General features: G+C 61.1%; 50 protein-coding genes (2 of these 50 only partly in view). 25 read left to right on the plus strand and 25 right to left on the minus strand.

Translation table 11 applies throughout. From position 1 onward, the window contains the following. On the plus strand, positions 1-42 hold the final stretch of the coding sequence (locus tag JBE38_RS06960) for a GGDEF domain-containing protein (protein ID WP_205343970.1). It extends 1,131 nt beyond the left edge of the window; the window shows 42 of its 1,173 coding nt (coding positions 1,132-1,173); the start codon falls outside the window, past its left edge; it ends in the stop codon at positions 40-42. Here the strand turns inward: JBE38_RS06960 and JBE38_RS06965 are convergent. Then, positions 27-335, minus strand: coding sequence for a DUF2834 domain-containing protein (locus JBE38_RS06965; RefSeq protein ID WP_205343971.1), 309 nt, complete (start codon positions 333-335; stop codon positions 27-29). The genes JBE38_RS06960 and JBE38_RS06965 overlap by 16 nt on opposite strands. An 83-nt stretch (positions 336-418) precedes the next feature. On the opposite strand from JBE38_RS06965, the gene JBE38_RS06970 reads away from it, so the two are divergent. After that, positions 419-1,207 carry a helix-turn-helix domain-containing protein gene (locus JBE38_RS06970; protein ID WP_205343972.1) on the plus strand — a complete coding sequence of 263 codons (789 nt, stop codon included), beginning with the start codon at positions 419-421 and terminating at the stop codon, positions 1,205-1,207. A gap of 55 nt (positions 1,208-1,262) precedes the next feature. Further along, positions 1,263-2,972, plus strand: a complete 1,710-nt coding sequence (locus JBE38_RS06975; RefSeq protein WP_205343973.1) for an amidase — start codon at positions 1,263-1,265, stop codon at positions 2,970-2,972. A gap of 111 nt (positions 2,973-3,083) precedes the next feature. Here JBE38_RS06975 and JBE38_RS06980 read toward each other — a convergent pair whose 3' ends face one another. Further along, complete coding sequence (locus JBE38_RS06980; RefSeq protein WP_198761176.1) at positions 3,084-3,818, minus strand: CPBP family intramembrane glutamic endopeptidase; 735 nt, start codon at positions 3,816-3,818, stop codon at positions 3,084-3,086. A 375-nt stretch (positions 3,819-4,193) separates the two neighbouring features. On the opposite strand from JBE38_RS06980, the gene JBE38_RS06985 reads away from it, so the two are divergent. Beyond that, positions 4,194-4,625, plus strand: coding sequence for a nuclear transport factor 2 family protein (locus tag JBE38_RS06985; RefSeq protein WP_060752668.1), 432 nt, complete (start codon positions 4,194-4,196; stop codon positions 4,623-4,625). A 1-nt stretch (position 4,626) separates the two neighbouring features. On the opposite strand, the gene JBE38_RS06990 is transcribed toward JBE38_RS06985, so the two are convergent. Next, positions 4,627-5,952, minus strand: a complete 1,326-nt coding sequence (locus JBE38_RS06990; protein WP_205343974.1) for an aminotransferase-like domain-containing protein — start codon at positions 5,950-5,952, stop codon at positions 4,627-4,629. Positions 5,953-6,042: 90 nt separating this feature from the next. Between JBE38_RS06990 and JBE38_RS06995 the strand changes: the two genes are divergently transcribed. Next, positions 6,043-6,939 (plus strand): DMT family transporter, encoded by an 897-nt coding sequence (locus JBE38_RS06995; RefSeq protein ID WP_205343975.1) that lies wholly within the window; start codon positions 6,043-6,045, stop codon positions 6,937-6,939. Here the strand turns inward: JBE38_RS06995 and JBE38_RS07000 are convergent. Beyond that, entirely contained in the window at positions 6,930-7,496 is a 567-nt protein-coding gene (locus JBE38_RS07000) for a YceI family protein (protein ID WP_090370732.1), read from the minus strand. The genes JBE38_RS06995 and JBE38_RS07000 overlap by 10 nt on opposite strands. Positions 7,497-7,587: 91 nt before the next feature. On the opposite strand from JBE38_RS07000, the gene JBE38_RS07005 reads away from it, so the two are divergent. Next, positions 7,588-8,082 (plus strand): PaaI family thioesterase, encoded by a 495-nt coding sequence (locus JBE38_RS07005; RefSeq protein WP_198761173.1) that lies wholly within the window; start codon positions 7,588-7,590, stop codon positions 8,080-8,082. Between the two features lie 43 nt (positions 8,083-8,125). Continuing rightward, positions 8,126-9,013, plus strand: coding sequence for a YghX family hydrolase (gene yghX / locus JBE38_RS07010; protein ID WP_090370727.1), 888 nt, complete (start codon positions 8,126-8,128; stop codon positions 9,011-9,013). A 162-nt stretch (positions 9,014-9,175) separates the two neighbouring features. On the opposite strand, the gene JBE38_RS07015 is transcribed toward yghX, so the two are convergent. Next, entirely contained in the window at positions 9,176-10,360 is a 1,185-nt protein-coding gene (locus JBE38_RS07015; RefSeq protein ID WP_060752662.1) for a DUF2252 family protein, read from the minus strand. 75 nt (positions 10,361-10,435) lie between these two features. Further along, on the minus strand, positions 10,436-11,314 hold the full coding sequence (locus JBE38_RS07020; RefSeq protein ID WP_060752661.1) for a LysR family transcriptional regulator: 879 nt from the start codon (positions 11,312-11,314) through the stop codon (positions 10,436-10,438). A gap of 132 nt (positions 11,315-11,446) precedes the next feature. On the opposite strand from JBE38_RS07020, the gene ampC reads away from it, so the two are divergent. Beyond that, on the plus strand, positions 11,447-12,589 hold the full coding sequence (gene ampC, locus JBE38_RS07025) for a class C beta-lactamase (RefSeq protein WP_205343976.1): 1,143 nt from the start codon (positions 11,447-11,449) through the stop codon (positions 12,587-12,589). A gap of 48 nt (positions 12,590-12,637) precedes the next feature. Here ampC and dctM read toward each other — a convergent pair whose 3' ends face one another. The 8 genes from dctM to JBE38_RS07065 form a co-directional block, all read right to left on the minus strand. After that, positions 12,638-13,918 (minus strand): C4-dicarboxylate TRAP transporter large permease protein DctM, encoded by a 1,281-nt coding sequence (gene dctM / locus JBE38_RS07030; protein WP_060752659.1) that lies wholly within the window; start codon positions 13,916-13,918, stop codon positions 12,638-12,640. Then, positions 13,918-14,550 carry a TRAP transporter small permease gene (locus tag JBE38_RS07035; RefSeq protein ID WP_104993945.1) on the minus strand — a complete coding sequence of 211 codons (633 nt, stop codon included), beginning with the start codon at positions 14,548-14,550 and terminating at the stop codon, positions 13,918-13,920. Before JBE38_RS07035 ends, dctM begins: the two co-directional genes overlap by 1 nt. 47 nt (positions 14,551-14,597) lie before the next feature. Continuing rightward, on the minus strand, positions 14,598-15,581 hold the full coding sequence (dctP, locus tag JBE38_RS07040) for a C4-dicarboxylate TRAP substrate-binding protein DctP (RefSeq protein WP_205343977.1): 984 nt from the start codon (positions 15,579-15,581) through the stop codon (positions 14,598-14,600). Positions 15,582-15,817: 236 nt separating this feature from the next. Continuing rightward, the gene (locus tag JBE38_RS07045; RefSeq protein ID WP_060752656.1) at positions 15,818-16,633 is read right to left on the minus strand and encodes an HpcH/HpaI aldolase/citrate lyase family protein; all 816 of its coding nucleotides are present in this window, start codon (positions 16,631-16,633) and stop codon (positions 15,818-15,820) included. 15 nt (positions 16,634-16,648) lie between these two features. Beyond that, positions 16,649-17,842 carry a CaiB/BaiF CoA transferase family protein gene (locus JBE38_RS07050; protein ID WP_060752655.1) on the minus strand — a complete coding sequence of 398 codons (1,194 nt, stop codon included), beginning with the start codon at positions 17,840-17,842 and terminating at the stop codon, positions 16,649-16,651. A gap of 9 nt (positions 17,843-17,851) precedes the next feature. Beyond that, positions 17,852-19,201 (minus strand): MmgE/PrpD family protein, encoded by a 1,350-nt coding sequence (locus JBE38_RS07055; RefSeq protein WP_205343978.1) that lies wholly within the window; start codon positions 19,199-19,201, stop codon positions 17,852-17,854. An 11-nt stretch (positions 19,202-19,212) separates the two neighbouring features. Next, positions 19,213-20,376 (minus strand): acyl-CoA dehydrogenase family protein, encoded by a 1,164-nt coding sequence (locus tag JBE38_RS07060; RefSeq protein WP_090370713.1) that lies wholly within the window; start codon positions 20,374-20,376, stop codon positions 19,213-19,215. 29 nt (positions 20,377-20,405) lie between these two features. Further along, positions 20,406-21,224, minus strand: a complete 819-nt coding sequence (locus JBE38_RS07065) for an FAS1-like dehydratase domain-containing protein (RefSeq protein ID WP_205343979.1) — start codon at positions 21,222-21,224, stop codon at positions 20,406-20,408. A 131-nt stretch (positions 21,225-21,355) separates the two neighbouring features. Between JBE38_RS07065 and JBE38_RS07070 the strand changes: the two genes are divergently transcribed. Both JBE38_RS07070 and JBE38_RS07075 read left to right on the plus strand, forming a co-directional pair. Next, positions 21,356-22,246, plus strand: a complete 891-nt coding sequence (locus JBE38_RS07070) for a LysR family transcriptional regulator (RefSeq protein WP_205343980.1) — start codon at positions 21,356-21,358, stop codon at positions 22,244-22,246. A gap of 31 nt (positions 22,247-22,277) precedes the next feature. Next, complete coding sequence (locus JBE38_RS07075) at positions 22,278-22,769, plus strand: GFA family protein (protein WP_205343981.1); 492 nt, start codon at positions 22,278-22,280, stop codon at positions 22,767-22,769. 62 nt (positions 22,770-22,831) lie between these two features. On the opposite strand, the gene JBE38_RS07080 is transcribed toward JBE38_RS07075, so the two are convergent. Both JBE38_RS07080 and JBE38_RS07085 read right to left on the minus strand, forming a co-directional pair. Next, entirely contained in the window at positions 22,832-23,326 is a 495-nt protein-coding gene (locus tag JBE38_RS07080; RefSeq protein WP_090370708.1) for a hypothetical protein, read from the minus strand. After that, positions 23,323-25,716 carry a hypothetical protein gene (locus JBE38_RS07085; protein WP_205343982.1) on the minus strand — a complete coding sequence of 798 codons (2,394 nt, stop codon included), beginning with the start codon at positions 25,714-25,716 and terminating at the stop codon, positions 23,323-23,325. Before JBE38_RS07085 ends, JBE38_RS07080 begins: the two co-directional genes overlap by 4 nt. Here JBE38_RS07085 and JBE38_RS07090 point away from each other — a divergent pair. Both JBE38_RS07090 and JBE38_RS07095 read left to right on the plus strand, forming a co-directional pair. Further along, positions 25,654-27,477, plus strand: coding sequence for a serine hydrolase domain-containing protein (locus tag JBE38_RS07090; RefSeq protein WP_090372397.1), 1,824 nt, complete (start codon positions 25,654-25,656; stop codon positions 27,475-27,477). The genes JBE38_RS07085 and JBE38_RS07090 overlap by 63 nt on opposite strands. 18 nt (positions 27,478-27,495) lie before the next feature. Continuing rightward, entirely contained in the window at positions 27,496-28,287 is a 792-nt protein-coding gene (locus JBE38_RS07095; RefSeq protein WP_126870615.1) for a MipA/OmpV family protein, read from the plus strand. A 55-nt stretch (positions 28,288-28,342) separates the two neighbouring features. Here JBE38_RS07095 and JBE38_RS07100 read toward each other — a convergent pair whose 3' ends face one another. Both JBE38_RS07100 and JBE38_RS07105 read right to left on the minus strand, forming a co-directional pair. Next, positions 28,343-29,620 carry an ATP-binding protein gene (locus JBE38_RS07100; protein ID WP_090370703.1) on the minus strand — a complete coding sequence of 426 codons (1,278 nt, stop codon included), beginning with the start codon at positions 29,618-29,620 and terminating at the stop codon, positions 28,343-28,345. Then, entirely contained in the window at positions 29,621-30,328 is a 708-nt protein-coding gene (locus JBE38_RS07105) for a winged helix-turn-helix domain-containing protein (protein ID WP_060752645.1), read from the minus strand. A 157-nt stretch (positions 30,329-30,485) separates the two neighbouring features. Between JBE38_RS07105 and JBE38_RS07110 the strand changes: the two genes are divergently transcribed. Then, positions 30,486-31,685: an MFS transporter gene (locus JBE38_RS07110; RefSeq protein WP_205343983.1), complete on the plus strand. Its 1,200-nt coding sequence runs from the start codon at positions 30,486-30,488 to the stop codon at positions 31,683-31,685. Here the strand turns inward: JBE38_RS07110 and miaE are convergent. After that, a complete protein-coding gene (miaE, locus tag JBE38_RS07115; protein ID WP_060752643.1) occupies positions 31,641-32,243 on the minus strand; it encodes a tRNA-(ms[2]io[6]A)-hydroxylase in 603 nt (200 codons plus the stop codon). The two genes, JBE38_RS07110 and miaE, sit on opposite strands and share 45 nt — an antisense overlap. 152 nt (positions 32,244-32,395) lie before the next feature. Here miaE and JBE38_RS07120 point away from each other — a divergent pair, with 152 nt between their 5' ends. Continuing rightward, positions 32,396-33,259: a universal stress protein gene (locus JBE38_RS07120; RefSeq protein WP_090370699.1), complete on the plus strand. Its 864-nt coding sequence runs from the start codon at positions 32,396-32,398 to the stop codon at positions 33,257-33,259. Between the two features lie 112 nt (positions 33,260-33,371). Here JBE38_RS07120 and JBE38_RS07125 read toward each other — a convergent pair whose 3' ends face one another. Continuing rightward, positions 33,372-33,845: a DUF1289 domain-containing protein gene (locus JBE38_RS07125; RefSeq protein ID WP_205343984.1), complete on the minus strand. Its 474-nt coding sequence runs from the start codon at positions 33,843-33,845 to the stop codon at positions 33,372-33,374. A gap of 398 nt (positions 33,846-34,243) precedes the next feature. Between JBE38_RS07125 and acnB the strand changes: the two genes are divergently transcribed. Further along, positions 34,244-36,853, plus strand: coding sequence for a bifunctional aconitate hydratase 2/2-methylisocitrate dehydratase (acnB, locus tag JBE38_RS07130; RefSeq protein WP_060752641.1), 2,610 nt, complete (start codon positions 34,244-34,246; stop codon positions 36,851-36,853). A gap of 251 nt (positions 36,854-37,104) precedes the next feature. On the opposite strand, the gene JBE38_RS07135 is transcribed toward acnB, so the two are convergent. Together JBE38_RS07135 and JBE38_RS07140 are read right to left on the minus strand one after the other, a co-directional pair. Further along, positions 37,105-38,754 (minus strand): SulP family inorganic anion transporter, encoded by a 1,650-nt coding sequence (locus tag JBE38_RS07135; protein ID WP_205343985.1) that lies wholly within the window; start codon positions 38,752-38,754, stop codon positions 37,105-37,107. Between the two features lie 144 nt (positions 38,755-38,898). Further along, positions 38,899-40,176: a serine/threonine transporter gene (locus JBE38_RS07140; RefSeq protein ID WP_090370692.1), complete on the minus strand. Its 1,278-nt coding sequence runs from the start codon at positions 40,174-40,176 to the stop codon at positions 38,899-38,901. Between the two features lie 435 nt (positions 40,177-40,611). Between JBE38_RS07140 and JBE38_RS07145 the strand changes: the two genes are divergently transcribed. After that, positions 40,612-41,136: a cysteine hydrolase family protein gene (locus tag JBE38_RS07145; RefSeq protein WP_205343986.1), complete on the plus strand. Its 525-nt coding sequence runs from the start codon at positions 40,612-40,614 to the stop codon at positions 41,134-41,136. 16 nt (positions 41,137-41,152) lie between these two features. Here JBE38_RS07145 and JBE38_RS07150 read toward each other — a convergent pair whose 3' ends face one another. Then, a complete protein-coding gene (locus tag JBE38_RS07150; protein ID WP_205343987.1) occupies positions 41,153-41,485 on the minus strand; it encodes a hypothetical protein in 333 nt (110 codons plus the stop codon). Positions 41,486-41,999: 514 nt separating this feature from the next. On the opposite strand from JBE38_RS07150, the gene JBE38_RS07155 reads away from it, so the two are divergent. The 5 genes from JBE38_RS07155 (at position 42,000) to pdxR (ending at position 48,589) form a co-directional block, all read left to right on the plus strand. Continuing rightward, positions 42,000-42,950, plus strand: coding sequence for a 2-hydroxyacid dehydrogenase (locus JBE38_RS07155; RefSeq protein WP_060752637.1), 951 nt, complete (start codon positions 42,000-42,002; stop codon positions 42,948-42,950). A gap of 90 nt (positions 42,951-43,040) precedes the next feature. Continuing rightward, positions 43,041-44,897: a pilus assembly protein TadG-related protein gene (locus JBE38_RS07160; protein ID WP_205343988.1), complete on the plus strand. Its 1,857-nt coding sequence runs from the start codon at positions 43,041-43,043 to the stop codon at positions 44,895-44,897. A 130-nt stretch (positions 44,898-45,027) separates the two neighbouring features. Continuing rightward, on the plus strand, positions 45,028-46,095 hold the full coding sequence (locus tag JBE38_RS07165) for a phosphotransferase family protein (protein WP_161549833.1): 1,068 nt from the start codon (positions 45,028-45,030) through the stop codon (positions 46,093-46,095). 21 nt (positions 46,096-46,116) lie between these two features. Continuing rightward, positions 46,117-46,884, plus strand: coding sequence for an SDR family oxidoreductase (locus tag JBE38_RS07170; RefSeq protein ID WP_060752634.1), 768 nt, complete (start codon positions 46,117-46,119; stop codon positions 46,882-46,884). A gap of 271 nt (positions 46,885-47,155) precedes the next feature. Then, entirely contained in the window at positions 47,156-48,589 is a 1,434-nt protein-coding gene (gene pdxR, locus JBE38_RS07175; RefSeq protein WP_205343989.1) for a MocR-like pyridoxine biosynthesis transcription factor PdxR, read from the plus strand. A 41-nt stretch (positions 48,590-48,630) separates the two neighbouring features. Here pdxR and JBE38_RS07180 read toward each other — a convergent pair whose 3' ends face one another. Then, complete coding sequence (locus tag JBE38_RS07180; RefSeq protein WP_205343990.1) at positions 48,631-49,260, minus strand: DNA-3-methyladenine glycosylase I; 630 nt, start codon at positions 49,258-49,260, stop codon at positions 48,631-48,633. 216 nt (positions 49,261-49,476) lie between these two features. On the opposite strand from JBE38_RS07180, the gene JBE38_RS07185 reads away from it, so the two are divergent. The 4 genes from JBE38_RS07185 to JBE38_RS07200 all read left to right on the plus strand — a co-directional run bounded on the left by JBE38_RS07185 (position 49,477) and on the right by JBE38_RS07200 (position 53,424). Then, positions 49,477-50,802 (plus strand): C4-dicarboxylate transporter DctA, encoded by a 1,326-nt coding sequence (locus JBE38_RS07185; RefSeq protein ID WP_205344019.1) that lies wholly within the window; start codon positions 49,477-49,479, stop codon positions 50,800-50,802. A gap of 95 nt (positions 50,803-50,897) precedes the next feature. Beyond that, the gene (locus JBE38_RS07190) at positions 50,898-51,599 is read left to right on the plus strand and encodes a FadR/GntR family transcriptional regulator (RefSeq protein WP_090370675.1); all 702 of its coding nucleotides are present in this window, start codon (positions 50,898-50,900) and stop codon (positions 51,597-51,599) included. Between the two features lie 16 nt (positions 51,600-51,615). After that, positions 51,616-52,305, plus strand: a complete 690-nt coding sequence (locus tag JBE38_RS07195) for a GntR family transcriptional regulator (protein ID WP_205343991.1) — start codon at positions 51,616-51,618, stop codon at positions 52,303-52,305. A gap of 90 nt (positions 52,306-52,395) precedes the next feature. Next, positions 52,396-53,424, plus strand: coding sequence for a tetratricopeptide repeat protein (locus tag JBE38_RS07200; protein WP_205343992.1), 1,029 nt, complete (start codon positions 52,396-52,398; stop codon positions 53,422-53,424). Positions 53,425-53,515: 91 nt separating this feature from the next. Here the strand turns inward: JBE38_RS07200 and JBE38_RS07205 are convergent, their stop codons facing one another. Beyond that, positions 53,516-57,671, minus strand: partial view of an NAD-glutamate dehydrogenase gene (locus JBE38_RS07205; RefSeq protein ID WP_090370669.1) — the 3' portion only. The gene runs 704 nt beyond the window's last position; the window shows 4,156 of its 4,860 coding nt (coding positions 705-4,860); its start codon lies beyond the right edge, outside the window; its stop codon occupies positions 53,516-53,518.

Genomic DNA, 57,671 nt, shown 5'->3' on the forward strand with positions numbered 1-57,671 from the left:
CTGGTGGACCGTACCGGCGCGTACGCTCATTCATCCCGGTAGCCGTTCACAACGATGTACAACAACGGCCCCACCGAGACGAACACCGCCGTCAGCAAAAAATACGGCAGCACGCCAATCACCGAGCGCCCCCGGGCCCGCGCATCCCGATACATCCACACACATGCCAGCGCCGCCATCAGGTACAGGTCGATCACGACCTGCGCCGTGTCCGGCCGCGTCATCAGTTCCCAGCCGAACGCCAGTAACGATTGCTCGGCGGTGAGCATCACCGCCAGGCTGTACAGCGAAAACCCGAGCAGAGCGGCCAGGGCGATAGAGGGTCTTCTGGACATGGATTCTTCCTTGCAGTGAACGAGGCCCACCCTAGTGATAAGGTGGCGGCCCTCGCAATGACCTCGGAGGTCATGACCACGCCATGGACATCACCGTCAGCGCCGGCGAACTGTTACGCCAACTGCGCCGCCACGCCCACCTGAGCCAACTGGACCTGGCCTTGATCACGGGCGTCTCGCAGCGTCACCTCAGTTGCATCGAAACCGGCCGCGCCAAGCCGAGCCCGGGCACCTTGCATAATCTGCTGACGGCGTTGGAAGCCCCGTTGGAGCAGTGCAACCGTGTGTTCCTCGCCGCCGGTTATGCCCCCCGCTACGCCGCCACCCCGTTGGCATCGCCCGCCATGGCGGCGATTCGCGAGGCGGTCAGCCATGTGTTGCATGCCAACAACCCTGCACCAGCGATTCTGCTGGGCAGCCAGTGGGAAGTGTTGGCGGCGAACGCGAGTACCGGCGTGTTGTTTGAACTGGTGGGCATCCCGCCGGATGCGGCCGATGGCATCAACCTGCTCACCACGCTGCTGCAGACAGGTGGCCTGGGCGATCACCTGATCAACGCCGAAGAAATCCGCAGCCTGGCCTGGCAACGGGCAACCCGCGAAGCACTGGGTAATCCTGGGTTGGCCACGTTATTGGCAGGTCTACCGACACCGGCCGGCACCGAACTGCCCAGGTCGATGCCGCCGTTGGTGCTGACGCGTATCCGTTCGAAGCGGGGCGAACTGAACTTCCTGTCGACCTTCACCACGTTTGGCATGCCTCAGGACATCACCCTGACTTCGCTGCGGATCGAACATCTGATTCCCGCTGACGCGGCTACATGGCAAGTAATGCGTGCCGCCTACGCGGATTATGCGGCGCTGGTTTTGTGAAATATCTGTCCGTAGACTGCCGCCATACCTCCCACCTGAAGGCGGCGAAAAAAACGTGATGCAAGTTACCGAAGTCTCCATTGCCCAATTGCGCGCGGCGCTTGAAACCGGCCAGACCACTGCCGTGGAACTGGTCAAGGCCTACCTGGCGCGGATCGATGCCTATGACGGCCCGCAGACGGCCACTGCCTTGAACGCCGTGGTCGTGCGCAACCCCCAGGCCCTTGAAGAAGCCCAGGCGTCCGATGCGCGTCGGGCCAAGGGCGAAACCTTGGGGCCACTGGATGGCATCCCCTACACCGCCAAAGACAGCTACCTGGTCAAAGGCCTGACGGCCGCCTCGGGCAGCCCGGCCTTCGCCAAGCTGACGGCCTATCGCGACGCCTTCACCATCGAGCGCCTGCGGGCCGGTGGCGCCATCTGCCTGGGCAAGACCAACATGCCGCCGATGGCCAATGGCGGCATGCAACGCGGCGTATATGGCCGCGCAGAGAGCCCATACAACGCCGACTACCTCACCGCGCCCTTTGCTTCCGGCTCCTCCAACGGCGCAGGCACCGCGACAGCCGCCAGCTTTGCCGCATTCGGCCTGGCCGAAGAAACCTGGTCGAGCGGGCGCGGTCCGGCGTCCAACAATGGCCTGTGTGCCTACACCCCGTCCCGTGGGGTGATTTCGGTGCGCGGCAACTGGCCGTTGACGCCGACCATGGACGTGGTGGTGCCGTATGCACGCACCATGGCCGACCTGCTGGAAGTGCTCGATGTGGTGGTTGCCGAAGACCCCGACACCCGTGGCGACCTGTGGCGCCTGCAACCCTGGGTGCCGATCCCGAGCGTGGCTTCGGTGCGCCCGGTTTCCTACGCTGAACTGGCAGCGCCTCGTGAGTCGCTCGCAGGTAAACGCTTCGGCGTACCGCGCATGTACATCAACGCCGACCCCGAGGCCGGCACCAGCGAAAAACCCGGGATCGGCGGGCCGACCGGGCAGAAGATCAACACCCGTGCCAGCGTGATCGACCTGTGGCAGGCCGCCCGCCAGGCGCTGGAAGCCGCCGGCGCCGAGGTGATCGAGGTGGATTTCCCGCTGGTGTCCAACTGCGAAGGCGACCGCCCCGGCGCGCCGACCGTGTTTACCCGCGGCCTGGTGTCCAAGGAATTCCTGCACGACGAACTGTGGGAGCTGTCGGCCTGGGCCTTCGATGACTTCCTGCGTGCCAATGGCGACCCGACCCTCAATCGCCTGGCCGATGTCGACGGCCCGCAGATCTTCCCGCACGACCCAGGCACCCTGCCCAACCGTGAAGACGACCTGGCCGCCGGCATGGACGAGTACGTGCGCATGGCCAAACGTGGCATCACACCGTGGAATGAGATCAGCACCGTGCCCGACGGCCTGCGTGGCCTGGAGCAAACCCGGCGGATTGACCTGGAAGACTGGATGGACAACCTGGGGCTGGACGCCGTGCTGTTCCCGACCGTGGCCGACGTGGGCCCGGCAGATGCCGATGTGAACGAAACCAGTGCCGATATCGCCTGGAGCAACGGGGTTTGGGTCGCCAATGGCAACCTCGCCATTCGCCACCTGGGTGTGCCCACCGTCACCGTGCCGATGGGCGTGATGGCGGACATCGGCATGCCGGTGGGGCTGACCTTTGCCGGGCGTGCCTATGACGACTCGCAACTGCTGCGCTTTGCTTCGGCGTTTGAAGCCACCGGCAGCAAACGCGTGATTCCCCCGCGCACCCCACCCCTGGCGGTAGACTGATGTAGGAGCGAGCTTGCTCGCGAAAAACGTCAACGATAACGCGTTTCTCCTGAATGAACGCGGTGCCTATGAGTTCTTCGCGAGCAAGCTCGCTCCTACAGCATCTGCATTTCAAACCAACGGCACGGCTATCAACAAAATGGCCGTGCCATGGGTCAGCGTGGCTGGCAACACGCCATAACGCATCCGCACCCAGGCGCAGGCCAGCCCTTCGATCAGGGTGAACAGCAACACCGTCGCACCCAGTTGGGTCACACTCAAGGCCAGGAACGTATGGCAGGCGGCAAAGGCCACGCCGCTGATCAAGGCGGCGCGCAACGGCGTGAGCTGCTGCTCCAGGTAACCCTGCAGGAACCCGCGAAACAACACCTCTTCCAGCGCGTTGGCGCCATAAGCCAATACCAGCATGCCCGGCAGCCACACCCAATAGCCATGGATCGCGGACGCGTCGATACCTTGATGAACCCGTAGCGGCACACCGATCAGGCAGCCCACCAGCAGCCCCACGGCCAGGCCAACAGCCGGATTGCCGATCGACCAGCGCACCAGCTGCCACAACTGCGGCGCGATCCGCGCCAACAACAGGATCAGCAACGCCGATAAACCACCCAGCATGGCCAATACGAACGTATTGTGGGTGAAGGCGATCTGCGCCTCGCTGCCGAGCGACCACATGCCCAGCGGCGTCATCACGTCGCGCATCAATACGAACGCCGCCAGCAGGATCAGGATGCGCATTGCGGACAAGGTGCTGGGCGTCAGCGCAAACCACAGCCCGAACAGCAACAGACCCGGCGCCAAGTGGAGGCCGTAGTCAATCAATACTTCCATGCCTTGGGTAATCATCAACGCATCAACCCCGAGCGATAGCGATCATGTCGATTTTGATCGACGCCGGCTTCGCAAACGGCCTCCCTGCACCGACGGAGGGTTGAACGGCCTGGTAGTTTGGGTTCGGTAGCATGGCTGGCTTCCTGGTGGATTTGATCAGTGTGGCGCTAGCATAGCCATGTGCCACAAAGGCAGGAAGTGGGGCAAATTCCAGGAAGAAACTGAGCAAGTGTTGAGATGTCATATGATGTCGCACGCTATTTAAAGGGCGATCTATACCGTTATTTTAAAGGCATTCAAAAAATTCACTTTCCTTGCAGATTAAAAATACGGCATGGTTGTACGACGACTTAAATGTTCGTAGCCCCTGACAACAATAAGGAAACACCCATGCCCAACATCAAAGTGCTGATCGGTTTTCTGTGCCTGTTTTCCGCTGCGGTCTCAGCCGCGCCCGCCCCCGCCGAAAAAGAGGTGGCGCAGGCCGTCGACCAACTGACCCAAGCCATGCTCCACCTGGACCTCAAGCAACTGCACGCGCTGACGTCCGACAAGCTCACCTACGGCCACTCCAGCGGAAAGGTCCAGAACAAGGCGCAATTCATCGCCGACCTGGAAAACCACACCAGCGCATTCAAGACCCTGGAGATGCAGAACCAGACCATCACGCTCGACGGCGACACCGCCTTGGTGCGCAACCACTTTCACGCCCTGGCGGTGAACAGCGGCGTCGAAGTGCCCACCGATATCGACAACTTCCAGGTCTGGCAGAAACAGCAAGGCAAGTGGCTGCTGATCGGGCGTCAAGCCTACAAGTACTGACTCACCATGCCACCACCTTGCGCACCTTGAGCAACGCCTCGCGCAACGCCGGTATTTCCACCGAGCCGAGTGCCAGACGCAACGCGTGGGGCACGTAGGCCGAGACCGCAAACGGCTCGGCGGTGGACACGGAAATCTGCTCGCGCTGCAAGGTCATGGCGATCTGGTCAGCGCGGGCATCCTCCCCCAGCGGCAACCACAGAAAGTACGACGAGGGGTGACTGATGTAATCAACACCCTTCAGCACCTGCGCCGCCAAAGCCTGCCGCATCCGGGCATCCTGGCGTTTTTGCGCTTCCAGCCGCGCCACGGTGCCGTCTTCGATCCAGGCCACGGCAATCGCACTCATCACCCCCGGCACGTTCCAGGTGGTGGCCATGATCCTGCGCTCCAACCCTTTCACCCAGGCAAGCGGCGCAGCGATGAAGCCGACGCGCAGTCCCGTGGCCACACTCTTGGAAAAGCCACCGACATACACCGTGCGCTCCGGCGCCAGGCTCGCCAGGGGCAGTGGCGCGTCGTCGGCGAGAAATGCGTAGGCCGCATCTTCGATAATCATCAGATTGTGCCGACGGGCAATCTCGACCAGTTGCTCACGCTGTGCCAGGTTCAACACCCAGCCCAAAGGGTTGTGCAAGGTCGGAATGCTATACACGGCGCGCACCGGTCGCTGGCGACACAGACGCTGCAGGAACTCAAGGTCCGGCCCCTCGGCACCGACCGGAATCGCGACGACCTCCAGGTGCAGGGTCTCGGCCAGCACTTTGAAGCCCGAATACGTCAGCGCATCCACGGCGATCACCTCCCCGGGCTTGAGCAATGCCATCAGGCTTACCGCCAAGCCGTGCTGGGCGCCGCTGACCACCAGCACCTGTTCAGCGTCCACCGCCAGCCCCCGACTCAACAAGTGCCGCGCCACCGCTGCGCGCTCGTGCAGGCGACCGGCGTGGGGCTGATAGCGCAACAGGGCTTCGAGGTCACCCGACAGGGCCAGTTGGCGCAACGCCGTGCGCAACAGGTCGGCCTGGCCAGGCAACGCGGGGTAGTTGAAGTTGAGGTCGAGCATGCCCGTAGCGACGATCATCTGGCCACTGCCCTGCCCCGGCGGCAACGCAATCTCCCTGACAAACGTGCCACGGCCGGTCTCACCGCTGACCAGGCCCATGGCCTCCAGCTCGGCATACACGCGACTGGCAGTGACCAGGGCCAGGCCATGCTCGGCGGCCAGTTGCCGGTGGGTCGGCAGTCGTGTGCCAGGCAGCATCTTCCCGCTGCGGATATCGGCGGCGAAGCGGTCGACCAGCGACTTGTAGCGGGCGCGCGGCATAGGCGGTGTATCCATGACAATTTTTTGATTGTCTCAATCTTCACTTTTAGGATGCCGGACACGCAACTTTTCTTTCTTCGGGCATCTTCCATGGAACGTACCTCGCGGTTCAGCACCCTCGATAGCAGTACCCAAGGTTGGATCAACGGTTTTATCGGCGTGCTGATTTTCAGCGGCTCATTGCCCGCCACACGCCTGGCCGTGATGGCGTTTGATCCGGTGTTTCTGACCCTGATCCGCGCCACCCTCGCCGGCTTGCTCGGCCTGTTGCTACTGCGGTTGTTCAAGGAGAAACGCCCCTCGCGCGGGCAATACATGCCCCTGGTGATCGTCGCCCTGGGCGTGGTCATCGGTTTCCCCCTGCTGACCGCCCTCGCGCTGCAATACGTGACGTCGGCGCATTCAATCGTGTTTATCGGCCTGCTGCCCCTGGCCACGGCGGTATTCGGCGTATTGCGTGGCGGTGAGCGGCCAAGGCCGGTGTTCTGGCTGTTTTCAATCCTGGGCAGCGCGCTGGTGATGGGCTATGCCTTTGCTCAAGGCTTGAGCGCCGCGCCGGCGGGCGATTTGCTGATGCTGCTGGCGGTGCTGGTGTGCGGGCTGGGTTATGCCGAGGGCGCCCGGTTGTCGCGCAGCCTGGGCGGCTGGCAGGTGATCTGCTGGGCGCTGGTGGTGTCGTTGCCGGTGGTGGCACCGTTGAGCGTGATCCTGGCGCCGCACAGTTTCAGCGGCATCCCGTTGCCCGCCTGGTTGAGCCTGGGCTATGTGTCGCTGTTCAGCATGTTGATCGGTTTTGTGTTCTGGTATCGCGGCCTGGCCCAGGGCGGTATCGCCGCCGTCGGCCAGTTGCAGTTGCTGCAGCCGTTCTTCGGCCTGGCGCTGGCGGCGGGCCTGCTGCATGAACAGGTCAGCCTGGGCATGCTGCTGGTGACCCTGGCCGTGATCGGCTGCGTGGCCGGGGCCAAGCATTTCGCACGTCAACGTTGAGGGGCGACCATCTTGAATTTGATGTGGATGTCGTTGGACACCACGCTGTTGCCCGCCCACTCACCCTCGCCGATCCGATAGTCGGCGCGATTGAGCACGAACTCGCCGTCGAATACACCGATGCCGCCCTGCTCCTTGAGCAGCACATCGATCACCACCGGCTGCGTGATGCCTTTGATCGTCAGGTGGCCGCTGATCTTGTAGCGGTTCTCGCCCAAGGCGACGGCACCGCTGGATTCATACACGCCCACCGGGTAGGTCGCGGTGTCGAACCAGGCAGGTTGCTGCAGTTGGGTGTTGGCATCCGGGCTGCCGGCGTCGATGCTGGCCAGCTGGATCTTGAGCAACGCATGGGCAGCCTCGGGCTTCTGCGTGTCGAATGTCAGCGTTCCTTCGAAATCGCTGAAGGTGCCATACACCCGCTGCCCGAACTGCTGGAAGGTGAAGCTGATCTGGCTCGCCGTGCGGTTGACGTCCTTGTACTCCACGGCCTGGGCACTGGAGCAACCAATGAGGGCAAGCACCAGCAGCACAGCGGGGAAAGTTCGACGGTTCATGCAACGCTCCGCAAGAAGTAAGGACGCCTGGTTCCCATTCTGCCCGTGGGCTGTTAAACAGAGTAGTCGCCCAGAACAATAAGGACTTTGCATGCTGCCCCCTTCTTTGCAGGACATCACCGCGCCGCAAGGCATTTGCTACGGCTGCGGTGGCAGCAACCCGCACGGCTTGCACATCAAGAGCCGGTGGGATGCCGATGGCGTCCACCTGATCGCCGAACATCAACCCGAGCCCCAATACACCGGCTGGCCGGACCTGGTCTACGGCGGCCTGATCGCCATGTTGGTGGACTGCCATTCCAACTGGACCGCCATGGCCTACCACTACCGCGCCGAGCAGCGTGAACCCGGCACCTTGCCGCGCATCGACTGCGTGACCGGCAACCTCGGGATCAAATTCATCAAACCGACGCCCATGGGCGTGACACTGACCCTGCGTGCGCGGGTCGAGGGCGAGGTCGGGCGTAAAAGCCGCGTGGTCTGCGAGGTGTACGCCGGCGACGTCCTCACGGCCATCGGCGACTCGGTGTTCGTGCGCGTCGACACCGGGCAATTGGCCGCCGCCGCCCATGGCCGCGAAGGTTGATCCTGGTCTACAGTGAACGCCACCGCTCCCGAGGACTGCCCCGATGACGCGTCTCACCGCGAAAGACTTCGCCCCCGAACTGCTGGAACTCTACGACGGCTATGCCCACGGCAAGCTCAACCGTCGTGAGTTTCTCGACCGCGCCGCGCTGTTCACCTTCGGTGGCCTCACCGCCTCCGCGTTGCTGGCGGCCCTGAGCCCCGACTATGCCCTGGCCGAGCAGGTGAAATTCACCGATCCGGATATCGTCGCCGATTACATCACCTACCCTTCGCCCAAAGGCAACGGCACCGTGCGCGGTTACCTGGTGCGCCCGGCCAACGCCAGTGGCAAGGTGCCGGCCGTGGTGGTGGTGCATGAAAACCGTGGCCTCAACCCGTATATCGAAGACGTCGCCAGGCGCCTGGCCAAGGCCGGTTTTATCGCCCTGGCGCCGGATGGCCTGACATCGGTGGGCGGCTACCCGGGCAACGATGAAAAAGGCGTGGAGCTGCAGCAGAAAGTCGATCCCGAAAAGCTGATGAACGACTTCTTCGCCGCCATCGAGTGGTTGATGCACCACGACGCCAGCACCGGCAAAGTCGGGATAACCGGCTTCTGTTACGGCGGTGGCGTGACCAATGCAGCGGCGGTGGCCTATCCGGAGTTGGGTGCGGCGGTCTCGTTCTATGGGCGCCAACCGGAGGCCAAGGACGTACCGCGCATCAAGGCGCCGGTCATGCTGCATTACGCCGAGCTGGACACGCGGATCAATGAGGGGTGGCCGGCGTATGAAAAGGCCTTGAAGGCGGCCGGGACGACTTATGAGGCGTACCTCTACAAAGGCGCCAACCACGGCTTCCACAATGACTCAACGCCACGTTACGACGAAGCGGCCGCGAACCTGGCGTGGGAACGCACCCTCGGCTGGTTCCGCAAATACCTGGCCTGAATGTGATGAGTCCTGTGGGACGGGCTTGTGTGGCGAGGGAGCTTGCTCCAGTTGACTGCGCAGCAGTCTCCGGCTTTATGGGGGCGCTTCGCCCCCCAGCGCAAGCAAGCTTGCTCGCCACACCTGACCCTGCGTCGCATTTGGATGTCGCCGCTGCCGTGGTCAGTGCTCCAGCGCATACCTGCGGCAATGGTTGAGATAGCCCTGCTCATGACTCCCCACCAGTTGCACCACGCTGGTCCATAACCAGGAAGGCGCATCCAACTGCCTGGAACGGTTCTCCTGCAATACCGACATCCACGCCTTGCGTGTGTCGCGGTCCATTTGCCGGGCATGGGCGATCCCGACGACGCGGGCCAGGTAACCAGCGGCGTGCATGGCATCAGTCTCGCTCAACTCGTCCAGTTCCAGCTTCATGTCCTGGGGCAGCAATTCGCGGATGAAGAAACCGTGATCCAGAAACCGCGTGGCGACCATGCGCTCACCCAAACTCGGTGACAGCTGACGGGCGCCTTCGACCACGCGACGACCGTTGTCCCTGGGCATCTTCGCCCTCGGCGCACGGGGGGCGGCGGCGCCGACCGCTTCCTTGATATCGATCAGGCAGTATTCCTGCTCGTCCTTGTCGCCCACTCCCAACAACGCCGCATAACGCAGCAAGCCCAGGGAACTGCACCCCTTGACCCAATAGGCCGAATCCAGCAGCTCGACCTTGGCGTCTTTGGGGCGGCCCTTGAGTGACGTCACCAGTTGCTGGATCTCATCGGAAGCACAGACGCTTTGCAGAGCACTCTTTTCCGCACGCGACAGCGACCAGAAGTGCTTGCCCAACGGGATGCTCGGCCGTGCATTCTCGATACGTTCACGCGCCAGGTTCTTCCAGGTGCGCTCAACTGCGCTGCGCATGCCGGCCTTGACCTGGGACGGGCGCGGCGGCGCTTCGTCGGGTTTGTCCTTGAAGGCTTGTTCGTAGCCCACCATCATTTCTTCGAGCATGCGGGCGGTCGTCACGCCCGGCAGGTCGGAGCCGCGAGCGGCGGTCGCCAGGGACAGGGCCAGGCGCACCAGGTCGTGGGCCGGGTTACCGATCACGGTCTGGTCGAGGTCGCGAATATGCATGTCGATGCGCCCCTTGATATCCCCGGTCGGGCCCAGGTTGCCCGCGTGGCAATCGCCGCAGATCCAGATAGCCGGGCCATGAGGCAAGCGTCGACCGGGCTGGCTGTGCAGCCATTCATAAAACTGCACCGTACTGCCGCGCACATAAGCGTGGGCGGAACGGGCCATCTTCAGGTTGCGCAATTGCGTGAGGTGGGGCATACGGTCGGAGGGGCGCGGACTTTTCATGAAGGCACTCGGTAGGGGGCTACGGTAGAGGGTAGCCCGTGACGAATGTTTCATTTTGTTTCAAAGACAAAACTGTCAGCCCTGCCCAGCCGCCTCTTTCAGCCAGCCCTTGAATGCCAGCATGGCCGGGGTTTCGGCTCGCGATTGCAGGCGTGTCAGCCAATAGCTGCCGGTGGTGATGCCAATGTCGAACGGTTTGCGGATCACGTCGCTTTCCAGCTGCCGCGAAAACATCATCGCCGGGGCCAGTGCCACGCCAATACCTTGCAGCGCCGCCTCCATCATGGCCAAGGATGAATCGAACATGATGCTGCGCGGCACCACGGTATCGGCGGGCAACCCGGCCGCCTGGAACCAGTGGGTCCACTCATCGGCCCGGTAGGAGCGCAGCAAGGTGTGTTTCAACAGGTCTGCGGGCACCTGCAACTGCTCGGCAATGTGCGGCACACACAGCACGTTCAGCGGTGCCGCCAGCAATTGGCAGGCGTCGGTGCCATGCCAGGCGCCTGCACCGAAACGGATAGCGTAGTCGAGCCCTTCGGCAGCGACGTCGACGCGGTTGTTGTTAGTCGACAGGCGCAGGTCGATAAACGGGTAACGGCTTTGAAAATCCGGCAGACGCGGTAACAGCCACCCCACGGCAAAGGTACCGACGGCGCCCACGGTGAGCACCTCACGGTAATGCCCGCCTTCGAACTGGCCCAAGGTATGGGCGATGCGATCAAATGATTCGCGCAGCACAGGCAGCAAGGTTTCACCCTCGCGGGTGAGCATCAGGCCCCGTGGCAGGCGCTTGAACAAGGTGACATTGAGTTGCGCTTCCAGGCTTTTCACTTGATGACTGACTGCGGCCTGGGTCACGCACAGCTCGATAGCTGCGCGGGTAAAGCTCAGGTGGCGGGCGGAAGCCTCGAATGCGCGCAGGGCATTCAGCGGTAGATGAGAGCGAAGCATGCCTTGACCTTAATTTTTCTAATGCCAGCTGCAAGATATCATCGTTTGCCGCAAAGCCGGAATCCACCTAGATTTGCCACGCCTGCGCAGGCCCCAATCGTCAGCACATCACCTACAGGGAAGCGAGTCACCATGAATGCCCCTCTACAAAAACTTCTGATTTGCGCTTTACTACTCGGCTCCGGCAGCTGCATGGCGGCCACCGACATGCGCCAGGTCGTGGACAGCAGCGTTCAACCCTTGATGCAACAACAAGGCATTGCGGGCCTGTCGGTCGCGGTGATCAACAAGGGCCAGGTGCAATACTTTAACTACGGCATGGCATCCAGGGAAACGCAGAAGCCCGTGACCGAAGACACCTTGTTTGAAGTCGGCTCGGTCAGTAAAACCTTCACCGCTACTCTGGGCGGGTATGCGCAGGCCACGGGCAAGCTCAAGCTGTCGGACAAGGCCAGTGAACACCTGAGCGCACTGACCGGCAGTGCCTTCGACGGCATCAGCTTGCTGCAATTGGCGACCTACACCGCAGGCGGCCTGCCCCTGCAGTTTCCCGACGCCGCCGACAGCGCCGCGACCATGCTCAACTACTTCCAACACTGGAAACCCACCTACGCCCCCGGCACCCAACGGCTCTATTCCAACCCGAGCATCGGCCTGTTCGGCTACCTTACGGCCCAAAGCCTGGGGCAACCCTTCAATGCCGCCATGGAGAAAACCCTGCTGCCCAAGCTGGGCTTGAAGAACACCTACATCAGCGTCCCCGCTGACCGAGCTGGCGACTACGCCCAAGGCTATGACAGCGCCCAGAACCCCGTACGCGTCGGCCCCGGCGCCCTGGACAGCGAAGCCTACGGCATCAAGACCAGCAGCCAGGACCTGGCCCGCTACGTGATTGCCAACCTGCACCCGCAGACCCTGGGCAAGCCGTTGCAGCAGGCCATCGCCACTACCCAGACCGGTTATTACACGGTCAACGGCATGACCCAGGGCCTGGGCTGGGAGTCCTACCCCTACCCCATCGCGCTGCAAGCGCTGATTGACGGCAACTCCACGCCGATGGCCATGGAGCCGCACAAGGTCCAATGGCTGAGTACGCCGCGCGTGCAACCGGCCAACGCGCTGTTCAACAAGACCGGCTCCACCCGTGGTTTCGGCGCGTATGTGGCGTACGTACCGAGCAAGGACATCGGCGTGGTGATCCTGGCGAACAAGAACTACCCGAACGCCGAAAGGGTCAGGGCGGCCCATGCGATCTTGAGTGCCATGGACCAATAGCGCCTGGGTGTGGGAGCGGCTTGCCCTCTCCCACACCGCTTGACCGCGCTACATGCCCAGCCAGTGCGGCAGTGCCAGGGAAATAAACGGCAAGTAGGTGACCATGATCAGGAACACCAGCAGGATCATCAACCACGGCATCGCTGCACGAATGGTCTGCCCCAGCGTCAACCCGGTCACCGCCGAGGTCACGAACAGGTTCAGCCCCACCGGCGGGTGCACCAGCCCGATTTCCATGTTGACCACCATCACGATCCCCAGATGAATCGGGTCAATGCCCAGCTTCATCGCAATCGGGAAGAAGATCGGCGCCAGGATCAACACAATAGCCGACGGCTCCATGAAGCTGCCGGCCACCAGCAGCACAATGTTGACCATGATCAGGAAGCCAATCGGCGTCAGCCCTTCAGAGATCACCCAGGCGGTGATTTCCTGCGGGATCTGCTCGGTGGTCAGCACGTGGGCGAAGAGCATGGCGTTGGCGATGATAAACATCAGCATGATTGCCAGGCGCCCGGACTCCAGCAGCACCTTGGGGCAGTCGCGCAGCTTCATGTCCCTGTACACGAACAACGCCACAAACGCCGAATACACCGCCGCCACGGCCGCCGCTTCGGTCGGGGTGAACATGCCGCTGTAGATGCCGCCGAGGATGATCACCAGCAACAGCAAGCCCCAGAACGCCCGACGCGCACAGGTCAGCCATTCACGCAACGTCGCGCGCGGCTGCGCCGGCAGTTTCTTGATGCGCGCAACGATATAAATCGTGACCATCAGCATCAAGCCCAGCAGCAACCCCGGCACCACCCCGGCCATGAACAGTTTGCCCACTGATGTTTCAGTGGCCGCCGAGTACACCACCATCACAATCGAAGGCGGAATCAGGATGCCCAGGGTGCCGGCGTTGCAAATGATCCCTGCGCCAAACTCCTTGGGGTACCCGGAGCGCACCATGCCGGCCACGGCAATCGAGCCCACCGCCGCCACCGTGGCCGGTGACGAGCCTGACAATGCCGCAAACAGCATGCACGCCAATACCGCCGCAATCGCCAGGCCGCCACGGATATGGCCGACACACGCGTTGGCGAAGTCGATCAGCCGTTGCGCCACGCCACCGGTGGTCATGAACGCACCGGACAGCAGGAAGAACGGAATCGCCAGGAAGGTGTAGGCGTCAGAGGTTTCAAACAACTTGATTGCCAGCGAGCTCACCGAGTCCTGGCTGAACATCAGGATCGACACCGCACCGGACAGTCCCAGGGAAATCGCGATCGGCACGCCCAGGAACATGAACACGAACAACAGCAAAAACAGACAGAGCACGGCCATCAGTGACGCTCCTCATGGCTGCCGGCCAACTTGCTGGCCTCACCGGCCTCGTCGGCCAGCCCCAACCCGACCTGACGGTGGGTGAACAGGCGGTAGAAGATTTCCAGGTAGCGAATAAACACCAGCGCAAACCCGATGGGCACGATCACTACGATGTCACCGACATCGACGCCGTACTGGTCGAGGTCTTCGGCGCCGATATGGGCCGTCATCACCGCGCTGACCCATTTGTAGCTGGCGACCATGAACAACCCGGCGTAGGCCAGGCAGCACAGGCACGCCAGCATGCCCAGCAGGCGTTGCACGCGGCGCCGGGTCAGCTTGACCAGAGCGTCCACACCCAAATGCCCGGCGGTCCGCACACCATAGGAAATACCGAAGAAGATCAGCCAGCCGAACATGGCCTTGGTCAGTGCCACGCTCCAGGTCATGTCCTGCGCCCAGGTCATGGTGTGGTCACCCAGGGCATTGAAGAACCCGCTGCTCACAGCCCATTTATCGGCCAGGGCGAAGAACAGCGTGTAGATGTTGTTGAGCATCACGTAAACGAATGTCACCAGGGTCATGGCGGCCAGCAGGAAGGCAATGAAGCCTTCCTCCAGGTGCTCCCAGACGCGCCTTAGCGTTTGCATGGCAAAACCTCGCGAAGCAGAGATAGGTAAGTGCAAGGCTCGGGGTGTTACTGGTTGGCGGCATCCGCCGCCTTGATCAGGTCAGCCCCGATCTCCCCTTCGAACTTCTGCCATACCGGGCGCATGGCTTCGCGCCAGAGCGCACGTTGCTCGGGTGTCAGCTCGATGATTTCGCTGGTTTTGGCGTCGATGATTTTCTGCTTGGCCGACTGGTTCAGCGCTTCGGCCTGCTTGTTCACCTCGACGGTGACCTCGGCCATGATCTGCTCCAGGGTGCTGCGCACGTCTGGCGGCAGGCCATTCCAGAATTTGGCGTTGGTGATCACCATGTAGTCGATCAGGCCATGGTTGGACTCGGTGAAGTACTTCTGCACCTCGTTGACCTTCTGGCTTTCGTAGTTCGACCAGGTGTTCTCCGTGCCGTTGACCGTGCCGGTCTGCAGACCCTGGTAGACCTCGGCAAAGCTCATCTTGCGCGGGTTGGCGCGGATCGCCTTGAACTGTTCTTCCAGCACGCTGGAAGCCTGCACACGGAACTTCAGGCCACGGGCGTCCTTGGGCTCATGCAATGCCTTGTTGGCAGACAATTGCTTGAGACCGTTGTGCCAATAGGCCAGACCGAGAATGTTCTTGCTCTGCATCGAGGTCAGCAGTTCCTTGCCCTGGGCCGCCTGGAAACGGTCGACGGCCGCCAGGTCGTTGAACAGGAACGGCAAGTCGTAGATCTGCACCTGTTTGGTGTATTGCTCGAACTTGGCCAGCGAAGGTGCGAGCATCTGCACGTCGCCCAGCAACAGGGCTTCCATCTCCTTGCCATCACCGAACAACGACGAGTTGGGGTATACCTCGACCTTGACCTGCCCCGGCAGACGCTCTTCGGCGAGCTTCTTGAACAGCAGCGCGCCTTGACCTTTGGGGGTGTTCTCGGCGACCACGTGAGCGAACTTGATCACAATCGGATCCGCCGCCTGGGCCAGGCCTGCGGCAAACAAGGTGGCGGCGCACAGCAGCGCCCGGGAGAGCTTGAGCATGGAAAATCACCTTCTTATTGTTGTGTTGTGAGGCAAGGTGCCTGATGTAAAGCGTTTAGTGAATTTAGAATTCCAGATACCTGCGTTCTGCCAAACTGAACGCCAACCGCATAAACAATCGACACGCCTGTAGGAGGGGGCTTGCTCCCGATAGCGGCGTGTCAGTCAACACATCAGGTACTGATCCACTGTCATCGGGAGCAAGCCCCCTCCCACGTTCAATCCGGTTTTTGCAGTCAGGTCCGGGCTGCCAGCAATCGTTGGGCTCTGAGCAATACCGGCGCATCCACCATCTGCCCATCGATCTGATAGGCCCCTGCCCCATGGGCTCCGGCCTCCACGACGCGCCTGGCCCAGGCCAGGTCTTCGGCGCTGGGCGCCAGGGCGGCATGGATCACAGCGACCTGCTTGGGATGGATGCACAGCGCTCCGGCAAAGCCCATTTCATAGGCATGGCGGATCGAACGGTGCAGGCCCTCGGGATCGTCGATTGCCGGATGTACGCCATCCAGCGGCGCAACCAGGCCGGCGGCGCGGGAATGCACGATCAGCGACAGGCGTGCCTGGTCCAGCGCAAACCGTGCCGCCGCCGACTGGCTGCTCAGGTTCAAGTCCAGGGCCAGATCCAGGCCACCAAATGACAGACGCTCCACCTGCGGCGCATGGGCGATCTCGGCGATGGCCAGCAAGCCCCGTGCGCTTTCGATAATCGGCCAGATCACTTTACCGGCGGCGGCCACCACGGCCACCTGGGCGGCACTCTCCACCTTCGGCAACAGCACGCCGGCCACATTCGCATGGGCTTTGCAAAAGGCCACATCCGCAAAATGCTCGGCATGCTCAGGCGCATTGATGCGCACCCACACCCGGGCATCAGGCTGGGCGGTCAAAAACGCCGCGAGGTTATCCCGTGCCTGGCGCTTGAGCGGTTCTTCCACAGCATCTTCAAAATCCACGATCACCGCATCGGCCCCACTGGCCAGGGCTTTGGCGAAACGTTCCGGGCGGCTGCCGGGGACAAACAGGGCTGAACGAACTAAAGATTGGGACATCACTGACATTCCTTTTCAGATAACGCCACGCGTGCGCAGGCGGTCGATGGCATCAGCCGAGTAACCGATCTGATGGAGGATGGCCTGGCTGTGCTGCCCCAGCGCCGGCACCCCGTCCATACGTGGCGAAAACGCGGTATTGCGTGCCGGTGGCAACAACGCCGGCAACGGGCCAGCGGGGCTTGCGACTTCACGCCAGCGGTCCCGCGCCTTGAGTTGCGGGTGGTCCCACACGCCTTGCATATCGTTGACCCGGGCACTGGCGATCTGCGCATGCTCCAGCCGTTGGATCACGGCTTCGGTATCCAGCTGCGCGAAGCGGTCGACGATGATCGCGCGCAGCACCTCACGATTGGCCGAACGCTTGAAGTTCGCGCTGAAACGCTCATCCGTCGCAAGCTCAGGGGTGAGCAGCACCTTGTCGCAGAACGCCGCCCATTCGCGTTCGTTCTGCAAACCGAGCATCACCGTGCCGCCGTCGCCGGTCGGGAACGGCCCATAGGGGTAGATCGTCGAGTGCGCCGCACCGGCACGCGGTGGTTGCGGGGCGCCATCGAAGGCGTAATACATCGGGTAGCCCATCCACTCCACCAGGCTTTCCAACATGCTCACGTCGATGCGACTGCCCTGCCCCGTCGTGCCACGCAACAACAGCGCCGAGAGGATGGCGCTGTAGGCGTACATGCCGGCGGAGATGTCGGCAATCGAACAACCGGCCTTGGCCATCTGCTCGTCACCCGGGCCACCGGTCACCGACAGAAAGCCGCCTTCGCTCTGGATCAGCAGGTCATAAGCCTTCTTCTTTTCGTAAGGCCCGCCTTCGCCATAACCGGAAATATCGCAGACGATCAGCCGCGGAAAACGCTCATGCAGCGCCTCGAACGACAAGCCCATGCGTGCCGCCGCGCCGGGTGCCAGGTTCTGCACCAGCACATCGGCATCGGCCAGCAAGGTTTCGAGGATAGATCCTGCCTCATCCTGCTTGAGGTCCAGGGTCAGGCTTTCCTTGGAGCGGTTGGTCCACACGAAGTGCGAGGCCAGGCCGCGCACCCGCTCGTCATAGCCACGGGCAAAATCACCGGCGCCGGGGCGCTCGATCTTGATCACCCGAGCGCCCAGGTCGGCCAACTGACGGGTACAAAACGGGGCGGCAATCGCGTGTTCCAGGCTGACGACGGTGATGCCGTCCAGCGGTCGTTGATGAGTCATGGCAGTTCCTCAGAGCCAGTGGGCCATGGACGCTGCGCTGCGCAGGTTCCAGACTTTTTCGGTCAGGGCATCGGCCTGTGCCGGTGTGCGTGCGCCGCTGAATTGACAGAGCCGGCGGAATTTGTCGGCCAGTTCGACGCGGCTCAAGGTGTTGCCCGGGTCGCCTTTGGGCTCGTCAATCGCGCCGTGCAGGGTGCGGCCATCGGTGGTGGTGACCGTAACGCGGCCCAGCCAGCGTTGCGGGTAGGCGTCGTCGACCTCGGGGTCGAGGGTCATGCTGACCTTGTCGCGCACGCTGGCCACCGCCGGATCGCTCAACGCCAGTTCGTGGAACTCGGTCAGCCCGGCCTTGCCATGCACCGCGATCAGGCCCAGTACAGTGCCCATGGAAAACTTGGCCTGATGCACGGTGGCAGGCACTTTCACGCGCCCCAGTACGTCAATTGCGCCTTGATGGACACGGGTTTGCACGTGGGCCATATCGGCGGCGCTCAAACCCTCACGCTGCATCAGGTGCAACAGCGCGTCTGCGGCAGGATGGGTGTGACGGCACGATGCGTGGAACTTGAACGAGGTCTCCAGCAACGCCCAGCGGCTCCCGAGGCCGGCAGACAAGCGGCTCGGCTGCGCATCCTGGGACATGCCGGCCGCCAAGCCCTGATCGCCTTCCAGGATATTGCGCGCGCCGGTCAACCCATCCGCTGTCAGGTAAGCGGCGAGCAAACCATCCGCCGCAGCCTTGGCCGTATGCAGTTGCTTTGAGTCTGCGGCATCGCGCAGGAACTCCCACAAACCGGCGGCCTGGGTGCCGGCACTGCCGAGCAGGTTGACGAACTGCTCCTGGTTGAAACCCAGCAATTTGCCCACCGCCACCGCAGCGGCGAGCGTGCCGACGGTGGCCGTGGTGTGAAAGATTCGGTAGTGGGAACGGCCCATGAATTCGCCGATGCGAATCCCGGCCTCGTAACCGGCGACCGACGCCAGCAGCAGCTCACGCCCAGATTTACCGAGGTCCTGCGCGGCGGCCAGGGTAGCCGGAAACACCACGGTGGCCGGATGCAGCACCGAGCTGTTGTGCAGGTCATCCTGCTCGACCAGGTGCGAGGCGGCGGCGTTGACCAGGGCGGCAAAGTACGCACTGCTGCTGCCACCATTGACGATCACCTGCGCCGGGCCGCTGCCGGGCCCCATCTTTTGTGCATAGCGTTCAAACAACGGGATCGGATGCATGCCCTGGCTGGCCAAGGCCGAGCCCAGCCAATCCAGATAAAGCTCTTCGGTGCGCGCCAGCAGCGTTTGCGGCAGCTGCTCGTAATCCAGCTGCGCAAGGAACCGACACAAGGCTAGGGTATGGCTCATGGTCAAAAGCCTCAGAAGCTGCGGGGCAGTTCGAGCAGATGCTCGGCCACGTAGGACAGGATCAGGTTGGTGGAGATCGGCGCCACTTGGTACAGGCGGGTCTCGCGGAATTTGCGCTCCACGTCGTATTCGCAGGCAAAACCAAAACCGCCGTGGGTTTGCAGGCACGCATTGGCAGCCTCCCAGGACGCCTTGGCCGCCAGGTACTTGGCCATGTTCGCGCTGGCCCCGGCATTGGCGCCGCTGTCGTATTCCTCGCAGGCGCGCCAGCGCATCAAGTCGGCGGCTTCGATTTCGATATGGGCTTCGGCAATCGGGAATTGCACGCCCTGGTTCTGTCCGATGGGTCGGCCAAATACCACGCGGTCGCGGGCATAGGCGCTGGCTTTTTCGATAAACCAGCGGCCGTCACCAATGCACTCGGCGGCAATCAACGTGCGCTCGGCATTCAGGCCATCGAGAATGTATTTGAAACCCTTGCCCTCCTCGCCGATCAGGCTGTCGAGCGGCAGTTCCAGGTTGTCGAAGAACAGCTCATTGGTTTCGTGGTTGACCATATTGGCGATGGGCTGCACGGTCAGGCCATTGCCGATCGCTTCGCGCAGGTCCACCAGGAAGATCGACATGCCCTCGGATTTTTTCGTCACCTCGGCCAGTGGCGTGGTGCGCGCCAGCAGGATCATCAGGTCGGAATGCTGGATACGCGAGATCCACACCTTCTGGCCGTTGATCACGTATTTGTCGCCGCGCTTGATCGCGGTGGTCTTGATCTTGGTGGTGTCGGTGCCGGTACTGGGCTCGGTGACGCCCATGGACTGCAAGCGCAATTCGCCACTGGCGAGCTTGGGCAGGTAGAAACGCTTCTGCGCCTCGCTGCCGTGACGCAACAAGGTGAACATGTTGTACATCTGGCCGTGCACCGTGCCGGAATTGCCGCCGCAACGGTTCACTTCCTCCAGGATCACCGAGGCTTCGGCCAGGCCCAGGCCGGAGCCGCCGTACTCCTGCGGGATCATCGCCGACAACCAGCCGGCATCGGTCAGGGCCTTGACGAACGCCTCGGGAAAGCCTTTTTCTTCGTCGATCTTGCGCCAGTAAGCGGCATCGAATTCAGCGCACAACGCACGCACACCGTCGCGGATAGCGTTGAGTTCTTCAAGGTCATTAGGGGTCATGTAACGGCTCTCCGCCTGTTGTTCTGGGGTTATTCGAAGTGCACTTGGGCTTGTTGCGCCAGGCCACCGGCGTTACCGGCCCACAGTTCGGCAACACCGTCCGAGGTGATCCGACCGCCCACTTCAAACGGTTGCGGTGCAATCAACGGGCGCACGCCACGGTAGGCAAAACGGCGCAACCGGGCTTCAGGGTGGGCACGACAAAAGGCACGCAGGTTCAAGGTGGCGATCAATGGCCCATGCACCACCAACCCCGGATAACCCTCGGTGCCGGTGACATAGGGGTAGTCGTAGTGAATGCGGTGGCCGTTGAAGGTCACGGCGCTGTAGCGAAACAACAAAGTGGGGGTCGGCTCGACGGCTTCACGCCACTCGCTGAGGGGCAGTGCCTCACCGCTGCCCTGCTTGGGTGGCGTGGGTTCGCGGTAGACGATGTCCTGTTCTTCGCGGATCGCCAGGCGACCGTCCTGGGAATAGTCATGACGCACGGTGACAAACAGCAGCGAGCCGGTGCGGCCGGCCTTCTCTTCTACGGCAGTGATCGTGGACACGCGAGTGGCCGCCGCACCGGCCCGCAACGCCTGCACAAATTCAATGCGGCCACCGGCCCACATGCGATTGCGGTTATCCGCCGGCGGCAGGAACCCGCCACGGGCCGGGTGGCCGTCAGTGCCCAGTGCCGCTTCCGGCAGTGGATCCTGAAAAAAGCACCACTGCCACAACGGCGCAATCGCTTCGCCATCGCTCGGCACTTCTTCACCGAACGTCGCGGCAATACGCTTGAGCAGGTTGTGGCTCAGGAGGTCGTGAGTGGTTTCACTTCGGCCGATCCAATCAGTGGCACTCATGGGGTCCAGGTCCTCGGGCAGTGGGTGTCTGCCCCGGATCATGCAAGCCCCCATCCGTTCTGAGAATTTGCATTTCAATAAACCAGCGTTCGGTTATGCTGAACGCCGCCATTCTGCTCCCGGAGTTTTGCATGCACTTCGACCTGGCCGACCTGCGCCTGTTTATCCATATCGCTGAATCCCCCAGCCTGACCCAGGGCGCCAAGCGTGCGTTCCTCTCGCCGGCCGCCGCCAGTGCGCGGATCAAGGCCCTGGAAGGCCAGCTCGACACGCGCCTGCTGTACCGCGACAGCCGTGGCGTGGAAATCACCCCGGCGGGCGCACGCCTGCTGCACCATGCGCGGCTGATCATGCGCCAGGTGGACTACCTGAAAAGCGAATTCACCCAATATGGCGCGGATTCGGCCGGGCATATCCGCATCTTCGCCAATACCACGGCGGTCACCGAGTTTCTGCCGGAGGTGCTGGCGGGGTTCCTGTCGCAGCGCCCCGGCGTCACCGTCGACCTGCAAGAGCGCCTGTCCCGGGATATCGTGCGTGGTGTGCTGGACGGCACCAGCGATATGGGCATCATTGCCGGCCCCGTGGAAGCGGCAGGCTTGCAGGTATTGCATTTCAGCACCGATGAACTGGTGTTGATGGTGCCCGTCGATCACCCGTTAGCCGGTCAAGCGTCAGTGACGCTGGAACAGACCCTCGCCTATCAACACATTGGCTTGCATGAGGGCAGCACGTTGCTGAGCTTTCTGCGCGAACACGTCGACCGGCTCGGCAAACAGCTGTCGCTGCGTATTCAGGTCTCGAGCTTCGAAGCGATCTGCCGGATGGTCGAGGCCGGCGTGGGCATTGGCATCATCCCCGAATCCGCCGCCGTGCGGCACAGCCGCACCATGCAACTGGTGGCGGTCAAGCTCCAGGAGCCGTGGGCCATTCGCGAGCGCAGTATCCTGGTGCGGGAACTGGACGCCTTGCCAGGGACCATTCGCGCATTGATCGCTACCTTGATGCCGAAAACCGCCTAAGCTGAACAGTCACCTTGCCAAGGAGACTCCCATGCAGCTAGAAGGATCCTGCCATTGCGGCGCTGTCACCTTCAGCTTGAACAGCGCCCACCCTTACCCCTACCAGCGTTGCTATTGCTCGATCTGCCGCAAGACCCAGGGCGGCGGTGGCTACGCGATCAACCTCGCCGGCGACGCCAAGAGCCTCAAGGTACAGGGGCGCAAGCAGATTTCGATCTACCACGCCAGGCTCAAACCAGAAGGTGCCAGCCGTGTCCACGCCAGCACCGCCGAGCGGCATTTCTGTTCGCAATGCGGCAGCGCCCTATGGCTGTTCAGCCCGGAATGGCCAGAGCTGATCCACCCATTCGCGTCAGCCATCGACACACCACTGCCAGTGCCGCCGGAACATACGCACTTGATGCTGGGGTCCAAGGCACCGTGGGTGGAGGTAACGGTGCGCAAGGGAGATTTGCAGTTTGATGAGTATCCTGAGGAGTCGATTGCTCAGTGGCATGAGCGAGTGACACCACACAGATTGTAATTCCGCGTAAGCAACTCTCAGAGCAGTGAGTTTTTAAAACCATACCAAACTAACAAGAACTCTCAATAAGGCGGAAACAGAAAGTCATTACCCCTTACAAGATCATCTGGCACCTCGCGTATAGCTTCACTTATAAGCGCCGTCTCTCCAAAAGAGTTTTCGGTGCATACGCGCAACATAATTTCTTTGTCGTCTCTATAAGCTTCCAGGAACGCCTTAGCTCCGTACGTCTGCTGCGGCACACCAAAAACATAGGAATAAGGAGGCAACCTAAATCCAAAATATGTAGTGTAAGTAGCTTTATCCACCCATCGAGATAATACTCGTCGTTTCGAAAAGCCACTTACCAACTCCATGTTTTGCTCCTTGCCAATTCTATAAAAAACCAAAGTACTGTCCGCACTTGCACACAGAGACACCACCCTATTTTTCCCTTCATGCAAATGACACGACGCGATCATTTTTTCACTAGGCTTACAGAGGCTACTTTCGGACCCAAAAACACTCTGATTAGAAAATATTAATAGCTGCCCTATAAAAAACAGGGTCATCTTCATTTCAGTGCGCCTTCAGCAATTCTGTAGGCTGCTTTCCTTTCATCAAGTCCCATCGTCCCACCATTTACAGCTTTAGTAACTCTTACGACATCTGAATAACCACCAGACTGCACCTGTTTAAAAATATTGAGATCAATCCAGAACCATATTGCACTCCTTATGGCCGTAGGCATTTCATTAATCAGCTCTGGTTGCCCGACTGTATCTGGCACTACACCCTTCCAGTATCTTGAGTAACCAGCCTTGAAACCCTTGTATTTTTCATAGCCCGTAAGTTGTAACAAACCCCTCCCCCTGAAATTATACCCATCTGCAGGATGAGACCTTCGATTTCCATTTAAGCGCAAAAAATGCTTCACCCCAATTTCGTGTTGATTCGCTCTACGAATAATCCGTCCATTCGAATCCTTCAAATATCCATCCTGTTCCGCTTCCAAAGGATGCGCTCGATAGTAAACACTGAACGACTTAAGTACCTCCGGGGAGAATTCCCAACTTTCGGTCACTGCTTTCATAGACGCCCCCACCTCGCCCTTGATCTGGGCGAAAAAGTGCCGTTGCCTAAGCCGGGTGTCCAACTTGAACTCGACTAATCGCCCGTTTATTTCATTGAGTACTACCTCAATATCGGCATCGTCGGCCAAGGGAAATATTTGCTTTAGTTGTGCCGAAGTAATTGCCAATGGATTAGCCGCGCAGAACTGCCCCACCAACCCCACCGGATGAAAGTGAAACACCGCCCCATTCGCAGGCAGGCCAAGCTTCGGCGCCACCTCTTCCCACCAACACAGCGCATTGATCCGTTGTTTCTCCGCCAACCAGTTCAAGTGCGGTGTTGCGCCACTGTGGCCTAGCAACTCGTCTAACCCATCCCACTTGTTCGGCTGGGACCATTCGCTTTCGGTATGAATGATCAACCGTGAAATCGACTGTGCGTGAGCCGGCCGGCGAATGGCCGCCTGCAACTCGGCAGCGGTGATCCTTCCATCGCGGTTGCGGTCGATGATGTCGTAGAGACGGCTTTTTATGCGGCTTTTGTTGCCCTCGTCCGCCACGCGAGCAAACCGCGCAAGTTGAGCCTCGCTGAACCGCCCCAGGTCACGCCACAGTGCGGCAAGCATGCCAAGGGAAGACTCGAGGCTGTAGACAATGGAGTAGCCCTCCCACGACCACGGACTGACCCAGGGTGTCACCCCCACGTCTTCGCAGACCCAGCCATCAAGCGGATAGTTGTCGGCATCCATGAGCAACCCATCCAGGCGATACCATGTGCATTTCTTACCCAGGGCGCTGCTGATTTTGCTCTCGGGCGGCAAGCTGTCGAGCAACACTTTGGGCACAAGCAAGTCAGCACCACTGACCGCACCGGCAGTGCCGGGAACGGGGCATTGCGCAACGCCAAAGCCCTCTTGATGGGGGACGACGACAGTGCCTGCCACCAGCTTGAGCCAAGTCTGTTCGTCGGCAGGCAACTGTTGCGCCCAAGCCCGGCTGGCGTCAATAAAGCCTTCGACGTCATCACCACTGAACACTTCCAGATGCAGTTTGCTTTCCGGGCGCTTTGTATCCGCGCAGTGATACAGCCCGATGTGCCCGACCAGATCGGCGGCCTTGATTGCGACAGGCGCTTGCAGCACAACCACGCCATCCGTTGCCTCTTCAGGCCAGAAGGCGGGTCGAGCATGCGTTGAGCCGTCGCGATAGAACATCCCCTCCTGCAGGTGCATATACAGGCTGTAGAAGGTCAGTCTGGGAGGCGTCTGTGAGTGGCCTGCTATGTTTGGCGGCGCAAGACGATGGCGCACCAGTACAAAGTTGCGCGAGAACGGTTTCGCCACGCACTGGTCGTCGTCCACGTAAGTAGTGTTGGGTGAATGCTCATCGATGCGGTAAGCCACAACCTCACCGTCTGCCAGACAGTAGACCGCCGACTGATCCAGCAGGGCTGCGGTGCCGCTGTCAAAATGCACGCCGCCATGCCACAGCGCATTGCGTCCTATGGGGTAATAACCCGCGCCGGCATGGGCCAGTTGGGTCAACTGCGACAACGGGTGGTTTTGGTCCTTGAACGGGTGGCTCCAGCGTGTAGCGTCCATGGCGGTTGTCGCTCCTGATTTCACAAGAGCGCTGAGATTAAAGTCTGAATATCCTCTGGAAATGCCGGAAAACTTCCCTTTTTCAGCAAGGGCCTTCCCTGATTCTGCCTTGAGATTTCCTGGCGCCTGATCTTTAACAGTCTTTGACAGTTTCTCGACAAAGCTGTCAAAGATTATCGGCCGCCACCGCCCTAGCATTTGAGCATCCAAACCACCATTCGGGTGTTCTTCATGTTTCGCACATTGCGCAGTATTCCTCTGCTGGGTTGCCTGCTGAGCAGTATCGGTTGCCATGGGCAACCCCCTGCTCCGCCGCCGATTCAAAAGGGTGATTACGGTGCAATCATCCGTTACCTGCAAACCCGAATCCCCCAGGACATGGCCCGAGATAACGTGGCGGGATTGTCAATTGCATTGGTCAATGGCCAGGAATTGCTCTGGACCCGTGGCTTCGGCATGGCGGACAAGGCGCGCGGCGTACCGGTTACACGTAACACGGCATTTCGCGCCGGGGGCATCTCCAAACTGCTGACCACCACGGCGGCGTTGCAATTGGTGGAGCAGCAGCGTCTGGCGCTGGATGCGCCGATCCAGCAAACCCTGCGCGAGTTTTACGTGCGTTCGCGTTTTCATGCCGACCAGACTGCGGCTGACCGCGATATCACCTTGCGTCGCTTGCTCAGCCACCAGTCCGGCCTGCCCAGCGAGCACCTGCGCGACCTGCGCAGCACCTATGCGATGGGCCAGATGCCCATGCGTGTGTCGGGTGTGTGGCTGAGCAGCCCGCCGGGCTCTCAGGTGGCCTATTCCAACCTCGGCTACGCCTTGGTCGGCGCGGCCATTGAGCGCAGCACCGGCAAAAGCTTCGAGGCTCAGCTACAAAGCAGCCTGCTCAAGCCGTTGGCGATGGACCAGTCCAGCTTCGTCGGTACCGGCGCACAGCTGGGTTATCGCGCCATGGGCTACGAAGACGGCCAGGCCAGCACCGATGCACAGGTGCGTGACCTCGCGGCCACCGGGCTGTGGGCCAGCCCGAAAGACCTCAGCCACTATGTGCAGATGCTGTTCGCCCAAGGCACCTATAAAGGCAGACAAGTGCTGAGTAACGCGTCCATCGAGGCGATGTTCACCCAGCAAAACACCGGCAACGCCCTGGACTTCGATTGCCAGATGGGCCTGGGCTGGTTTCTGGCGCCTTGTGGGGATGAGCCGGTCGGCCCCGGCATTCGGACCTATCAGCACAGCGGCGGTGGCGATGATTTTGCCGCCCAATTGAGCGTGCTGCCTGATCAGCAGTTGGCGGTGATCATCATGGCCAATGACAGCAATGCCGAGGACATGGTGGTGTCGCTGTCCACCGACGCGCTGCGCTTGATGCTCCAGGCACAAACCGGCACGCCAGTGTGCAGCGGCGACTGCCAGCCCCCCAGCCACGGCTTGAAGCTGCGCCAGGTGCCGGCGGCCGTGGACCGTAAACGCCTGGCCGGGTTTTATGCAACGGCCTGGGGCGTACTGCGCCTCAAGGACGATAAAAATCGGCTGTCCGGCGAACTGGCCGGTTTTGACTTTGAATTGGTACGTGACGAGCACGGCTGGTTGCGTGCACAGAAAAAAGTCCTCGGGTTCTGGCTCAAGGATCTCGGCGAATTGGGCCGCGTGCAGCTGGATGTGGTGACCGTACAAGGGCGCCAGATGCTCACGGCCCGCAGCCATGGCCAACGCATCGCCATTGGTGAGCGCGTCGACCCGCCGCCGCTGCCCCTGGCCTGGGCCGACACCATCGGCACCTATCACGTGCTCAACACCCATGAGCCGAACGCGCCGCTGAGCGGCATCAGCGTACGCCTGGAAGAAGGTTTCCTGGTATTGCGCGGCCAACTGCATGGCGAGCCGCTGACCGACTACATCCTATTGCCCGTCGACAACGCCCACGCGGTACTGGCCGGTAATGGCTATGGCCTGGGCGACACCGTCAGCCGTCAGGTCAATGGCCTCAGCGCTTCGGGTTACTCCTTCAAACGCACCCAAGCACCGCATAAACCTCTGAATCTCTAACCAAGGAAGAACGCCTCAATGCGCTCAAATCACCTTTGCCTGTCCCTCACCTCGGTATGCCTGTTCGCCGCCGCCGACAGCGCCATTGCCGAAGACTGGCAATACAGCCTCAAGCTCGGCGTCAGCAACGCGCCCCGCTACAGCGGGAGTGACGAACGCCGGACCGGGCCGGAACTGGGCGGCAAAATTGTCAGCCCCTGGGGGATTTTCCTCGACACCGGCAAGGGCCTGGGATGGCGCTACGAAGGCGACGCGGCAAGCTTCAGCGCTTATGTCGGTGCCAGCGGTTCACGCAAGGACAAAAATGAAACCCTGCATGCCGGCTCCAAACGCCTCAAAGGCATGGGCGAGATCAAGTCACGCCCGCAACTGGGGGTGAGCGCCAGCTATAAGCTCGGCGGCGTGATTGTCGGCGCGACGCTGGAACACGCCCTCAAGGAAAATGACCACAAGGATACCGGCAAGGCCTTCACCCACCTGGAGTTGAGCCTGGGCACCAACCTCTATAAAGGCCGCTTTGGCTCCGTCGACGCCACCCTGAGCAGCCACTTTGGTGACCGTGACTACCTGCAGACCTGGTACGGCGTGACCACGGGTCAGGCGGCGCAAAGCCGCTTCAAGGAATACAAGGCCGGAGCCGGCAACATCAGCAATGGCATGAACCTGGCGTGGAGCCTGCCGATCAGCGAAAATACCCGGTTCTCGACCTTGCTGGACGTGCAGTACCTGGCGGATGAGGCGGGCAAGAGCCCGATTGTGGAGCGACGGTTGCAGACGTCGGTGATGGGGATGGTGGAATACACCTTCTGATCCGACCATACAATTAGAACGTAGGAGCGAGCTTGCTCGCTCCTACTAGAGACTGCTACTCGGCATACGCCCACGTCATCCGAAACGACGCCCCGCCCCACTCCGAGTCCAGCACTTCGACCTGCCCGCCATGCCATTGGCTGACCCGCTGCACCAACGCCAGGCCCAGGCCGAAGCCACCGGTGCGGCGGTCGCGGCTGGAATCCAAGCGCATGAAGGGTTCGAAGATCTTCGCCCGGCCCTCCAGCGGTACGCCGGGCCCGTCATCGCTGACCCGCACTTCGTAACCCGTGCCGAACTTGACCAGCGACACCTCCACGCGGCGCTCGGCATAACGGATGGCGTTGCGCAGCAGGTTGATCACCGCCCGCGCCATGAAGCGCGGTTCGATCTGGATAAAGTCGACTTCACAGGTACGCAACGACAGCTGCACACCGGCCGCTTCCGCTTCGAGGGCCACGCTGCCGATGACACTGTCGAGCCAGCTATGGGCCTCGATGCTTTCCCGGGTGACCTGCGTAGCGCCACGCTCCAGGCTGGCGTAGGTGAGCAATTCGGAGACCATCTCCTCCAACTCGCCCAGGTCGGCGTACATGTCATTGATCAACTCACGGCTCTGGCGCGGGTCCGCCTGTTGCTTGAGTTGATCCAGCTCGAACGATAAACGCGCAATCGGTGTACGCAACTCGTGGGACACGGCGTTGGTCAGTTCGCGCTGGTTGGCGATCAGGCTTTCGATACGCTCGGCCATCTGGTTGAAGTGCCCGGCCAATTCGCGCACGGTGGACCGGCGCGGCAGCAGGATGCGCGAGCCGAGGTCATTGTCGCCAAAGCGTTGCGCGGCCAAGCGGATGTGCTCAAGGTCGCGCCAGTGCGGGCGTACCCAGAAATACAGGACCAGGGCCAGACTGACGCCGAGGAAACCGTAGGCCCACAAGTACAGCCACTTGGGCTCTTCCGGCAACTTGATCTCCAACAGTTGCGGGCCACCATCAATGCTGGTGATGAACTCCATGAAGTCGCCGCGTACCACAAGCTGACCACCGCTGAGCAGCTGTTGTTCACGCTCGTTCAACGCCAATGCATCGTGCTGGACCAGCCTCAGACGCAAGCCGTAATGCGGTTGCAGCTCGGCCAGCCGAGCTTCGCGCGCTGGCCCTTGCACCACCCGCAGTTGTTCTACCAATGCATAAGCCGGGCCGCGCAAAGCTTCGCGGTTATAGACTTCGTTAGCTTCCGGCAATAATTCGTCGAAGGTGTAGTTGACCAGCCAGATCGCCCCCGCCAAACCCAGCGCCAGGATCACATACAGGCGCAGAAACAGCCGCAGCATCTAAACCTCCCACGCGAAAGGGTTGAACAGGTAGCCTTTGCCCCAGATGGTCTTGATGCACACCGGTTCACGGGGGTTATCGTTGAGTTTGCTGCGTAATTTACTGATGTAGACGTCGACGCTGCGGTTGAGGCCGTCGAAGGCAATACCGCGCATGCGGTTGAGGATGTCATCGCGCGAGAGGATCTTTCCCGAATTGCTGGCCAGCAACCACAGCAATTCGAACTCCATGGTCGTCAGGTCGATGGTTTCCCCTCCCAGGCTGACCACCCGGCAACTGCGGTCAATCGACAGGTGGCCGAATTCGAGGGAGCCGCGAACGGTGGGCTCGGGCACTTGTCGGCGTTGCAGGGCACGCAGGCGTGCGAGCAAAACCGGCGGCTTGATCGGCTTGATCACATAGTCATCAGCGCCGGACTCCAGACCCAGGATGTGGTCCAGGTCATCTTCCTTGGCGGTGAGGATCACGATCGGCGTGTCAGACACGTTACGAATCTCACGACACACATGCAGGCCGCTCTGGCCCGGCAGCATCAGGTCGAGCACGACGATCTTCGGCTTGAAGTCCAGGAACGCCGCCAGGGCTTTGTCGCCCCGGTGCACCACCCGCACCTCGAAACCGTGCTGCGCCAGAAAATGCGCAATCAGCCCCGCCAGTTTTTCATCGTCCTCAACGAGCAGAACTTTGCCCAGCCCCAGGTTTTCCATAAATTCTCAGTGTGCAAACGCCGATTGAAGTGCGGCCATTATAGGTGGCAAGCTGTTCGACTGAAGCATCTGGCCATGACGCCCCAACGAAGCTTCATGCTTTTAAGAGTTTTTAACAAATAGCCTGCAATCTTTAACGCCATTCACAGGGAGTTGTATGCGCAAGGATTACCTGGCGTTCTTCGTTTCGCTGTTCCTGTCGCGGCTGGCAGACCAGATTCTATTGTTCATCGTGCCCTTGATCGTATTTCAGACCACCCAGAGCGTGGCCTGGGCGGGCTTTGCATTTTTTGTCGAGTCATTGCCGCGTTACCTGGCCTTCCCGGTGTGCGGTGCCCTGTGCGACAAGTTCCCTGCCGTGCGCATCCTGCATATCAGCCAGGTCTACCGGGCGCTGGCCTGTGCCGTCACAGTAGGACTGTACGCGTTATTCGACGGTATCTACTGGATCGTGCTGCTGTCGGCGTTGTGCGGGGTATTGACCACCCAGGGCATCATGGCGCGGGAAGTGCTGATGCCGCATATTTTCAAACAGTACACCTACGCCAAGACCCTCTCCTACTCACAGATCGCCGACCAGAGCGGCCTGGTGCTGGGCCCGTTGGCAGCCGCGCTGCTCCTGGAAATCTGGGCCTGGCATTGGGTAGTGCTGGGGGTTGCCGGGTTGTTCTGGCTGGCGGACCTGGCCATGCGGATCTGGCGGCGCACCAGCGCGGTAGACCTGCAAACCTTCGAGCAACATCCGGATATCTGGCTGCAACCGTTGCGCATCGCGTTCGGGCATATCCGCAACCGAGTGGAGTTGAGGCGGGTCATTACCCTGGCGGTGGGCGTGAACCTGATCATCGGCGTGACGCTCGCCACCTCGGCGGCGCTGGTCACCGGCCAATTCGCCGCCGGCAAGGATGCGTATGCGTTGCTGCAAGCGTTCGGGGCGTTGGTGACGATCGGCATTCTGTTTTACCTGGCGCGGGCCGACCTGCCGTTGAGGGTACTGGGCGGTCTGTCGTATTCGATGATCGGCATCGGGGCGCTGATCATGGCCGTCAGCCCAAGCGTATGGCTGTACGCCGTGGGCTTTCTGCTGGTCACCGGTTTCGACAAGATGTTCAACGTCTACCTGCGCAGCACCCGTCAGCGGGTCATTCCTGTCCAGGATTTCGGCAAGACAGTCGGCGTGATCACACTGCTCAACAATCTGGCGCAACCCTTGGCGGGCCTGGCGATTGCGCTGCTGGCCGCGCCCTGGGGCACGCAAACGGTGATCCTGCTGTTGGCGGGCGCCGCCGCGCTGATCGGCACGGCGGTCGCTTCAGGCTGGCACGCCACTGTGAAAGCGGAACTCGACGTCGGGTGACTCGATCAGTTCCTGCTCGGCCGCCCTCACCCGTTCGATCACCTGGGCGATATCCTTGGCGTCGCCATACTGGTACGCCAGCTTCAAGTAACCTTGAAAGTGCCGAGCTTCGCTTTTCAGCAAGCCGAAGTAGAACTTGCCGAGTTCTTCGTCCAAATGCGGCACCAGTGCTTCGAAACGCTCGCAACTGCGCGCTTCGATAAAGGCGCCGACCACCAGGGTGTCCACCAGTTTGACCGGCTCGTGGCTGCGCACCACTTTACGCAACGCCGAGGCATAACGGCCGGCGTGCAGTTGGCGCAGTTCGACCTTGCGCTTTTTCATCAGGCGCATGACTTGTTCATGATGCACCAGTTCTTCGCGGGCCAGGCGCGACATCATATTGATCAAGTCCACATGGCCGTGGTACTTGGCGATCAGGCTCAAGGCGGTACTGGCGGCTTTGAACTCGCAATTCTTGTGGTCGATCAGCAGGGTTTCCTGATCGGCCAATGCGGCCTGGACCCAGGCGTCGGGGGTGCGGCAGCCGAGGAATTCGTGGATTTCGGGCAGGTTCATCGGGCTCACAGGCAAAAAGGATCACAAAAGGCCGCCGATTATACCGACCACGCCACAGACCACCAGTCACGGGCCTTGATGTGTATCAACATGCCGCCTGACGGGCAGCAACTATAGTGGTTACATGCCCCCTCTTACTGGAGATCCCGATTATGCAAGCCATCCGCAGCATTTTGGTGGTCATCGAACCCGAACATTCGGAAAGCCTGGCCCTCAAGCGCGCCAAGCTGATCGCCGGGGTCACCGGCGCGCACCTGCACTTACTGGTGTGCGACAAGAAGCACGAGCACTCGGCGCTGCTGAGCCTGCTCAAATCCGGTTTGCAGGAAGACGGCTACAGCGTGACCACGGAGCAGGCGTGGAATGACAGCCTGCATGAAACCATCATCGACGTGCAGCAGGCCGAAGGCTGCGGCCTGGTGATCAAGCAACATTTCCCCGACAGCCCGCTGAAAAAGGCCTTGCTCACCCCGGCCGACTGGAAGCTGCTGCGTTATTGCCCGACGCCGGTGCTGCTGGTCAAGACTGCAACCCCGTGGGCCGGGCGGGTGATTCTGGCCGCCATCGACGTGGGCAATAACGACGGCGAACATCGCGCCCTGCACGATACGATCATCGACCACGGCTTTGATATCGCCAGGCTGGCCAAGGCGCAGTTGCATGTGATCAGCGCCCATCCGTCGCCGATGTTGTCGGCGGCGGACCCGACATTCCAGCTCAAGGAAACCATCGAGGCGCGTTATCGCGAGCAATGCAAGGCGTTTCAGGCCGAGTTCGATGTGGACGACGCCCACCTGCATATCGAAGAAGGGCCGGCGGATGTGCTGATCCCCTTCGAGGCGCATAAGTTGCAAGCGGCGGTGACGATCATCGGCACCGTGGCGCGCACCGGGATTTCCGGAGCGCTGATCGGCAATACGGCGGAAGTGATACTCGACGCCGTGGAAAGCGATGTGCTGGTGCTCAAGCCCGGCACCCTGATGGATCAGTTGGAAGAACTGGCCAACAAAGCCTGACCTGCTCCTCCAGTCAATCAAGTGCAATTGTGGGAGGGGGCTTGCTCCCGATAGCGGTGGTTCAGTTACCTATGAGCTGACTGACCCGGCGCCATCGGGAGCAAGCCCCCTCTCACAGATGTAGTGACTCATCCCTCAGGAAATCCGGGGCGATGTAGCGCTGGTAGTGGGCTTCGGACAGGATGAAAAACTCACGATCAATGGCATCGCGCAGCTGCGGCAACGTCCAATCGCGGAATTCCGGCAGCAGCACCATGCCGTAAGCCTCCAGGTTGGAAATCACCCGCGCACCCCGGGCAATCAACTGGTAGGCCCAGCAATACTCGGACTGGTGCGGCACGAAGCGAATCTTGCGCCGCTCCAGTTGGCTGCGCAGCGTCTTGGGGTCGAACACTTCCAGCTTGCCGGCCATGACCTGCACCAGCAACTGCTCCAACCGCAGCCAGACCGCACGTTTTGCCTCTTCGTCATAGCCATTCCACTGCACCACTTCATGGTGGAAGCGCTTGCAGCCACGGCACACGAGATCGCCGTAAACCGTGGAGCACAGCCCGACGCACGGGGTCTTGATGGTTGGATTGGACATGGGCAACGGCACCCGGCTCAGCGAAACAATGGGCCATGTTAGCCCTTTGTCTAAGGTTGATCACCCTGCAAACTTGGTCAGGCAACTTACCTTTAGATTTTTTTTGCCGTAGAATCATCCGGCCTTGTAAGGCGCCAATAATATCCGCTGGAAGCTGTTTTCAAAGCGTCACGAGCACAGTCGTTCCTTCAGAACGGTGTTGGCGCGTGTTATGACCCGGTAGGTCAAAGCCCGCGCCAACCCTCATCAGCTCCGTTCTGCAGGCGTAAAACTTTGAAAGCAGCTTCTGTGAGGAATGCCGGCAGCGCTGGCTTTGCGGCCCAAAAAGCCCCTGAGCGCATGCGTGCCGTTCATTTCTGGATGAGCGTCCCGTGGGACCACTGATGAGGGTAATAACTGTGCTTGAAGCCTACCGCAAACATATCGAAGAGCGCGCAGCACTGGGTATCGTTCCCCAGCCGCTTAACGCCGAACAAACCGCAGGCCTGGTCGAGCTGCTGAAAAATCCTCCGGCTGGCGAAGAAGAATTCCTCGTTGACCTGATCACCAACCGCATTCCACCAGGCGTTGACGAAGCTGCCTACGTCAAGGCCGGTTTCCTGTCTGCCCTGGCCAAGGGCGAAGCCACTTCCCCCCTGATCAGCAAGCAACGCGCCGTTGAACTGCTCGGCACCATGCAAGGCGGCTACAACATCGTGACCCTGGTCGAACTGCTGGACGATGCCACCCTGGCACCTGTCGCGGCCGACCAACTCAAGCACACCCTGCTGATGTTCGATGCGTTCCACGACGTGTCCGAAAAAGCCAAGAACGGCAACGTGCATGCCAAGGCCGTGATCCAGTCCTGGGCCGACGGCGAATGGTTCAAGAACCGTCCGACCCTGGCCGACAAGATCAGCCTGCGCGTGTTCAAGGTCACCGGCGAAACCAACACCGACGACCTGTCCCCTGCCCCGGATGCCTGGTCCCGCCCTGATATCCCGCTGCACGCCCTGGCCATGCTGAAAATGGCCCGCGAAGGCATCGTACCGGACGAGCAAGGCAAGACCGGCCCGATGAAGCAGATCGAAGAAATGCGCGGCCAAGGCTTCCCGATCGCCTACGTGGGCGATGTGGTCGGTACCGGTTCCTCGCGTAAGTCGGCAACCAACTCCGTACTGTGGTTCTTCGGCGACGACGTGCCTTACGTACCGAACAAGCGTGCCGGCGGCTTCTGCTTCGGCAGCAAGATCGCCCCGATCTTCTACAACACCATGGAAGATGCTGGCGCATTGCCGATCGAGTTCGACGTGTCCAACCTGAACATGGGCGACGTGATCGACCTGTACCCGCATGCCGGCAAAGTCTGCAAGCACGGTACCGACGAAGTCCTGGCCACCTTCGAAATGAAGACCCCGGTGCTGCTGGACGAAGTCCGCGCCGGCGGCCGTATCCCGCTGATCATCGGCCGTGGCCTCACTGAAAAGGCCCGCGCTGAACTGGGCCTCGGCCCTACCGACCTGTTCAAGCTGCCTGAAGCCCCTGTCGACACCGGCAAAGGCTACACCCTGGCACAGAAGATGGTCGGCAAGGCTTGCGGCCTGCCGGAAGGCAAAGGCGTTCGTCCAGGCACCTATTGCGAGCCGAAGATGACCACCGTGGGTTCCCAGGACACCACCGGTCCAATGACCCGTGACGAACTCAAAGACCTGGCGTGCCTGGGCTTCTCGACCGATCTGGTGATGCAGTCCTTCTGCCACACCGCGGCCTATCCAAAGCCGATCGACGTGACCACCCACCACACCCTGCCTGACTTCATCATGACCCGTGGCGGCGTATCGCTGCGCCCTGGCGACGGCATCATCCACAGCTGGCTGAACCGCATGCTGCTGCCGGATACCGTCGGTACCGGTGGTGACTCCCACACCCGCTTCCCGATGGGCATCTCGTTCCCGGCCGGTTCCGGCCTGGTGGCGTTCGCCGCCGCCACCGGCGTCATGCCGCTGGACATGCCGGAATCGATCCTGGTGCGCTTCAAAGGCAAAATGAAACCTGGCATCACCCTGCGTGACCTGGTTCATGCCATTCCGTACTACGCCATCCAGTCCGGCCTGCTGACCGTCGAGAAAAAAGGCAAGAAGAACGCCTTCTCCGGCCGCATCCTGGAGATCGAAGGCCTGAACGACCTGACGCTGGAACAGGCTTTCGAACTGTCCGACGCCTCGGCCGAACGTTCGGCTGCCGGTTGCACCATCAAGCTGTCGAAAGAGTCCATCACCGAGTACCTGAACTCCAACATCACCCTGCTGCGCTGGATGATCGGCGAAGGCTACGGCGATGCACGCACCCTGGAACGTCGCGCCCAAGCGATGGAAGCCTGGGTCGCCAACCCTGAACTGATGGAAGCCGATGCCGACGCGGAATACGCCGAAGTCATCGAGATCGACCTGAACGACATCAACGAGCCTATCCTCTGTGCACCGAACGACCCGGACGATGCCCGTCTGCTGTCGAGCGTTGCCGGCGAGAAGATCGACGAAGTGTTCATCGGTTCGTGCATGACCAACATCGGTCACTTCCGCGCTGCCGGTAAGCTGCTGGAACAGGTCAAGGGTCAGCTGCCAACTCGTCTGTGGCTGTCGCCGCCGACCAAGATGGACGCTCACCAACTGACCGAAGAAGGCTACTACGGCATCTACGGCAAGGCTGGCGCACGCATGGAAATGCCAGGCTGCTCGCTGTGCATGGGTAACCAGGCACGCGTAGAGCCGAACTCGACCGTGGTGTCGACCTCGACCCGTAACTTCCCGAACCGTCTGGGTGACGGCGCGAACGTCTACCTGGCTTCGGCCGAGCTGGCGGCAGTGGCTTCTACCCTGGGTCGCCTGCCGACCGTCGAAGAGTACATGGGCTACGCAGCGAAACTGGACACCATGGCCAGTGACGTATATCGCTACCTGAACTTCGACCAGATCGCCGAGTTCCGCAAGATCGCAGCAAGCGCCAACATTCCGGTAGTTCAAGCTTAACGGTATGTTGATGTAAAGGACGCCGCGCATCGCAAGATACGCGGCGTTTTTTTATGCCCGGAATACAGAAATTATGGGGGCTTTCCCCAATACCTGTCAGTTAAGACTTGACGCTATCACTGTGGGAGGGGCGGGGCGGCGATTCGACTTGCTCCCGATAGGCCGCGCAGCGGCTTCAAAAATGGGCCTGCTACGCAGTCCATCGGGAGCAAGTCGAATCGTCGCACCGCCCCTCCCACATCATGTCTGCGTCACGCGTTACTCATCTCAAGCGCCAATTGCACCGCGCCATCGACACTCAAGCCACTGAGCCGCACCTGCGGTGCCACCGCTTCAGGCAACCCCTGCAAGACCTCGCGGGCATCATGTCGCACACGGGCCAACACCAGGCGCTTGCCCTGCGCATGGACCTGGGCAAAAAATGCCGCCAGCGCTTCGATGCTGGTGCCGTCAAGGTCCGGCGATTCCTCCAGGCTCAACACCATCGCCTCGACCGGCGACTGCCGCATCAGGCGCAAGGCCGCGCCAAGGATGCGCTCGGCATTCGCAAAAAACAGGGCTTCGCTGGGCCGTACGATCAGTACCCCCGGTACAGCCGAAGCATCGGCATGGTGCTGACGGTCGACAAAGTCATGGCTGTCACCCAGGCGCCCCAGTACCTGGATATCGGCTGACGACATCTGGCGCAGCATCAACATCACACTGATTGCGACCGCGAGCAGCAAACCATCCAGCACCCCCAATACCAGCACCGCCGCCACCGCACAGATCACCAGTAAACGATCGCGCCGCCAGAGGAAATAACGCCCCAGCGGCTGCAAACTCAAGCCGCGCCCCAGCGCATAGATAACGACAGCCGCCAGCACCGGCTCCGGCGTGAGCGCGACATAGGGCAGCACCGTCAGCACAATCAGCAATGTCACCAGCGCCGCGACGATCCCCGCCAAGCGTGAATAAGCGCCAGCCGCCTCATTGGCCGACGTCGCGGAGTACCCGGCACCGGCCGGCATGCCGTGGAACAGCCCGGAAACCAGGTTGGCCGCACCCAGCGCGAGCAGGTCGCGGTTGGACGACACACGGTCGCCATGCTTGAGCGCGAACGAACTGATAGAGCCGTAGGACTCGGCGTACAGGATCATCACCAGCGCAAACGCCAACTCGCCCAGACGCAGCCAATCGGCAAACGGCAGCACTGGCAAATGTCCCAGCTCCAGGCGCAGGTCGATCATGCCGATCAGCGCCACGCCATGAGCCTGCAGGTCCAGATACTGCCCGGCAGCGATGCCCAGCACCACAACCACCAGCCCACCAGGCACGCGCGGCAAGCGCGCGCACAGCCACAGCACCAGCAACGCCAGAGCCGCCACCAGGGCCGCAGGCCAGTTCCAGCGCGGCAGTTGCTCCAGCAACTGCGGTAGAAAACGGATCAGGTTGTTATCGGTCAGGTGCACGCCCACCACACTGGCCAATTGCTTGAGGATGATGGTCAGCGCCAGGCCGAAGGCAAAGCCACGCAACACCGGCTTGGCGATAAAGGAGGTGACGCCGCCGAGCTTGAACAGGCCGGCCAACAGGAAAAACACCCCAGTGAGCAATACCAATCCGAAGGCCAGGGACAGCCTCAGGGCCGGGTCATCACCGGCCAGGCTGGCCGTTGCCGCCGCCAACACGGCCGCCGACGACGAGGTGGCCGAGACAATCGCAAAACGGCTGGTACCGAACAGGCCGTAGCACACCAGCCCGGCAAACAAGGCAATCACCCCGGCCTGAGGCGGCAGTGCGGCAATGCTGGAATAGGCCACGGCCTCCGGCAGCAGCAAACCGGCAATGGATAATCCGGCCAGCAGGTCCTGGATACGGTTTGAGGGCACGGCGGCAGGTACATCGGTTTCAGTCTTCAATCGGCCCAACCCATCCTGGCAAAAAGCGTGCGTAAGCTTAGCCCTCATTGCCGGGCCGCGGTTGAGCGGCGTCAGCTTTTGTACCGGCAAAAAAAAGCCGATTCGCGGTGTACGCGAATCGGCCTTGTGCCTAATGCCCTGAGGTCAGGACAGCAGCGAGTAGATCAATGCCGTGATTGCCACCAGGCCCACGGCCGTGACGAACACGTTGGATGCCTGCCCGCGGTACTTGGCCATGGCCGGCACCTTGCGAATCGCGTACATCGGCATCAGGAACAGGATCGACGCGATCACCGGGCCGCCCAGGGTTTCGATCATGCCAAGGATGCTTGGGTTAAGCGTGGCAACGAGCCAGCACACGATCAGCATAAACGCGGCGGTCAGGCGGTCCAGTGACTTGGCGGCCGGACGGCGACCGGTCTTGAGCACCAGGCCCTTGAGACCTTCGCTGGCCCCGATGTAGTGGCCAAGGAACGACTTGGCAATCGCCACAAATGCAATCAGCGGCGCGGCGAAAGCGATAGTCGGGTTATCGAAGTGGTTGGCCAGGTACGACAGGATCGACAGGTTCTGGGCTTTCGCTTCCGCCAGTTGCGCCGGTGACAAGGTCAACACACAACTGAACACGAAGAACAGCACCATCGCCACCATCAACAGGTGCGCACGGGACAGGATCTGTGAACTGCGCTCATCAGCGTGGGCGCCGTACTGGCGTTTCTGATCAACGGCGAACGCCGAGATGATCGGCGAATGGTTGAACGAGAACACCATCACCGGAATCGCCAGCCACAGCGTGTTGAGCAGCGCCGAGGGTGCCGGCACTTCATTGGCGGTGCTCAGGATGCCGCCGGTCCAGTGCGGTACCAGGTACACCGCCAGGAACAGCAAGGCCACGATGAACGGGTACACCATCAGGCTCATGGCCTTGACGATCACTTGTTCACCGCAGCGCACTACCGCCAGCAGGCCGAGGATCAGCACGAACGCCAGGACCGCACGAGGCGGCGGCAGGATGTGCAATTGGTGCTCCATGAAGCTGCTGACGGTGTTGGTCAGCGCCACGCTGTAGATCAGCAGGATCGGGAAGATCGCGAAGAAGTACAACAGGGTGATCAATGCGCCGGCCTTGAGGCCGAAATGCTCTTCGACGACGTCGGTAATGTCGGAACCGTCGCGGCCGGACAAGACGAAACGGGTCAGGCCACGATGGGCAAAGAATGTCATCGGGAATGCCAGTACCGCGAGGATCACCAGCGGCCAGAAGCCCCCCAGACCCGCGTTGATCGGCAAGAACAAAGTACCGGCGCCAATGGCGGTGCCGAACAGGCCGAGCATCCAGGTCGTGTCCTGGCGGCTCCAGCTTGTGAGGGTTGCAGGTGTCGTTGCATAACGTTCGTCGACGCTATTGGCCTGATCATTCATCCGGTCGGATCTCCGCATTCACACGGCCGGGACGAGTCAGAAATACCTGACAGGCAGCGCCCCAGCCATAACAAGCGCGCGATTCTCCGGGATTCTTTCGAATAAGCAAAGACTTAGCTGAGGAACGGTGTTGCGGTGCAGATGCGCAAGGTCGGCCATAAGCCGCAGTATCAGCGGGCCGCAGCACAATACAGGGCAACCGGAAGGGCTTTCAGTCGTGTCCATTGACAGCCCGCCGCCCTTCCCAGCATCATCAAACCATGAACCCAATCCCGTTGCGCCTCACCCGTACCACCACCACGACCGCTCATGGCGGGTCGTGCGGTTGCCGTGGGTGTGTGAACTAGAGACACCCCCAAACAACCCAAGGCCCCGCCAGCAATGGACGGGGCCTTTTTATTGCCTCGCCCTCTGGCCACTGCAAGGAGCAAGACCATGGCTGACGCCCTGTTGATCATCGATATGCAAACCGGTTTATACGATGGGCCGGAAAAACCCTTCGAGCGCGAACGCGTTCTGGGCACCATCAACCAGCTGATTCAGCGCGCTCGCAAAGCCCAGGCACCGATATTCGTGGCCCGCCACACCGGCCCCGAGGGTTCACCGATCGCAGCCGGCAGCGCGCTCTGGCAGCTCTGGCCGGGCCTGGACGTCGACCCGGCCCGCGACCATCTGTTCGATAAAACCCGCCCCAGTTGCTTTCACGGCACCCGCCTGGCGCAGGAACTGGCAGCGGCGCAGATCAATGATTTGGTGATCGCGGGCATGAAGACCCAGTTCTGTATCGACACCACCTGTCGAGTGGCAGCCGAGCTGGGTTTCTCGGTGGTGTTGCCGGAGGATGGCCATACGTGCATGGACACCCCGGCGCTGAAGGCCGAGGCGATCATTGAGCATCACAATGCGACGTTGGCGGGCGCGTTTGTGAAGCGAGTCAAAGCCTTGGACATCTGGAACTGAGGCAACGGGCTTTCAACTAATAAGACGAGGTACCCAAGTGGGTGTTGCGCAGTTCGCCATTGATAGCGTTCTGCGCAATATCCAGTTTTTCGACCAGCTCAGCAGTTTCGTGGGCGGTCAGTGCAATCACAGGGCGGGCCCAGTCGAAATCCTTGATGACATTAATTCGAAAGCCACCCGCGGCATCAAATTCCGGGTACCAGCCCACATCCAGCAGCAACCCACCCGCGAATTCGACCTGGAGCATATCTTCCTTCAATAGGTCGATCTGCTTCGCTAACGCTACATCCTGCAGGATCGACAAGTCATCATGAGTGACGGTGCCACCGGCAAAGTGAAATGGGATCAATTTGTTAACCTCCTGAATTCCTGTTCAGAAATCGGATGACCATGAATAGCGCCAGCACTCAGTTCTATGCGGACCCAGCGACTGAGCCTGCCATGGCTGGCGCCAATGCAGTGTGGATACTCCATGACTTTCCAGGGTTTTCCATTAGTGGTGCAGACACCATTTTTATAAGCCTCTCGTTCAAGCATTTCAATAGCGGTACCGGGCCTGTATTTAGCCGGGCCTACCAACGTGCCAGCGATGACTGTTCTCCAGGGTATTAGCGTCGAAGGGCTGTGTTTGTAACCGTACGGCGTCCATTCAATCTCTTCGGGTGTGGCAGGAACAAGCATCCATGTCGTCTCTGCGAAGTGGGAAAGTCGACAAAGTCTGGCGCAGCTTTTCGACGCTGGAGGGGGAAGCAGAAAATTCAGAATGGCCTTACACAAGAAGAACTTTTTCTACTTGAACAAAACGCTGTGCCCTACAAATCCCGCATACTGCCCTTATCAAACCCTTCAGGAAGAGCCTTGCGATGTCCACCACTGTTCTGGTCCTGGTTGAAACCATCAACGACTACCTGTCCATCATCGAGGACAGCGAGTTCCATGTAATCCTGGCTCCGACGCCCGCCGAACGCGCCCAGGCGATCAAGACCCACGGCGGGCAGATCAAGGCTGTGCTGACCCGTGGCCCACTGGGGCTGTACGCCGAGGAAATCGCTGCGTTGCCGCTGCTGGAGATCATCTGCGTGATCGGTGCCGGCTACGAGCATGTGGACCTGCAGGCGGCGAGCAATCGCGGGATCGTGGTGACCAATGGCGCCGGGGTGAATGCGCCGTCGGTGGCCGACCATGCCATGGCGTTGCTGCTGTCGCTGGTGCGCGGTATTCCCCAGACCGATGCGGCGGTACGGCGCAGTGAATGGCCGAAGGTCATGCGCCCTTCCCTGGGCGGTAAACAATTGGGCATTCTCGGGCTCGGTGCAGTCGGCATGGAGATCGCCAAGCGCGCTTCACTCGGTTTCGGCATGGAGGTCAGTTATCACAACCGCCAGCCCCGTGATGATGTGGACTACACCTACTGCGCAACGGCGATAGAACTGGCGCGCACCTCGGACTTCCTGATCCTGGCCACGCCGGGCGGCGCGGGCACCCGCCATCTGATTGATCGCCATGCGCTCGACGCCCTGGGGCCGAACGGCTATCTGGTGAACATCGGGCGTGGCAGCGTGGTGGTCACCGCTGACCTGGTCGCCGCCCTTGAGCAACGGCGTATCGGCGGCGCGGCGCTGGATGTGTTCGATGATGAGCCCAAAGTGCCGGACGCCCTCAAGCGCCTGAGCAATACCGTGCTCACCTCGCATGTGGCCGGCCTGTCGCCCGAAGCCGCCCATGACACGGTGCAACGCGTGGCCGACAACCTGGTGGAATATTTCGCCGGCCGCCCGGTGCTGACCCCGGTGGCACTGCCGCCACGCAACTAATAGCGATTAGCCAGCCACGTCGTAAAACCTGTCTACACTGCATGCGGGGATGCTCAGGACGCCGGTGCAGGACCGGCGAAGGAACGCACAATGGTTGGCCATGGACCCGGCCCGGCCCGTCAACGCGGTGCCATTGGTTTGATCGGCGCATTGACGCTTGGGATCGCGCTGTTGTTTCTGCTATTGGTGGTCGACAGTGGCCGCCTGTACCTGGAAAAACGCAAGCTGCAACGAGTCGTCGACACTGCGGCGCTGGAAGCCGTCAGCCGCGGCGGCAAATGCACGGCGCCGAATGACAATGCCGCGCAATTCGCGACCCAAAGCGCCCTGCGCAATGACTTCCCGGTCGATGCAAACCGTACGTTGAGCACCGCCTGCGGCGCCCTGGCCACCGGCGCGGACTTTATGCGCACCTTCAGCGCCGACCCAACCAAAACCGATGCGATCCAGGTGATCGCCACCCACCGCGTTGCCACCAGCATCGCCCATGCCCTGCACACACTGTTTTCGGCACAGCCCATCAGCCTGACCACGCTGCTGAGCGCCACCGCCGTGGCCGCCGCCCCCGCACCACCGGTGGCCACGCTCACCGTGCGCAGCACCTTGCTGACGATAGACAGCACTCAATCCGCCGCCCTCAATGGCCTGATCGGCGGCCTGCTGGGCGGCAAGCTGCAGCTCGACGCGGTGGGTTGGAATGGCTTGATCAATACCGATATCAGCCTGCTCAGCTACCTGGATGCCCTGGCCATCCGCCTGAATGTCAGCGCCGGCAACTACGACCAACTGCTCCAGACCGACGCCACCGTTGGCCAGTTGATCCAGGCCGCCATCGACGTGCTCAAGCTGGGCGGCGACGCGGTCCAGGTGGTGATCAACAACCTGGAAACCATCAAGCTGATCGCACCCGGCACGCAGATCCTGCACCTGGGTGACCTGGTCAAGATCCAGAACGGCACCGATAAAAGCGCACTGAATGTCGACCTGCAACTGTTCAACCTGATCCAGGGCTTTGTGCAACTGTCGAACAAGGCCAGCGCGGTGGCGGTCGAGCTGCCGGTCGATGTGCTGGGCTTGTTGAATGTCACGGTCAAGACCCGGGTCATCGAGCCGGCCCAGATCTCCGCTATCGGTAACCCTCAGTTGATCGACACCCAGCCGATTGCGGTGCGCACGGCGCAAGTCAGGACCTGGATTTCCCTTAAACTGCCGGTGATCGACGGGCTCACCAAGGTGATCGGCCTGGTCACCGACCTGGTGGGTTTGCTGCTGGGCAGCTCATTGGATGTGGTGCCTGGCACGCAAATCGATATCGCCCTGGAGGCCGCCAGCGGCAGCAGCTACGTGACCGGCTATCGTTGCAACGGACCCGCCGACAAATCCCTCTCGGTGTCAGGCACCACCTCAGCCGTCAGGCTGATGGTGGGCCAGGTCGACCCGAAGAACCTGTTCTCATCCACCGCCCCGCTGAAAGTCGACGACTTCCCGCTCCTCGACCTTGGCGTCAAGACCTGCAGCAAAGGCGTGTGCGACCCACGACAACCCTACGCAGTCGGCGGCCTGAGCCTGCGCGTCGACAGCAGCGTCGCCAAGACCACCCGCGCCCATGTCTATGTGTCGCCACCGGAGGTCAAGCAACCGCCGAGCTATTTCAGTTTCAGCGCCAATAACGTGGTCGGCAGCTTGAGCGACACCCTCAACGGTATCCGGCTGACCAGCCATACACCGACACTCACCGGGCTTCTCGGTTTGGTGGTGGGCCTGGTGGTCGACGTGCTGACCGGCGTGCTGAACCTGCTCAGCGGGGTCATCTCCGGCCTGCTCAGCCCTTTGCTCGACCCGCTGGTCAATAACCTGCTCGCCGGCCTGGGCGTGGACCTGGCAAAAGTCGAAATCGGTGCCAACCTGTCCTGTACTCCCGGCGGCCGTGCCGTGCTGGTGATTTGAGCACATCAGGCCCGCTGATCATCCTCCAACACGCTAACCTATTAAGCCGCCCCGACCTTGTCGCTGAGCGGCGGCGCGCATTAGATTAGCCAATAGTCCACGGCCTTTAAAATAAGCAGAAGGGATAAGCATGGCGCTTAACGACCAATCGACTCAGATCCGCCCAGGCGAAGAACTGGATGCCAGCCTGATCGATCCTTACCTCAAGGCCCACATTCCGGGGCTGAGCGGCACAGTCAAGATCAGCCAATTCCCCGGCGGTGCGTCCAACCTGACTTACCTGCTGGAATACCCGGGCCAGGAGTTCGTACTGCGCCGCCCGCCATTTGGCCACAAGGCCAAGTCCGCCCACGACATGGGCCGCGAATACCGCATTCTCAACCAGCTCAAGGATGGGTTCCCGTACTGCCCGAAAGCCTATGTGCATTGCACCGATGAATCGGTGATCGGCGCCGAGTTCTACGTCATGGAACGGGTCAACGGCATCATCCTGCGCTCTGACCTGCCGGCCGAACTGGAGCTGGACGCGACCCGGACCGAAGCCCTGTGCAAAAGCTTCATCGACAAATTCGTCGAACTGCACCAAGTGGATTACACCGCCTGCGGCCTGGCCGACCTGGGTAAACCCGAAGGCTATGTCGCACGGCAGATTCGTGGCTGGAGCGAGCGTTACGAAAAAGCCCTGACCCCGGACGCCCCCAGCTGGGAGAAGGTGCGTCTGTGGCTCAACGACAAGATGCCGGCCGACCATCCGACGTCCAGCATCGTGCACAACGACTACCGTTTCGACAACGTGATCCTCGACCCGCACAACCCGATGCAGATCATCGGCGTGCTGGACTGGGAGCTGACCACCCTCGGCGACCCCTTGATGGACTTGGGCAACACCCTCGCCTACTGGATCGAAGCTGCCGACCCCGCACCCGTGCAACTGATGCGCCGCCAGCCGAGCAACGCCCCCGGCATGCTCACCCGCCGTCAGTTTGTCGATTACTACGCCGAACGTTCCGGCCTGCAGATCGACAACTTCGACTTCTACTACACCTATGGCCTGTTCCGCCTGGCCGGGATCGTGCAGCAGATCTACTACCGCTTCTTCCATGGCCAGACCCAGGACAAACGCTTTGCGCAGTTCATCCAGATGAACAAGCTGCTCGAGCAGATGAGCCTGAATGTCATCGCCAAATCCGCACTCTGATTACCAGAACAAGGAAACCTCATGTCCAAGACCAACCTGTTCGACCTCGACGGCAAGATCGCCTTTGTTTCCGGTGCCAGCCGCGGTATCGGTGAGGCCATCGCCAAGCTGCTGGCCCAGCAAGGCGCCCACGTGATCGTGTCCAGCCGCAAGCTGGAGGGCTGCCAGCACGTGGCCGACGCGATCATCGCCGATGGCGGCAAAGCCACCGCGATTGCCTGCCATATTGGTGAAATGGAGCAGATCACCCAAGTGTTCGCCGGTATCCGGGAACAGTTCGGGCGCCTGGACATCCTGGTCAATAACGCGGCGACCAACCCGCAATTCTGCAATGTGCTGGACACCGACCTCGGCGCGTTCCAGAAGACCGTCGACGTGAACATTCGCGGCTATTTCTTCATGTCGGTGGAGGCCGGCAAATTGATGCGCGAGAATGGCGGCGGCAGCATCATCAACGTGGCCTCGATCAACGGCATTTCCCCAGGCGTGTTCCAGGGCATCTACTCGGTGACCAAGGCGGCCGTGATCAACATGACCAAGGTGTTCGCCAAGGAATGTGCGGCGTTCGGCATTCGTTGCAATGCGCTGCTGCCGGGCCTGACCGATACCAAATTCGCCTCGGCGCTGGTGAAGAACGATTCGATCCTGAAAATGGCCTTGGCGCAGATCCCGCTCAAGCGCGTCGCCGACCCGAGCGAGATGGCCGGTGCGGTATTGTTCCTGGCCAGTGATGCGTCGAGCTACACCACCGGTGTATCGCTGAATGTAGACGGCGGCTTCCTGTCCTGACCCCCAACTGTAGAGAGCGCGCTTGCCCTAATGCCAGTCAGTTAAGGATCAACGCGGTCACTGTGGGAGGGGGCTTGCTCCCGATGGCGGTGTGTCAGTCACGGTTTCTGAACCTGACACACCGCCATCGGGAGCAAGCCCCCTCCCACAATTTATCCATCGTCCGCTTTATCGCTTAACTGACTGGCATTAGGGCAAGCCCGCTCACTACAAGTATCAGGGGGGATTTGCGGGTAACCTTGGCGCAGACCCATCTGTCCCAGGATGAAACATGGAACTGCACCTCGTCATCAATGGCCGCAAGGACCTGGCCGCCCAGCTTTACCAGCAGTTGCGCGAAGCCATCGCCGCCGGGCGGCTTTCGGCCGGCGCGCAACTGCCTCCCAGCCGCCTGCTCGCCGAGCAGTTAGGCGTATCGCGCAAGACCGTCTCCGACACCTACGCCACGCTGACGTATGAAGGGTTGCTGGTCGGCAAGATCGGCCGGGGCACCTTCGTCAACGCCTGGGCGCCGCCGCCCGAGCGCCTGCAAACCGCCGCCGACCTGGCCTGCGCCGCCAACCTGGAAAAATGGGCCGCGTTGCCCTCGCCCATGCACCATCCCACACCTGAGAAAACCCTGCGTTATGAATTCCTCGGCGGGGCCACCACGCGCAATCAATTTCCCCAGGATGAATGGCGACGTTGTACCCAGGATGCATTACGTCGTGTCGCACTCAACAGCGGTTTTTACAGCCAACCGGAAGGTCTGCCGGCATTGCGCGAGGCTATCGCCGGGCATATCGCCTTTTCTCGCGGGGTGAAATGCCACGCCAATGACATTGTGGTCACCAACGGCGCGCAACAAGCGCTGGACTTGATTGCTCGCGTGGTGGTGGAACCCGGTACTCTCGTCGCCATGGAAGACCCCGGCTACAGCCCCGCCCGCCAGCTGTTCACGGCCATGGGCGCGCGTATTGCCGACGTGCCGGTGGACGCCCAGGGCATCCAGGTCGACCAGATCCCCGACGACACGCGACTGATCTATGTGACCCCGTCCCACCAGTTCCCCCTGGGCATGCCCATGAGCCTGGCGCGCCGCGAAGCCTTGCTGGCCCGCGCCCTTGCGTTGGGCGCGATCATCATCGAAGACGACTACGACAGTGATTTCCGCTACGAAGGTCGCCCCGCCAACTCCCTGCAAAGCATGGACAACCGGGGCTTGGTGGCCTACGTCGGGACCTTCTCCAAATCCCTGCTGCCGCAGTTGCGCCTGGGCTATGCCGTACTGCCGCCAGCCATTCATGGCGCAGTGCTCAAGGCCAAGCAACTGACCGACCAGCACAGTTCCACGTTGCCGCAATGGGCATTGGCCAAGTTCATCAGCGAAGGCTGTTTGCTCAAGCATATTCGCCGCTGCCACTCGGTCTACGCCGGGCGCCGCGAGCGCATCCTGCAGCGCCTGGCCGGGGACCTGTCGCCGTGGTTCGAAGCGGTGCCCAGTGTGATCGGGTTTCATATGGCGGCGTTGTGCAAGGCGCCGCTGGATATCGCGAAGCTGATTCGGTTGGCACGGGAGGCGGACGTCGGCCTGTACCCGCTGGATGTGTTCTTTCATAGCGCGCCGGTGCGCCAGGGCCTGACGCTCGGGTTCGGCGCGATCGAACTGCTGGACATCGACCCGGCGCTGGACCGGGTGCGCGATATCCTGCGCCAGATGGGCTAGAGCACCGACGCGGTGAAGCCCCGCAGGCGCAAATCAGCGCCTCACGGGCGCTTGAAGTGCCGGCGCAGCTCTTCAATGCGCGGCCGGCAAGCACAGCCCTCCAGGTGATCATTGACCATGCCCATGGCCTGCATCAACGCGTACATCGTGGTCGGGCCAACGTAGGTCCAGCCGCGCGTCTTCAGGGCCTTCGACAACCGCACCGAAGCCGCAGACGTCGGGTTGCCCGTCCAGTAAGCCAGGTCCACCTGCGCCGGACGCTCCTCATCCGAGGGTTCAAACGCCCACAACCAGCGCGCCAGCGACCCGGTTTCATCCACCAGCTCACACGCCCGGCGCGCATTGTTGAGCGTGGACACGATCTTCGCCCGGTTACGCACGATGCCCGGATCATTCATCAAGCGCTCTATATCGGCCTCGCCGTATTGCGCCACACGCCGAAAATCAAACCCCTCGAATGCCGCCCGGAACTGCTCGCGCTTACGCAAGATGGTGATCCACGCCATGCCCGCCTGAAAACCTTCCAGGCAAATTTTCTCGTACAGCTGAATATCATCCGCCACCGGCACGCCCCACTCGTGGTCGTGATAATGCGGATATTCCGGCGCCGAGGTGCGCCAAGTGCAGTAGGTCAGCCCTGTTGTATCCGTGGTCAGCCCTGGCTTGTCCATGCATTACCTCTCAATCAAGGCGCGGATAATAAGCGAAAAAAATTCCGACCCGCCAACCGCTCAAGCCTGAGTCTCACCGACCAACTGGTCAGACCGGGACCGGTCAAGCCCTGAATTTTTACTTGTGATTTCAAAAAAACCCGGCGTAGACTGGCCCGGCACTGGACTTACCGGTAATACCACAACAATTAAGCCCTGGAATCACCAGGGCACCGAATAGAGATCCCTCCCATGCTCAGATGGTGCTCGCGTTCGATTTTCCTGCAAGTCGTGATTGGCCTGATGCTCGGCATCATCTGCGGCCTGACCCTTCCCGAATTCTCCTCGCAACTCAAACCCCTGGGTGACGGCTTTATCAAGCTGATCAAGATGCTGATCGGCCTGATCGTGTTCTGCGTGGTGGTCAGCGGTATTTCCGGTGCCGGCGACTTGAAGAAAGTCGGGCGAATCGGCCTCAAGTCGGTGATCTACTTTGAAGTGCTCACCACCGTGGCCCTGGTCATCGGCTTGATCATGGCCTTCAGTACCGGCATCGGCACCGGTGCCAATATCCATCTTGAGCAGCTCTCCTCCGCCGGTCTGAATGAACTGGCCGACAAAGGCCAACACATCCGTGGCACCAGCCAGTTCCTGATGGACCTGATCCCCAACTCGGTGATCGGCGCCTTCGCCGACAACAATGTGCTGCAAGTGCTGCTGTTCTCGGTGCTCTTCGGTAGCGCACTGAACCTGGTGGGTGAAGCGGCGTCAGGCATTTCGCGCCTGATCAACGAACTGAGCCACATCATCTTCCGCATCATGGGCATGATCGTGCGGCTGGCGCCGATTGGCGTGTTTGGCGCGATCGCTTTTACCACCAGCACCTATGGCCTGGATTCGCTGCAGCACCTGGGCAGCCTGGTGGGTTTGTTCTACCTGACTTGCTTTGCCTTTGTCGCGCTGATCCTGGGCCTGGTGATGCGCCTGTCCGGCCTGCGCATGCTGCCGCTGCTCAAGTACCTGCGTGAAGAACTGCTGATCGTGATGGGCACAGCCTCCTCCGACGCGGTGCTGCCACAGATCATGCGCAAACTCGAACACCTGGGGATTGGCAGCTCCACCGTGGGCCTTGTGATTCCGACCGGGTATTCGTTCAACCTCGATGGTTTCTCGATCTACCTGACCCTGGCCATTGTGTTCATCGCCAATGCCACCGGCACGCCCCTGTCGATGACTGACTTGCTGACCATCCTGCTGGTGTCATTGATCACCTCCAAGGGCGCGCACGGCATTCCCGGGTCGGCGCTGGTGATTCTGGCGGCGACACTCACCGCCATCCCGGCCATTCCCGTGGTCGGCCTGGTGCTGGTACTGGCGGTGGACTGGTTCATGGGCATCGGCCGCGCGCTGACCAACCTGATCGGCAACTGCGTGGCGACCGTGGCCATTGCCCGTTGGGAAAAAGATATCGATATCCAGCGCGCCAACAAAGTGCTCGACGGCCAGCAGGGTTATACCTTCCAGGCCAAGAAACCGGTGCTGCCGACACACCAGGAGTTCTGATCCATTTTCATGGCAGACATCGATCAATTGTGGGAGGGAGCAAGCCCCCTCCCAGACTTTGACAACCGTGTTTGCAACATCAAGGAGACGCAGACGTGATCAGCACCTCAACCGTCGTCAATTCAGTGGTAGAAAAACTGCGCGCCGCGCTCAAGCGGGGCCAGTGGCGCCAGGGTGAAATGCTGCCCGGCCAACGCGAGCTGGCCGAACAGATGGGCATCAGCCGCCCCAGCCTGCGCGAAGCGGTGATTGTGCTGGAAACCCTCGGCCTGGTGCGTTCCATGCCCGGCAAGGGCGTGGTGGTGCTCGAAACCAGCGTGAACGAGCCCCAAGCCAGTGACACCGTGGCCGATGCCAGCCTCGAAGACATCCTGCAACTGCGCTACACCCTCGAACCGTTCATTGTCGGCCTGGTAGCGCAGTCCATCAGCAGCAAGGAAGTCGGCCAATTGCGCCTGACCCTGATGGATATGCGCGAAGCCCTCGACGCAGGTGACGCCGAAGCCGGGATGAACGCCTACCTCAACTTCCACGAAGAGCTCTTCGCCCTGACCTCCAACCCGATCTTCCAGAACGTGGTGCAACAGACCAGCAACGCCCTCAAGCAGAGCGCCCATGTACTGCGCAACTCCCCCGAACATCTGGCCGAACGCCTGCAGGAAAATGAAGCCGTGGTGCGCGCCATCCGCAACAAGAACAGCGCCCTGGCCAGCGCCGAGATGCGCCGGCACATCCTTCAGGAAGGTCTGCGCATGGGCATACGCTTGAATATCCCGGACGACCATCTGGGCAGCTGATTATTGGAGACAGGCCATGACCGCCCGCGCGCTACAACGTAATTCAGTCATCACCGCCCTGCCTGCCATGCGCCTGGTCGCGGGTAAAAAACCCTCGGTGGACGATATCTACCCACGGCTGTTCGACGCGATTCTGGAACAACGCATCGCGCCGGCCAGCCGTTTTACCGAAGAGGGCCTGGGCGAAATCTTCGGTGTGAGTCGCAGTGTGATTCGCCGGGTCTTGGCGAAACTGTCCCATCAACAGGTGATCATCCTGCGCCCCAACCAGCGCGCCCAGGTGGCGGCGCCGGATGCTCGGCAAACTCGACAAATCCTCGAAGCGCGGCGGCTGACGGAGATCATGGTAGTGCAACTGGCCTGCGCAGCAGCCACCCCCACCCAGGTACGCCAGCTACGTGAGCTGATTGCCAGGGAACGCGACTGTATCGAACGTGACCAACGCGCACCGGCCATTCGATTGTCGGGGGAATTTCACCTGCAGTTGGCGGCGATCGCCGGTAACGCGCCGTTGGCGCAGTTCCTCAACAGCCTGGTACCGCTGACATCGTTGATCATTGCGCAATACGAAACCCAAGCCTGCACCTACTGCACCTGGCAGGAACACCTGGCGATGACAGACGCGATTGAACAGGGCGATGCAGACCACGCCGTGAACCTGATGACTCAGCACCTGAACCATCTGGCCCATCGTCTGACTCGCTGAGCGCAGCCATAGCTATGTAACACTCGCGGCCCAGACAACTTTCTTAACCTGTGTTTTCACTCATCAAGTGCACAAGCACAGGTAACCCTCATGTACGTAGACTCTCAAACACTGCCTGCGCTGTTCACACTGCTCACACAGTTGAACGCGCAGAAAAGCCTGTTGGGCGAACCCCTCCAGGCATCACTCGACCAGCTCAATGGCATCGCCGGCAGGATCGGGTTTGAACTGTTTTCCCTGGAAAGCTACGCCCAGGCCGAGCTATGCCTGAACATCACCGCTGCACGAGGTCATGCCGAGGCGCAGTACGCCATGTCCCTGTGTGTCAGCCGGCGCGACGGTGACTTGCGCATAGCCTCTGAAGAAGCGCGCCAATGGCTCAAGCTGGCAGCCGCCCAGAACCATATCCCTGCCCTGATGCGACTGGGTGATGCCGACTCCCTTGCAAAGGCACGCGAACAACTGACGCCCAACGCCGCTGCGGGCGATACCCAAGCCATGCGGTTTCTGTTCCTGCTCGACAAGGAGGTGAGCTGGTTGGACAAGGCCGTCGCCAGAGGTGATCACACCGCACAATTTCAACTCGCCCAGGCCTATCGCGACACGCCACAGCTGATACCCAACGCAGTGGAACGCCGCGCACTGGTTGAAGAGCTGCTGCAAAAAGCGGCGGACGGCGGCGACCTGCAAGCCTTGGCTGATCGAGTATTTTCCAGCAAGTCCAGCGCCAGCGTGCTGGAAAAACAACAACGGTTGATACAACTTGCAGGGACGGGGCAATTGGACGCGCTGCTGGAATATGGCTATGCACTGGCGGGCATGCCGCGTAATGGCAAAGCCAAACTCAACTTTGCGCAAAGGCACCCCTCGGCGCCGCGCACCTACGGGCTGGCGCGGGATTTCGCCAAGGCCTATGCCGTACTGGGGCTGGTATTGCCGAAACTGCCGGACTATCCGGCGGCTGAAATACTCAAGCAAGACATGAATGCTATCTGGCATCAAATGACCCTGGAACAGTACTCAACCTGCGAGACCCTTCGCCTGGATCTGCAGGCGCGCATTCCCAGGGTATTCAAACTCATGGCCCCCATCATCATTGTCGGCAGGCCATCGTATTGATCGCCGAGAACCCCGGCCTTTGAAGATCGCATAAAAAAATCCCCGCATGTTTCCATGCGGGGATTCTTGGTTACAGCCATGGATCAACGGTTTAAATCACCGGCTGACCACTCATCGCCAGGTCCAGCAGTTCACGGTTGGCCACTGCATACATGGCGTAGTCCGTGCCGACCGCAGAGCGGATTTCCAGCATCATCGCGACCCAACGATCCGCCATGTCCTTGTGCTGCTCAAGCCACAGGGCCACGCGGGCTTCCATGTCTTGTGGCGCATCGGCCATTTGCAGGACGGAGATGGTGATCGCCCGTTGCTGCCAGTCCACATCATCGCGGAAGGCTTCACGGGCCTGGGCCTGCCAGTTGTTGGCCACCGGCAGATCGCTGATCTGCTGCAGATACCACGGCAAGTCCAGGGCGCTGCCGACGGCGAAGTAGGCCTTGGCCACTTCGGCGGCGTCATGCCCTGTGACGTCGGCCGCTTCGATGATCGGCAGCAAGGTGTACAGGTGCGTGGTACCGGCCACCATGCGCGCCAGCAACTCCGGCACGCCGGCGTTGGTGTAGGCCTGGTAACGGGTCTGCCAGCCTTCGCGGGTCGGGCCTTCCAGCAGTTCGTCAAGCTTGAGACCCAGCGCGGCCAGGTGCGGACCGAAGTGTGCGGTATCACGACCCGCGTCCTGCTCGTTGCGACGGCTGCGCAGGAACCAGCGCGTGGCGCGACGGCCCAGGCGCATCAGTTCATCCATCAGCTCCAATTGCACATCAGCCGAAACCTGATAGTCCAGGGCCTCGATCTGACGGAACCAGTGCGGGAGGTGGAAGATGTCACGCACGATCACATAAGCACCGGCGACGTTCGCCGGGCTCATGCCGGTGGACTCCTTGAGCCGCTGAACGAAGGTGATCCCCATGTGGTTGACCAGGTCGTTGGCGATCTGGGTGCTGACGATCTCACGCTTCAAGCGGTGGCGACGCATGGCCTCGGAGAACTTGGCCACCAGGCTTGGCGGAAACGCGGTTTCCATGTCACGGGTCAGGTAATCGTCATCCGGCACCAGGGACTTGAGCAACGCTTCCTTGAGGTCGATCTTGCTGTACGAGATCAGCACCGACAGTTCCGGACGGGTCAGGCCCTTGCCATTCGAAGCACGCTCGGTGAGCTGCTCCTCGGTCGGCAGGTACTCGATGGCGCGGTCCAGCTTGCCACGGCCTTCCAGGTCGCTCATCAGGCGCTTGTACTCGGCGGCACGCTCGTAGGCACGGCGTGCAGCCAGGGACAGGGCCTGGGTCTGCTTGTAGTTGTTGCCCAACACCAGGCCGCCGACTTCGTCGGTCATGCTCGCCAGCAACTGGTTGCGCTGCTTGTCGGTCATGTCACCGGCCTGCACCACTTCGTTGAGCAGGATCTTGATGTTCACTTCGTGGTCGGAGCAGTCCACGCCACCGGCGTTGTCGATGAAGTCGGTGTTGGAACCGCCGCCATTGAGGCCGAACTCCACACGCCCCAGCTGGGTCATGCCGAGGTTACCGCCCTCGCCCACCACCTTGCAGCGCAGCTCGTTACCGTTCACACGCAACGCGTCGTTGGCCTTGTCGCCGACATCCGCATGGCTTTCGCTGCTGGCCTTGACGTAGGTACCGATACCGCCGTTCCACAACAGGTCCACCGGTGCCTTGAGCAAAGCGTTCAGCAGTTCGGTCGGGGTCAGCTTGTCGGCCTTGATGTCGAAGCGTTCTTTCATCTGTGGCGAGATGGCAATGCTCTTCGCGCTACGCGAGAAGATGCCGCCGCCTTCGGACATGATGCTGGTGTCGTAGTCAGTCCAGGCCGAACGCGGCAGGTCGAACATGCGCTGGCGCTCGGCAAAGCTGGTCGCCGGGTTCGGGTTCGGATCGATGAAGATGTGCAGGTGGTTGAAGGCCGCAACCAGTTGCAGCTTGTCGGACATCAACAGGCCGTTACCGAACACGTCACCGGCCATGTCACCCACGCCGACGACCGTGATGCTGTCTTCCTGGACATTGATGCCACGCTCGCGGAAGTGGCGCTGTACGCCGACCCACGCGCCCTTGGCGGTGATGCCCATTTTCTTGTGGTCGTAACCGGCCGAACCGCCGGAGGCGAACGCGTCGCCCAACCAGAAGCCATAGTCGATGGCGATGCCGTTGGCGATGTCGGAGAAGGTCGCAGTGCCCTTGTCCGCTGCCACGACCAGGTACGGGTCATCGTCGTCATGACGCACGACGTTGGCCGGCGGCACCAGGGCGCCGTCCTTCAGGTTGTCGGTGATGTCCAGCAAACCGGAAATGAAGATGCGGTAGCAAGCGATGCCCTCGGCCGCGATCTCGTCACGGGTGCCGCCCAACGGCAGGCGACGCGGCAGGAAGCCGCCCTTGGCGCCCACCGGCACGATCACCGAGTTCTTCACTTGCTGAGCCTTTACCAGGCCGAGCACTTCGGTACGGTAGTCTTCTTCGCGGTCCGACCAGCGCAGGCCACCCCGCGCAACATTACCGAAGCGCAGGTGCACGCCTTCGACACGCGGCGAGTAGACGAAGATTTCAAACTTCGGCACCGGCTTGGGCAGCTCGGGAATGGCACGCGGGTCGAACTTGAAGCTGAAGTACGACTTGTTCTGGCCGTTGGCGTCGGTCTGGTAGAAGTTGGTGCGCAGGGTCGCCTTGATCAGGTCCAGGTAGCGACGCAGGATGCGGTCTTCGTTGAGCACCTGGACGTCGTCCAGGGCGCTGAGGATCGCTTGCTCCAGGCGTTGCTGCTTGTCTTCCAGGTCGTCGGCGGTGAGCTTGCGCGCCAGGTAGAAGCGCGTCTTGAACAACCGGGTCAACTCGCGGGCGATGTCGGTGTGGTTGTTCAGGGTGCTGGCGATGTAACCCAGGTCGAAGCCCAGGCGGATCTGCTTGAGGTAACGCGCGTAGGCACGCAGCAACGCCACATCGCGCCATGGCAGGCCGGCGGTCAGTACAAGGCGGTTGAACGCATCGTTTTCGGCGTCGCCATGCACGATGTGCACGAACGCATCCTGCAGGGTGTCGTTGAGCTGCTGGATATCCAGGTTCACGCCTTCGGCGGCGATGAACGCGAAGTCATGGATCCAGAACTCACGGCCATTGGCGTGACGCAGACGGTACGGGAATTCACCCAGCACGCGCAGGCCGAGGTTTTCCAGGATCGGCAGCACGTCGGACAGCGCCAGCGGGGTATCGGCATGGTAGAGCTTGCAGTGCAGCTCGCGCTGGCCGGAGACCTGGCCCAGCGGCTGGTAGAAGCTCATCACCAGCGGGTTGGCTTCGGTCAGGCTGAGCAGGTGCTGCATGTCGACCACGGCCGAATGCGCGGCAAAACGCTCGCGGTAGCCGGCCGGGAAGCCTTTCGGGAAGTCAGCCAGCACGTTGGTGCCGTGGGCTTCGCCGAAGCTCTCGACGACCAGGCTTGCGTAGTCGTCCTGCCAGCTGCGGCAGGCTTGCACCACTTCTTTTTCCAGCTGGACCGGATCGATGTCCAGGCGGTTCTTCGGGTCGACCCGCAGAATCAATTGCACGCGAGCCAGCACGGATTCGGAGAAGAACGTCCAGAACTCGCAGTCCGACGCTTTCAGGCGATCCATCAGCACTTGCTGGATCTTCTGGCGCACTTCGGTGGAGTAGATATCACGCGGCACATAGGCCAGGCAGTAGCAGAAACGACCGTACGGGTCTTTGCGCAGGAACACGCGGATCTTGTTGCGTTCCTGGATCTGCACGATGGACATCACGGTGCTGAACAGCTCGTCGACCGGGGTCTGGAACAGGTCATCACGAGGCAGTACTTCGACGACCTGAGCCAGCTCCTTGCCCAGGTGCGCCTTGGCCTGGAAGCCCGAACGACGTTCGATTTCCGCGACCTTGCGGCGGATATAAGGGATCACGCGCACGCTTTCACCATACACCGAAGAGGTGTACAGGCCCATGAAGCGGTGTTCCTTGATGACGTTACCGTTCGCGTCGATCTCGCGGATCGACACGTAGTCCGGGTAGGCCGGGCGGTGCACACGGCTTGGGTGCGCGGCCTTGGCGAACGACAGCACGGTCGGTTCACGCAGGTAGGTCACCGCGTAATCTTCGATGCGCAGGTCGTCGGCGGTCAGGCCGGCACGCAGCAGCTTGGTCAGGCCGAGGAAGGAATTGGCGTCATATTCGATATGACCGCCGTCCTTGTCGTCACGTACCACGAATTCTTCATAGCCCAGG

The sequence above is a fragment of the Pseudomonas sp. ICBG1301 genome (assembly GCF_016918385.1).
Classification (GTDB): domain Bacteria; phylum Pseudomonadota; class Gammaproteobacteria; order Pseudomonadales; family Pseudomonadaceae; genus Aquipseudomonas; species Aquipseudomonas palleroniana.

What these genes read in the sequence shown, in the direction of transcription:
- JBE38_RS06965 (WP_205343971.1), bottom strand. Translation starts at nt 335, where the DNA reads ATGTCCAGAAGACCCTCTATCGCCCTGGCCGCTCTGCTCGGGTTTTCG.
- JBE38_RS06970 (WP_205343972.1), top strand. Translation starts at nt 419, where the DNA reads ATGGACATCACCGTCAGCGCCGGCGAACTGTTACGCCAACTGCGCCGC.
- JBE38_RS06980 (WP_198761176.1), bottom strand. Translation starts at nt 3,818, where the DNA reads ATGATTACCCAAGGCATGGAAGTATTGATTGACTACGGCCTCCACTTG.
- JBE38_RS06985 (WP_060752668.1), top strand. Translation starts at nt 4,194, where the DNA reads ATGCCCAACATCAAAGTGCTGATCGGTTTTCTGTGCCTGTTTTCCGCT.
- JBE38_RS06990 (WP_205343974.1), bottom strand. Translation starts at nt 5,952, where the DNA reads ATGCCGCGCGCCCGCTACAAGTCGCTGGTCGACCGCTTCGCCGCCGAT.
- JBE38_RS06995 (WP_205343975.1), top strand. Translation starts at nt 6,043, where the DNA reads ATGGAACGTACCTCGCGGTTCAGCACCCTCGATAGCAGTACCCAAGGT.
- JBE38_RS07000 (WP_090370732.1), bottom strand. Translation starts at nt 7,496, where the DNA reads ATGAACCGTCGAACTTTCCCCGCTGTGCTGCTGGTGCTTGCCCTCATT.
- JBE38_RS07005 (WP_198761173.1), top strand. Translation starts at nt 7,588, where the DNA reads ATGCTGCCCCCTTCTTTGCAGGACATCACCGCGCCGCAAGGCATTTGC.
- yghX (WP_090370727.1), top strand. Translation starts at nt 8,126, where the DNA reads ATGACGCGTCTCACCGCGAAAGACTTCGCCCCCGAACTGCTGGAACTC.
- JBE38_RS07015 (WP_060752662.1), bottom strand. Translation starts at nt 10,360, where the DNA reads ATGAAAAGTCCGCGCCCCTCCGACCGTATGCCCCACCTCACGCAATTG.
- JBE38_RS07020 (WP_060752661.1), bottom strand. Translation starts at nt 11,314, where the DNA reads ATGCTTCGCTCTCATCTACCGCTGAATGCCCTGCGCGCATTCGAGGCT.
- ampC (WP_205343976.1), top strand. Translation starts at nt 11,447, where the DNA reads ATGAATGCCCCTCTACAAAAACTTCTGATTTGCGCTTTACTACTCGGC.
- dctM (WP_060752659.1), bottom strand. Translation starts at nt 13,918, where the DNA reads ATGGCCGTGCTCTGTCTGTTTTTGCTGTTGTTCGTGTTCATGTTCCTG.
- JBE38_RS07035 (WP_104993945.1), bottom strand. Translation starts at nt 14,550, where the DNA reads ATGCAAACGCTAAGGCGCGTCTGGGAGCACCTGGAGGAAGGCTTCATT.
- dctP (WP_205343977.1), bottom strand. Translation starts at nt 15,581, where the DNA reads ATGCTCAAGCTCTCCCGGGCGCTGCTGTGCGCCGCCACCTTGTTTGCC.
- JBE38_RS07045 (WP_060752656.1), bottom strand. Translation starts at nt 16,633, where the DNA reads ATGTCCCAATCTTTAGTTCGTTCAGCCCTGTTTGTCCCCGGCAGCCGC.
- JBE38_RS07050 (WP_060752655.1), bottom strand. Translation starts at nt 17,842, where the DNA reads ATGACTCATCAACGACCGCTGGACGGCATCACCGTCGTCAGCCTGGAA.
- JBE38_RS07055 (WP_205343978.1), bottom strand. Translation starts at nt 19,201, where the DNA reads ATGAGCCATACCCTAGCCTTGTGTCGGTTCCTTGCGCAGCTGGATTAC.
- JBE38_RS07060 (WP_090370713.1), bottom strand. Translation starts at nt 20,376, where the DNA reads ATGACCCCTAATGACCTTGAAGAACTCAACGCTATCCGCGACGGTGTG.
- JBE38_RS07065 (WP_205343979.1), bottom strand. Translation starts at nt 21,224, where the DNA reads ATGAGTGCCACTGATTGGATCGGCCGAAGTGAAACCACTCACGACCTC.
- JBE38_RS07070 (WP_205343980.1), top strand. Translation starts at nt 21,356, where the DNA reads ATGCACTTCGACCTGGCCGACCTGCGCCTGTTTATCCATATCGCTGAA.
- JBE38_RS07075 (WP_205343981.1), top strand. Translation starts at nt 22,278, where the DNA reads ATGCAGCTAGAAGGATCCTGCCATTGCGGCGCTGTCACCTTCAGCTTG.
- JBE38_RS07080 (WP_090370708.1), bottom strand. Translation starts at nt 23,326, where the DNA reads ATGAAGATGACCCTGTTTTTTATAGGGCAGCTATTAATATTTTCTAAT.
- JBE38_RS07090 (WP_090372397.1), top strand. Translation starts at nt 25,654, where the DNA reads ATGTTTCGCACATTGCGCAGTATTCCTCTGCTGGGTTGCCTGCTGAGC.
- JBE38_RS07085 (WP_205343982.1), bottom strand. Translation starts at nt 25,716, where the DNA reads ATGGCAACCGATACTGCTCAGCAGGCAACCCAGCAGAGGAATACTGCG.
- JBE38_RS07095 (WP_126870615.1), top strand. Translation starts at nt 27,496, where the DNA reads ATGCGCTCAAATCACCTTTGCCTGTCCCTCACCTCGGTATGCCTGTTC.
- JBE38_RS07100 (WP_090370703.1), bottom strand. Translation starts at nt 29,620, where the DNA reads ATGCTGCGGCTGTTTCTGCGCCTGTATGTGATCCTGGCGCTGGGTTTG.
- JBE38_RS07105 (WP_060752645.1), bottom strand. Translation starts at nt 30,328, where the DNA reads ATGGAAAACCTGGGGCTGGGCAAAGTTCTGCTCGTTGAGGACGATGAA.
- JBE38_RS07110 (WP_205343983.1), top strand. Translation starts at nt 30,486, where the DNA reads ATGCGCAAGGATTACCTGGCGTTCTTCGTTTCGCTGTTCCTGTCGCGG.
- miaE (WP_060752643.1), bottom strand. Translation starts at nt 32,243, where the DNA reads ATGAACCTGCCCGAAATCCACGAATTCCTCGGCTGCCGCACCCCCGAC.
- JBE38_RS07120 (WP_090370699.1), top strand. Translation starts at nt 32,396, where the DNA reads ATGCAAGCCATCCGCAGCATTTTGGTGGTCATCGAACCCGAACATTCG.
- JBE38_RS07125 (WP_205343984.1), bottom strand. Translation starts at nt 33,845, where the DNA reads ATGTCCAATCCAACCATCAAGACCCCGTGCGTCGGGCTGTGCTCCACG.
- JBE38_RS07140 (WP_090370692.1), bottom strand. Translation starts at nt 40,176, where the DNA reads ATGAATGATCAGGCCAATAGCGTCGACGAACGTTATGCAACGACACCT.
- JBE38_RS07145 (WP_205343986.1), top strand. Translation starts at nt 40,612, where the DNA reads ATGGCTGACGCCCTGTTGATCATCGATATGCAAACCGGTTTATACGAT.
- JBE38_RS07155 (WP_060752637.1), top strand. Translation starts at nt 42,000, where the DNA reads ATGTCCACCACTGTTCTGGTCCTGGTTGAAACCATCAACGACTACCTG.
- JBE38_RS07160 (WP_205343988.1), top strand. Translation starts at nt 43,041, where the DNA reads ATGGTTGGCCATGGACCCGGCCCGGCCCGTCAACGCGGTGCCATTGGT.
- JBE38_RS07165 (WP_161549833.1), top strand. Translation starts at nt 45,028, where the DNA reads ATGGCGCTTAACGACCAATCGACTCAGATCCGCCCAGGCGAAGAACTG.
- JBE38_RS07170 (WP_060752634.1), top strand. Translation starts at nt 46,117, where the DNA reads ATGTCCAAGACCAACCTGTTCGACCTCGACGGCAAGATCGCCTTTGTT.
- pdxR (WP_205343989.1), top strand. Translation starts at nt 47,156, where the DNA reads ATGGAACTGCACCTCGTCATCAATGGCCGCAAGGACCTGGCCGCCCAG.
- JBE38_RS07180 (WP_205343990.1), bottom strand. Translation starts at nt 49,260, where the DNA reads ATGGACAAGCCAGGGCTGACCACGGATACAACAGGGCTGACCTACTGC.
- JBE38_RS07195 (WP_205343991.1), top strand. Translation starts at nt 51,616, where the DNA reads ATGACCGCCCGCGCGCTACAACGTAATTCAGTCATCACCGCCCTGCCT.
- JBE38_RS07200 (WP_205343992.1), top strand. Translation starts at nt 52,396, where the DNA reads ATGTACGTAGACTCTCAAACACTGCCTGCGCTGTTCACACTGCTCACA.